The organism is Acinetobacter sp. WCHAc060033 (assembly GCF_004209125.1).
Classification (GTDB): domain Bacteria; phylum Pseudomonadota; class Gammaproteobacteria; order Pseudomonadales; family Moraxellaceae; genus Acinetobacter; species Acinetobacter wuhouensis.
On sequence record NZ_SGSW01000024.1, the window covers coordinates 1 to 57,671 of the forward strand.

The 57,671-nt window shown below is 36.9% G+C and carries 48 protein-coding genes, 1 tRNA gene and 1 pseudogene (1 of these 50 running past the window's edge); 21 read left to right on the forward strand and 29 right to left on the reverse strand.

The genetic code is table 11. From position 1 onward, the window contains the following. The first annotated feature begins 108 nt into the window (after positions 1 to 108). The 3 genes and pseudogenes from EXE10_RS11885 (at position 109) to EXE10_RS11895 (ending at position 2,800) form a co-directional block, all read left to right on the forward strand. Positions 109 to 678 (forward strand): TetR/AcrR family transcriptional regulator, encoded by a 570-nt coding sequence (locus tag EXE10_RS11885; RefSeq protein WP_130113520.1) that lies wholly within the window; start codon positions 109 to 111, stop codon positions 676 to 678. 66 nt (positions 679 to 744) lie between these two features. Then, positions 745 to 1,461 carry a glutamine amidotransferase gene (locus tag EXE10_RS11890; protein ID WP_130113521.1) on the forward strand — a complete coding sequence of 239 codons (717 nt, stop codon included), beginning with the start codon at positions 745 to 747 and terminating at the stop codon, positions 1,459 to 1,461. A 97-nt stretch (positions 1,462 to 1,558) separates the two neighbouring features. Further along, positions 1,559 to 2,800 (forward strand): annotated as a pseudogene (locus tag EXE10_RS11895) (IS3 family transposase). Positions 2,801 to 2,857: 57 nt separating this feature from the next. Here the strand turns inward: EXE10_RS11895 and EXE10_RS11900 are convergent. Continuing rightward, positions 2,858 to 3,436: a YceI family protein gene (locus tag EXE10_RS11900; RefSeq protein ID WP_068976153.1), complete on the reverse strand. Its 579-nt coding sequence runs from the start codon at positions 3,434 to 3,436 to the stop codon at positions 2,858 to 2,860. Positions 3,437 to 3,709: 273 nt separating this feature from the next. On the opposite strand from EXE10_RS11900, the gene EXE10_RS11905 reads away from it, so the two are divergent. Both EXE10_RS11905 and EXE10_RS11910 read left to right on the forward strand, forming a co-directional pair. Next, the gene (locus EXE10_RS11905) at positions 3,710 to 4,120 is read left to right on the forward strand and encodes an OsmC family protein (RefSeq protein ID WP_068976154.1); all 411 of its coding nucleotides are present in this window, start codon (positions 3,710 to 3,712) and stop codon (positions 4,118 to 4,120) included. A 525-nt stretch (positions 4,121 to 4,645) separates the two neighbouring features. Further along, positions 4,646 to 5,917 carry a mechanosensitive ion channel family protein gene (locus tag EXE10_RS11910; protein WP_130113522.1) on the forward strand — a complete coding sequence of 424 codons (1,272 nt, stop codon included), beginning with the start codon at positions 4,646 to 4,648 and terminating at the stop codon, positions 5,915 to 5,917. Positions 5,918 to 6,311: 394 nt separating this feature from the next. Here EXE10_RS11910 and EXE10_RS11915 read toward each other — a convergent pair whose 3' ends face one another. The 4 genes from EXE10_RS11915 to EXE10_RS11930 all read right to left on the reverse strand — a co-directional run bounded on the left by EXE10_RS11915 (position 6,312) and on the right by EXE10_RS11930 (position 10,720). Next, the gene (locus EXE10_RS11915; protein ID WP_068976156.1) at positions 6,312 to 6,527 is read right to left on the reverse strand and encodes a hypothetical protein; all 216 of its coding nucleotides are present in this window, start codon (positions 6,525 to 6,527) and stop codon (positions 6,312 to 6,314) included. A gap of 170 nt (positions 6,528 to 6,697) precedes the next feature. Next, positions 6,698 to 7,222: a hypothetical protein gene (locus tag EXE10_RS11920; protein WP_130113523.1), complete on the reverse strand. Its 525-nt coding sequence runs from the start codon at positions 7,220 to 7,222 to the stop codon at positions 6,698 to 6,700. A gap of 179 nt (positions 7,223 to 7,401) precedes the next feature. Then, positions 7,402 to 9,390, reverse strand: coding sequence for a transketolase (gene tkt / locus EXE10_RS11925; RefSeq protein ID WP_130113524.1), 1,989 nt, complete (start codon positions 9,388 to 9,390; stop codon positions 7,402 to 7,404). A 172-nt stretch (positions 9,391 to 9,562) separates the two neighbouring features. Continuing rightward, positions 9,563 to 10,720 (reverse strand): GGDEF domain-containing protein, encoded by a 1,158-nt coding sequence (locus tag EXE10_RS11930; protein WP_130113525.1) that lies wholly within the window; start codon positions 10,718 to 10,720, stop codon positions 9,563 to 9,565. 802 nt (positions 10,721 to 11,522) lie between these two features. Between EXE10_RS11930 and metK the strand changes: the two genes are divergently transcribed. After that, positions 11,523 to 12,689, forward strand: coding sequence for a methionine adenosyltransferase (gene metK, locus EXE10_RS11935; RefSeq protein WP_130113526.1), 1,167 nt, complete (start codon positions 11,523 to 11,525; stop codon positions 12,687 to 12,689). Positions 12,690 to 12,873: 184 nt separating this feature from the next. Here the strand turns inward: metK and EXE10_RS11940 are convergent, their stop codons facing one another. Together EXE10_RS11940 and msrB are read right to left on the reverse strand one after the other, a co-directional pair. Continuing rightward, positions 12,874 to 13,356, reverse strand: coding sequence for a glutathione peroxidase (locus EXE10_RS11940; protein WP_068976161.1), 483 nt, complete (start codon positions 13,354 to 13,356; stop codon positions 12,874 to 12,876). Continuing rightward, the gene (gene msrB / locus EXE10_RS11945) at positions 13,353 to 13,772 is read right to left on the reverse strand and encodes a peptide-methionine (R)-S-oxide reductase MsrB (RefSeq protein ID WP_068976162.1); all 420 of its coding nucleotides are present in this window, start codon (positions 13,770 to 13,772) and stop codon (positions 13,353 to 13,355) included. The genes EXE10_RS11940 and msrB overlap by 4 nt, the downstream gene beginning before the upstream one ends. 228 nt (positions 13,773 to 14,000) lie before the next feature. On the opposite strand from msrB, the gene EXE10_RS11950 reads away from it, so the two are divergent. Next, positions 14,001 to 15,431, forward strand: coding sequence for a pyridoxal phosphate-dependent aminotransferase (locus EXE10_RS11950; protein ID WP_068976163.1), 1,431 nt, complete (start codon positions 14,001 to 14,003; stop codon positions 15,429 to 15,431). A gap of 232 nt (positions 15,432 to 15,663) precedes the next feature. Next, positions 15,664 to 16,722 carry a type II asparaginase gene (locus EXE10_RS11955; RefSeq protein WP_130113527.1) on the forward strand — a complete coding sequence of 353 codons (1,059 nt, stop codon included), beginning with the start codon at positions 15,664 to 15,666 and terminating at the stop codon, positions 16,720 to 16,722. 96 nt (positions 16,723 to 16,818) lie between these two features. On the opposite strand, the gene EXE10_RS11960 is transcribed toward EXE10_RS11955, so the two are convergent. The 3 genes from EXE10_RS11960 to tsaD all read right to left on the reverse strand — a co-directional run bounded on the left by EXE10_RS11960 (position 16,819) and on the right by tsaD (position 19,677). Further along, positions 16,819 to 18,102, reverse strand: coding sequence for an esterase-like activity of phytase family protein (locus EXE10_RS11960; protein ID WP_130113528.1), 1,284 nt, complete (start codon positions 18,100 to 18,102; stop codon positions 16,819 to 16,821). Between the two features lie 33 nt (positions 18,103 to 18,135). Beyond that, a complete protein-coding gene (locus tag EXE10_RS11965) occupies positions 18,136 to 18,525 on the reverse strand; it encodes a hypothetical protein (protein ID WP_130113529.1) in 390 nt (129 codons plus the stop codon). 141 nt (positions 18,526 to 18,666) lie between these two features. Continuing rightward, positions 18,667 to 19,677, reverse strand: coding sequence for a tRNA (adenosine(37)-N6)-threonylcarbamoyltransferase complex transferase subunit TsaD (tsaD, locus tag EXE10_RS11970; protein WP_130113530.1), 1,011 nt, complete (start codon positions 19,675 to 19,677; stop codon positions 18,667 to 18,669). Between the two features lie 145 nt (positions 19,678 to 19,822). On the opposite strand from tsaD, the gene rpsU reads away from it, so the two are divergent. Beyond that, complete coding sequence (rpsU, locus tag EXE10_RS11975; RefSeq protein ID WP_001136722.1) at positions 19,823 to 20,038, forward strand: 30S ribosomal protein S21; 216 nt, start codon at positions 19,823 to 19,825, stop codon at positions 20,036 to 20,038. Between the two features lie 39 nt (positions 20,039 to 20,077). Beyond that, a complete protein-coding gene (locus EXE10_RS11980; protein WP_068976167.1) occupies positions 20,078 to 20,524 on the forward strand; it encodes a GatB/YqeY domain-containing protein in 447 nt (148 codons plus the stop codon). 296 nt (positions 20,525 to 20,820) lie between these two features. Here EXE10_RS11980 and EXE10_RS11985 read toward each other — a convergent pair whose 3' ends face one another. The 5 genes from EXE10_RS11985 to EXE10_RS12005 form a co-directional block, all read right to left on the reverse strand. Next, on the reverse strand, positions 20,821 to 21,183 hold the full coding sequence (locus tag EXE10_RS11985) for a hypothetical protein (protein WP_068976168.1): 363 nt from the start codon (positions 21,181 to 21,183) through the stop codon (positions 20,821 to 20,823). A 99-nt stretch (positions 21,184 to 21,282) separates the two neighbouring features. Next, the gene (locus EXE10_RS11990) at positions 21,283 to 22,725 is read right to left on the reverse strand and encodes a M48 family metalloprotease (RefSeq protein ID WP_068976169.1); all 1,443 of its coding nucleotides are present in this window, start codon (positions 22,723 to 22,725) and stop codon (positions 21,283 to 21,285) included. A gap of 138 nt (positions 22,726 to 22,863) precedes the next feature. After that, positions 22,864 to 23,829 carry a 2-hydroxyacid dehydrogenase gene (locus EXE10_RS11995; RefSeq protein WP_130113531.1) on the reverse strand — a complete coding sequence of 322 codons (966 nt, stop codon included), beginning with the start codon at positions 23,827 to 23,829 and terminating at the stop codon, positions 22,864 to 22,866. A 61-nt stretch (positions 23,830 to 23,890) separates the two neighbouring features. Next, positions 23,891 to 24,589 carry a hypothetical protein gene (locus tag EXE10_RS12000; protein WP_130113532.1) on the reverse strand — a complete coding sequence of 233 codons (699 nt, stop codon included), beginning with the start codon at positions 24,587 to 24,589 and terminating at the stop codon, positions 23,891 to 23,893. A gap of 156 nt (positions 24,590 to 24,745) precedes the next feature. Next, a complete protein-coding gene (locus EXE10_RS12005) occupies positions 24,746 to 24,958 on the reverse strand; it encodes a hypothetical protein (protein WP_068976172.1) in 213 nt (70 codons plus the stop codon). Between the two features lie 770 nt (positions 24,959 to 25,728). Here EXE10_RS12005 and EXE10_RS12010 point away from each other — a divergent pair. Then, entirely contained in the window at positions 25,729 to 27,357 is a 1,629-nt protein-coding gene (locus tag EXE10_RS12010; RefSeq protein ID WP_130113533.1) for a long-chain-fatty-acid--CoA ligase, read from the forward strand. Between the two features lie 121 nt (positions 27,358 to 27,478). Here EXE10_RS12010 and EXE10_RS12015 read toward each other — a convergent pair whose 3' ends face one another. The 3 genes from EXE10_RS12015 to EXE10_RS12025 all read right to left on the reverse strand — a co-directional run bounded on the left by EXE10_RS12015 (position 27,479) and on the right by EXE10_RS12025 (position 36,832). Beyond that, on the reverse strand, positions 27,479 to 29,335 hold the full coding sequence (locus EXE10_RS12015; protein WP_130113534.1) for a M48 family metallopeptidase: 1,857 nt from the start codon (positions 29,333 to 29,335) through the stop codon (positions 27,479 to 27,481). Between the two features lie 193 nt (positions 29,336 to 29,528). Then, positions 29,529 to 34,067, reverse strand: coding sequence for a translocation/assembly module TamB domain-containing protein (locus tag EXE10_RS12020; RefSeq protein WP_130113535.1), 4,539 nt, complete (start codon positions 34,065 to 34,067; stop codon positions 29,529 to 29,531). A gap of 35 nt (positions 34,068 to 34,102) precedes the next feature. Beyond that, a complete protein-coding gene (locus EXE10_RS12025; RefSeq protein WP_130113536.1) occupies positions 34,103 to 36,832 on the reverse strand; it encodes an autotransporter assembly complex protein TamA in 2,730 nt (909 codons plus the stop codon). A gap of 176 nt (positions 36,833 to 37,008) precedes the next feature. On the opposite strand from EXE10_RS12025, the gene EXE10_RS12030 reads away from it, so the two are divergent. Beyond that, entirely contained in the window at positions 37,009 to 38,328 is a 1,320-nt protein-coding gene (locus EXE10_RS12030; protein ID WP_130113537.1) for an MFS transporter, read from the forward strand. A 1-nt stretch (position 38,329) separates the two neighbouring features. Next, positions 38,330 to 38,965 carry a 2-polyprenyl-3-methyl-6-methoxy-1,4-benzoquinone monooxygenase gene (gene coq7, locus EXE10_RS12035; protein ID WP_068976178.1) on the forward strand — a complete coding sequence of 212 codons (636 nt, stop codon included), beginning with the start codon at positions 38,330 to 38,332 and terminating at the stop codon, positions 38,963 to 38,965. An 85-nt stretch (positions 38,966 to 39,050) separates the two neighbouring features. Here coq7 and EXE10_RS12040 read toward each other — a convergent pair whose 3' ends face one another. From EXE10_RS12040 to EXE10_RS12065, 6 genes are all read right to left on the reverse strand, one after another. Continuing rightward, the gene (locus EXE10_RS12040; protein WP_068976179.1) at positions 39,051 to 39,770 is read right to left on the reverse strand and encodes a hypothetical protein; all 720 of its coding nucleotides are present in this window, start codon (positions 39,768 to 39,770) and stop codon (positions 39,051 to 39,053) included. Positions 39,771 to 40,364: 594 nt separating this feature from the next. Beyond that, the gene (locus EXE10_RS12045; protein WP_130113538.1) at positions 40,365 to 41,201 is read right to left on the reverse strand and encodes an SDR family NAD(P)-dependent oxidoreductase; all 837 of its coding nucleotides are present in this window, start codon (positions 41,199 to 41,201) and stop codon (positions 40,365 to 40,367) included. A 245-nt stretch (positions 41,202 to 41,446) separates the two neighbouring features. Next, positions 41,447 to 41,881, reverse strand: coding sequence for a 2-amino-4-hydroxy-6-hydroxymethyldihydropteridine diphosphokinase (locus tag EXE10_RS12050; protein ID WP_068976181.1), 435 nt, complete (start codon positions 41,879 to 41,881; stop codon positions 41,447 to 41,449). Further along, on the reverse strand, positions 41,838 to 42,218 hold the full coding sequence (gene folB, locus EXE10_RS12055; RefSeq protein WP_130113539.1) for a dihydroneopterin aldolase: 381 nt from the start codon (positions 42,216 to 42,218) through the stop codon (positions 41,838 to 41,840). The genes EXE10_RS12050 and folB overlap by 44 nt, the downstream gene beginning before the upstream one ends. A 156-nt stretch (positions 42,219 to 42,374) precedes the next feature. Further along, positions 42,375 to 43,673, reverse strand: coding sequence for an ABC1 kinase family protein (locus EXE10_RS12060; protein WP_130113540.1), 1,299 nt, complete (start codon positions 43,671 to 43,673; stop codon positions 42,375 to 42,377). A gap of 39 nt (positions 43,674 to 43,712) precedes the next feature. Further along, positions 43,713 to 44,492 carry a HesA/MoeB/ThiF family protein gene (locus EXE10_RS12065; RefSeq protein ID WP_130113541.1) on the reverse strand — a complete coding sequence of 260 codons (780 nt, stop codon included), beginning with the start codon at positions 44,490 to 44,492 and terminating at the stop codon, positions 43,713 to 43,715. On the opposite strand from EXE10_RS12065, the gene EXE10_RS12070 reads away from it, so the two are divergent. Both EXE10_RS12070 and EXE10_RS12075 read left to right on the forward strand, forming a co-directional pair. Further along, a complete protein-coding gene (locus tag EXE10_RS12070) occupies positions 44,491 to 45,057 on the forward strand; it encodes a hypothetical protein (RefSeq protein ID WP_130113542.1) in 567 nt (188 codons plus the stop codon). The two genes, EXE10_RS12065 and EXE10_RS12070, sit on opposite strands and share 2 nt — an antisense overlap. A 151-nt stretch (positions 45,058 to 45,208) precedes the next feature. Beyond that, positions 45,209 to 45,682: an Lrp/AsnC family transcriptional regulator gene (locus EXE10_RS12075; protein ID WP_130113543.1), complete on the forward strand. Its 474-nt coding sequence runs from the start codon at positions 45,209 to 45,211 to the stop codon at positions 45,680 to 45,682. Between the two features lie 105 nt (positions 45,683 to 45,787). Here the strand turns inward: EXE10_RS12075 and EXE10_RS12080 are convergent, their stop codons facing one another. Then, the gene (locus EXE10_RS12080; protein WP_068976187.1) at positions 45,788 to 46,540 is read right to left on the reverse strand and encodes a YebC/PmpR family DNA-binding transcriptional regulator; all 753 of its coding nucleotides are present in this window, start codon (positions 46,538 to 46,540) and stop codon (positions 45,788 to 45,790) included. A 107-nt stretch (positions 46,541 to 46,647) separates the two neighbouring features. Beyond that, positions 46,648 to 47,211, reverse strand: a complete 564-nt coding sequence (locus EXE10_RS12085; RefSeq protein ID WP_068976188.1) for a 1-acyl-sn-glycerol-3-phosphate acyltransferase — start codon at positions 47,209 to 47,211, stop codon at positions 46,648 to 46,650. Positions 47,212 to 47,560: 349 nt separating this feature from the next. On the opposite strand from EXE10_RS12085, the gene EXE10_RS21485 reads away from it, so the two are divergent. From EXE10_RS21485 to EXE10_RS12100, 4 genes are all read left to right on the forward strand, one after another. Next, a complete protein-coding gene (locus EXE10_RS21485) occupies positions 47,561 to 47,704 on the forward strand; it encodes a hypothetical protein (protein WP_161553511.1) in 144 nt (47 codons plus the stop codon). Positions 47,705 to 47,834: 130 nt separating this feature from the next. Then, a tRNA-Ile gene (locus EXE10_RS12090) sits at positions 47,835 to 47,911 on the forward strand. 494 nt (positions 47,912 to 48,405) lie between these two features. Continuing rightward, the gene (locus tag EXE10_RS12095) at positions 48,406 to 50,466 is read left to right on the forward strand and encodes a TonB-dependent receptor domain-containing protein (RefSeq protein WP_130113544.1); all 2,061 of its coding nucleotides are present in this window, start codon (positions 48,406 to 48,408) and stop codon (positions 50,464 to 50,466) included. A gap of 372 nt (positions 50,467 to 50,838) precedes the next feature. Next, the gene (locus EXE10_RS12100) at positions 50,839 to 51,561 is read left to right on the forward strand and encodes a pirin family protein (RefSeq protein ID WP_130113545.1); all 723 of its coding nucleotides are present in this window, start codon (positions 50,839 to 50,841) and stop codon (positions 51,559 to 51,561) included. A 148-nt stretch (positions 51,562 to 51,709) separates the two neighbouring features. On the opposite strand, the gene EXE10_RS12105 is transcribed toward EXE10_RS12100, so the two are convergent. The 3 genes from EXE10_RS12105 to EXE10_RS12115 form a co-directional block, all read right to left on the reverse strand. Further along, a complete protein-coding gene (locus tag EXE10_RS12105; RefSeq protein WP_130113546.1) occupies positions 51,710 to 53,356 on the reverse strand; it encodes an AMP-binding protein in 1,647 nt (548 codons plus the stop codon). A gap of 628 nt (positions 53,357 to 53,984) precedes the next feature. Next, positions 53,985 to 55,124 (reverse strand): acyl-CoA dehydrogenase family protein, encoded by a 1,140-nt coding sequence (locus EXE10_RS12110; protein WP_130113547.1) that lies wholly within the window; start codon positions 55,122 to 55,124, stop codon positions 53,985 to 53,987. 265 nt (positions 55,125 to 55,389) lie between these two features. Continuing rightward, a complete protein-coding gene (locus EXE10_RS12115; protein ID WP_068976193.1) occupies positions 55,390 to 56,160 on the reverse strand; it encodes a 3-hydroxyacyl-CoA dehydrogenase in 771 nt (256 codons plus the stop codon). Positions 56,161 to 56,380: 220 nt separating this feature from the next. Between EXE10_RS12115 and EXE10_RS12120 the strand changes: the two genes are divergently transcribed. Further along, on the forward strand, positions 56,381 to 57,406 hold the full coding sequence (locus EXE10_RS12120) for an AraC family transcriptional regulator (RefSeq protein ID WP_130113548.1): 1,026 nt from the start codon (positions 56,381 to 56,383) through the stop codon (positions 57,404 to 57,406). A 177-nt stretch (positions 57,407 to 57,583) separates the two neighbouring features. Continuing rightward, positions 57,584 to 57,671, forward strand: the 5' end (the start) of a protein-coding gene (locus tag EXE10_RS12125; protein ID WP_130113549.1) for a hypothetical protein. Its footprint extends 260 nt past the window's final position; 88 of the gene's 348 nt are visible here — the first part of the coding sequence; its start codon is at positions 57,584 to 57,586; the stop codon falls past the right edge of the window.

The window sequence follows — 57,671 nt, forward strand, 5'->3', positions numbered from 1 at the left end:
TCCCTGAATTAAAATCATTGATGTAAGACTCCGTTTAAAACTTAAAAATCTTTCTATATTTTTTAGTACGTAGTGTCAGTTATTTAGTTGGATATATGAGGTAATACAATGCGTTATAAATCAGGCTATAAAGCTGAGAAACGTCAAGAGTTATTGGACATCAGTGGTCAAATTGCCAAAAAAAATGGCTTTAGTGCCACAGGTGTAGACAGTTTTATGAAAGCTGCAGGTGTGACCAGCGGTGCTTTTTATTCTCACTTTTCATCTAAATCTGATTTATTCAAAGCTTTGATTGAAAATGAATTACAACACAGTCTTCAAATGTGGCAAGACAATCCACATCAAGACGATGCTGAAGCATGGATGGACTTTGAACTCAATCGCTACCTGTCAATTTCTCATGTAGAACGTCCTGATCATGGCTGTGTATTGCCGACTTTAGCCAGTGAAGTTGCTCGTTCTGAGATTGACATAAAACAAGTGTATCAAGCTGAACTACTCCGTGGTCAGCACCTTTTTATGAAACATTTGGGCAGTGAAGAAAAAGCATGGGCAGTCATGTGCCAATTGGTCGGAGCAATACTGATGGCACGTAGCATGGCGGATGAATCGATCAAATTGCTGATTTTAGAATCAAGCAAACAGTGTATTAAAGCCATGTTGCAAAAGGCATCATAATTTTATATTTAAGCTCACTATAAACTGCTATAAATACCCTATATTCCTTATAAAACCGTATAAATCATGACTGCTCCAACATCCGCTTTGCCTAAAACGATCTATGCAATTCAACATTTAGCTTTTGAAGATTTGGGTATTATTGAAGATACCTTTTATGAACACGATTATCGGGTTCGCTACTTTGAGGCAGGTGTTGATGATTTAAAAAAAGCTTTTGAATTTGAGGGCTTGGTAATTATTTTAGGTGGTCCGATTGGGGTCTATGAAACTGAAGACTATCCATTTTTAAATGATGAAATTGCCTATTTAAAACAACGTTTAGCAAAAAACTTACCCACGATTGGGATTTGTTTAGGTGCACAACTGATTGCCCATGCTTTGGGGGCGAAAGTTTATGCAGGACACCAGGAAGAAATTGGTTGGTCTAAATTAAAGATTCAAAATATTCCAAATAACCCGTTATTGCCTTTGGAAAATACTGAAGTTTTGCATTGGCATGGTGATACTTTTGATTTGCCTGAACATGCTGAATTATTGGCGAGTTCTGAAATTTACCCGAATCAAGCTTTTAGAATCGGACAAAATATTTTAGCGCTGCAATTCCATGTCGAAGTGGCTGCTGACAGTATGGAAAAATGGCTCATTGGTCATACGTGTGAACTTCGTAAAGCTGAAATCAATATTCCACAGCTTAGACGTGATAATGAAAAATATGCACCAATTTTAGAAACCAAATCTCCGCAGGTTTTAGCGAACGTTATGAACCAGTTAAGTTTTTAATTTTTTATGTGACAAAAAAGCACTCAAATTGAGTGCTTTCTTTTAAAGATCTGTTTGTCCCGTCCTGAAATAAGTTTACACATTAGAGACTTATTTTATGGAACAAGATCAAAAGCAAAGAGTTAAACGAACTCAAAGAGATTATTCCTTTGCCTTTAAAATGATGGTTATTCATGAAGTTGAAAAAGGGCAAATTACCTATAAGCAAGTACAAGCAAAATATGGTATTCAAGGTAGATCAACTGTTTTAGTCTGGCTACGTAAGTTCGGACAACAAGATTGGACTTCTAAAAACATGCCAAAATCATCAAAACGCCAACTCACTCCGCAACAACGTATTCGTCAGTTAGAAAAGCAATTGGCTGAGGAAAAACTCAAGACAGAGTTTGTTGAAGATGTGATTTATCACTTAGATAAAGAATGTGGGACGGATTTTCAAAAAAAGTATATAGAGCACGTTTCGAAGATTGGAAAAGCAAAAGAAGACTAAGTGTTACTCGCTTATGTCAATGGCTTGGAATTTCAAGACAAGCCTACTATCAATCGGAAAATCGTGCTCAAGTTCTGGCTCAAAAAACGCAGCAAGTGATTGATCTTGTGATGCATTATCGTTATTTAATGCCGAGCATTGGTACTCGTAAGTTGTATTGGTTGTAAGTTGTATTGGTTAATTAAACCGAAACTCATAGAGCTCGGTCTAAAGTTTGGTCGAGATCAATTATTTAAGATATTGAAAGAAAATAACTTATTAATTCGACCTAAACGTCGTTATACCAAAACGACAGATAGTAAACATTGGATGAAGAAACATCCTAATTTATTGAAAGACTACAAACCCGTACAAGTGAATGAGGTTCTTGTTAGTGATATTACGTATGTCGAAAGTGCTGAAGGTGTGCATTATTTATCATTGGTCACAGATGCTTATACCCGACAGATTAAAGGCTATAAATTATCGAAAGATATGAAAGCAGAGAGCGTGGTACAAGCTTTTGAAATGGCAATGAAACACTCAACAGATCGATCCACTGTGATGATTCATCATTCAGATCGAGGTTCACAATATTGTTCTGAGTTATATCAATCAGCTTTGAATAAGCATGGAGTTACTCCATCGATGACAGACGGACATGACTGTTACCAGAATGCGCTTGCTGAAAGAGTGAATGGTATATTGAAGCAAGAGTTTTTAACAACACGCTGTAATACGATGGAGGAATTGAATCAATTAATTATAGAATCGGTAGAGATTTATAACTGTTATAGACCGCATTTGAGCTTGGAGATGTTAACTCCAAATCAAATGTATGAGAAAGCAAAAACCGAGCTAATTGCTTAACTCGGTTTTAAATGAAATACTGTCAATCTATTTCAGGACGAAACAGTTTTACAAAAATTATTTTGCTACAGAAGCTTCTGTTGTGATGTTTACAGTGATTTTATCACCCACGTTAGGCACATAAGCACCTACACCAAATGCAGAACGATCAAATGAAGTCGTTGCATTGAAACCTACTGTTTCTGCTTTAGTCATTGGGTGCGCACCTGTTTTGTTTAAAACAGCATCTAAAACAACAGGTTTAGTCACATCTTTCACAGTTAAATTACCTGTGATTTTGTATTTATTTTTACCTAAAGCTTGAACTTTAGTACTTTTAAAAGTGATGTTTGGATATTTTTCAGCATCAAAGAAATCAGCTGTTTTTAAGTGCTCATCCAAAGCTTTAACGTTTGTATTTAAGCTTGATAATGGAATCGTTACATTCACAGAAGAATCAGCAGGTTTAGCTGTATCTACAGAAATCGTTCCTTGGATATCGCTAAAGTTTGCAGACGGTGTAGAAAAACCAAAGTGATTCCAAGTAAATACAGTTGCTGTATGCGTAGGATCAATTTTGTAGTCTACTGGTTTAGCGACAGTAAAAGTTGCTACAGAAGCGATCGCCAAGCCTAATGTTAATGATTTAAAGTTCATGTTCTTAATCTCTCTTTGGAATGATTGCTATTCTATACGCTTCACATTTTAATTCACTGTTATTGCTAATACGTTATGTTGCATATATGCAACGATTCTGCACCCTGAATCACCTCAGGTTTTAAACCTATGTTTTCACATAAAATACTGACAATATAAATAAACAAGAAGCAGAATTAAACTTAAGTCAGAAAATAGATCAAGAAATTACACTAGAGTTTTCATCTAATTTTCGTTATCTATAGTATTAAATATTCTATTTGGTAAATTTGAATGGTTCATTCCGCACAAGCGCTCAGCATCCAAACACCGTATCGTGTCACACTTAGCAATCCACAAGGTCATACGTGGTATGCCGATGAACCTTTGGATAAAGGTGGTAAAGATACCGCACCAAATCCGATGCAAATTTTACTCTCGGCTTTAGGCGCATGTACTACGGTGACTTTAGAAATGTATGCCAACCACAAAGGCATTCAACTCGACCATGTGCAAGTTGATTTGGCTTTGAATCCTGAGGGTGATCCCGAAGCTGGTCATAACAATATCGTGAGAAAAATCACCTTAAAAGGTCAATTCACGGAAGATCAACACAAACGCCTATTAAAAGTCGCTGAAAGTTGCCCTGTTCACAAATTATTAACCTCAAATATTCAAATCCAGTCTGAATTAATTGTTGAATAATTGAAAACTTAAGCCAATTATCAACTTATTCAGCACTGAATAATTGAGTTTACATTCGGTTTAAACTGACAATATCAAGACGTTTAATTCAATTGTCAGTTTAAATCAGAACCATCACATTTGAACAAAAGCACCCTCATTTTAGGCGATATTTACATAAAATAGTTTGTTAAAAAATAACCCGCTACAACACCAATAAATGAATACAACACCATGATAAAGAAGACAAAACTAGTTTTATTTTTCTTTCTTAAAAACTTCATCATATTGAAGGTCTCACATTTCAAAAATAAAAAGATATTTTAGTATAACTGCCTAGCAATGCGTAGATGCACTTCTTCACAAAGAAACTATAACAGATGTGGAAATTCGCAGCATATCTGTTATACACATTTTAGCTGTAAGCAATCTTAAGAAAGTTCATTATTTCTGTGCAAACAATGTAGCGCAAACGTTATCAATCAAGATATTGTCATTAATTATCAATAAAATAACCACATTTGACAATATAAGAGGTTTTTACTTTTGGAAAAGTTTGCTTTTATCCAAAACATTCAAGATTGGTCTGATCAATATCCTTGGTTAGAAATGCTCACTTCACTGGGGATCCTGATTGGTTTCGCTTTATTGGCAAACTTTGTTGCTAAACAAGTTGTTGTGCGTGGCATCCGAAAGCTGATTGAAAAATTAAAATTCGCCAATAGCGACATTTTATCTCAGCATAGTGTCATTCGCCGCATTGCCAATATTGTTCCCGCCATTGTAATCATTAATGGTATTGTCACTGTTCCACATTTATCAGAAAAAATGATTTCTGTGGTACAAATGCTTGGTCAAGCCTTTATTTTTGTAACCATTGCGTTGGCAATCAGTGAATTTCTGAGCATTTTCAATTTAGTCTATCAAAAAAATCCTAAGTCTCGTAATAAGCCAATCAAGGGATATTTACAGTTAGTTAAACTGATCATTTATATCGTTTGTGGCTTATTGATTTTAGGCACATTCCTGAAAAAAGATGTATTCAGTTTACTTGCAGGCTTTGGTGCAATGGCTGCGGTACTGATGTTGGTATTTCAAAATACCATTTTATCTTTGGTTGCTTCTGTTCAAATCTCATCTTATGACATGGTACGCATTGGTGATTGGATCGAAATGCCTTCTTTAAATGCTGATGGCGATGTGATCGATATGTCACTTCATACCATTACCGTGCAAAATTTTGATAAGACTTTTACCACCATTCCCACCAATAAATTGGTCACGGATACGTTTAAAAATTGGCGTGGGATGAAACAAGTTGGTGCGAGACGTATCAAGCGTTCTATTTTTATTGATCAAAATAGTGTGCATTTTTTAAGTGCACAGGAGCAAAATAAATTTAAATCATTTTTATTGCTGGATTCTTATCTGAATGAAAAACAAAACGAGCTGAAAGCGTTTAATCAGCAATTCTTAAATGATGCAATGCTTAACCAACGTCGTTTGACCAATATTGGAACCTTTCGTGCTTATGTGACTGCCTATTTGAAGCAACATTCAGGAATTTCACAAACGCAAACTGTCATGGTACGTCAAATGCAGCCCACCAGTGAGGGTTTACCTTTGGAAATTTATGCGTTTGCTAACACCACGATTTGGGGTGATTATGAGATGATTCAATCTGATATTTTTGATCATCTGATGGCGATCTTACCTGAGTTTGGTTTAAAAATTTATCAAGCACCGTCTGGCTCTGATTTGCAAGCGATGTTTCAGCAAAATCATGTTGTGAATCACGATCAGCATTTTTCGTCTTAATAAATAACCTGTGTTCGAAGTGGATTTTCACCAACTTTCGATACGCGGAATCGTCCTTCGCAATTGTTTGAGGCAGGACTAAACCTACAGGTTAATGTTTTTGCGATAATTTTGATATGTTTCGGTATGTGTCGAGTTCTGCGAAGGACAATGGTTTTGGTTACTTTTGCCGAAACAAAAGTAACTCCAACCGAAGGTTAATCCCCGATATATGAACAAAAACAATGAGACTCCGTCACAATGAACTTTATATAAATTATTAAAATAACTTATCAAACTCACATTAAATATTCAATTCATTGCACTTAGTTTGGGTGCAATGAGGGTTTCGTTATTCTGATTTTAAATTTTTTATTACACATAAAACTAAAGCCCCTTTCGGGGCTTTTCAATCTTATAGCTTCTCAACCAAGATACGGTCAATTTGCTTTAAACCAGTTTGCTTTTCATGGTTCTTACGACGAATTTTAATCAACTTGTCTTCTTGAAAATCCTGAAGTAACAACTCTACAGCAACCATTGATTCAAGTGGTAAATCTTGTCCGATCCACTTTTGCTCACCTGCATCCATTAAAGTGATTTCGTCACTAATTTGCTCATAAAGGCTCATATTTTCCTCACTTATGGAATTTAATCCATCATATCTCATGAAAACGAAATGACGCAGGACACTATATACCTTTTAATAAAAACTGCCAGCTCTTTCCTCTCTATTTCAGCATCATCATATAAGCTTTTAAATTAAAACAATTTTATAAATTTAAAATCACCTATTTTAATTCATGAGCAAGTCACTGGAGTCAACAATAAATCAGCATTCCGATTTACAAAATGATATGGGGCACCATAAGCATCTGCGTTGAATTGGATTTTTTTTGCACTTAATATGGCTTGTTTAAATTTTTCAAATTCTACAGCACTTTGCAAAAATGGATTTCCGTAGCTTTGACCATCCAAAGCAATATCAAGATCATTCTGCTCTGCATTTAAACGATCTAGTCCACGATGATCCTCTATCACAAATTTACTTTTTTCATCAGGTTCTATGCAACTCAGGCTCAAATTTAAAATCGCCCTTTTATCATTCATATTGATCAACATTTTATCGCTGGCTTTCTGATATTTTTCAGGATATTCAAGCTCTACATAAGTCCAATGCCCTATAACGACCTTTGATAAAAGTGCTTGCTCAAATTTTCCTTTATCATCCCACTGAACTTTGATTGTTTTTTCAAAAGCTTGCACTTGGGTCAATGCATTCAATCCAATCAAAGTGCCGATCATAAATGACTTTATACGAACCATAAGACTGTCCTTTTTTATTTTTTGTTCTCATAAAATATAAACTGTGCCGAAGCAAAGCATGGTAATCATTTGTATTTCTTTTCAAGCCAAAGTCAAATAACGATACTTTTAAACTTTTTTTCAAAAAAAAACGCTCCAATTTTGGAGCGTTTTTTAAACAGAAAATTTAATGATTTAAATCAAGCTGTTAATTCTTTTACTGCTGCAACAACGGCTTCAGTGGTAATACCGAAGTGTTGATACAAATCTTTCGCAGGTGCAGATTCGCCATAAGTCGTCATACCGATCACACGACCGTCAAGACCTACAAATTTCCACCAATAATCTACATGTGCAGCTTCAACCGCAACACGCGCACGAATGTTTGACGGAAGAACTGCTTCACGATAAGCAGCATCTTGTTTTACAAACTCTTCAGCACATGGCATAGACACAACACGTACACCTTCAAGTTGCGCATACGCTTCCATTGCCAAGCCCACTTCTGAACCTGTTGCAATGATGATCGCTTTCAATTCCCCTTTTTCTTCAGCCAATACATAACCACCTTTCGCAACATCAGCAATTTGTGCTTCTGTACGTGTTTGGAATGCTAAGTTTTGACGAGAGAAAATTAACGCTGTAGGACCTTCTTTACGTTCTAAAGCAGATTTCCAAGAAATAGATGCTTCTACAGTGTCACATGGACGCCAAGTATTTAAATTTGGAGTACCACGTAAAGATGCAATTTGCTCTACAGGTTGGTGTGTAGGACCATCTTCACCTAGGCCAATTGAGTCATGCGTATACACATGAATCACACGTTGTTTCATCAATGCAGACATACGCACTGCATTACGCGCATATTCCATAAACATCAGGAATGTAGCAACATAAGGAATGAAACCACCGTGTAAAGCGACACCATTGGCAATCGCAGTCATACCGAATTCACGTACACCATAATGTACATAATTACCCGCAGCATCAGACTCAACGCCTTTTGCGCCTTTCCAAAGTGTCAGGTTTGAACCCGCTAAATCAGCAGAACCACCTAAAATTTCAGGCAATAATGGTGCAAATGCTTGGATTGCATTTTGGCTTGCTTTACGTGTTGCGATGGTTTCGCCTTTTGCATTCACTTCCGCAATATAAGCATCTGCTTTAGCAGCGAAATCAGCAGGTAAATCACCTTCTAAACGACGCTTAAGTTCAGCCGCTTCAGTTGGATATTTTGCAGCATAAGCAGCAAAAGTTTCATTCCAAGCTGCTTCAGAAGCAGTACCTTTTGCTTTAGCATCCCAAGACGTATAGACATCTTCAGGAATTACAAACGCTTCTTCTGTCCAGCCTAAAGCTTCACGGGTTAATGCAATTTCATCATTACCCAGTGGCGCACCGTGACAATCTTCTTTACCTTGTTTATTTGGTGAACCTAAACCGATCACCGTTTTACACATGATCAATGTTGGTTTAGTCGTTTCAGCTTTTGCTTCAACAGTTGCAGCACGAATTGCATCAGCATCGTGACCATCAACTTTAAGCACTTGCCAACCATACGCTAAGAAACGCTGTTCTGTATCGTCAGAGAACCAACCTTCTACTTCACCGTCAATTGAGATGCCATTGTCATCATAATAAGCAACGAGCTTGCCTAGACCCAAAGTCCCTGCCAATGAACATGCTTCATGAGAAACACCTTCCATTAAGCAACCATCACCCAAGAAACAGTAAGTGAAATGATCTACAACTTTGATGTCTTCTTTGTTGAATTGAGCAGCTAAAGTTTTTTCAGCAAGTGCAAAACCAACTGCATTGGCAATACCCTGACCCAATGGACCTGTGGTAGTTTCGATCCCAGGTGCATAGCCCAATTCTGGGTGACCTGGAGTTTTAGAATGTAATTGACGGAAAGATTTTAAATCTTCGATTGAAAGATCATAACCTGTCAAATGTAATAATGCATATTGAAGCATTGAGCCATGACCATTTGAAAGTACAAAACGGTCACGGTTCGCCCATTGTGGATTTGTTGGGTTGTGGTTTAAAAACTCACGCCATACCACATCAGCGATATCTGCCATCCCCATTGGTGCGCCTGGATGTCCAGAATTTGCTTTTTGCACAGCATCCATTGCGAGTACACGAATTGCATTGGCAATACGACGTTCATTCAGCGGGGTTGTCATAAATCTCAGTCCAATAATGGGTTAATAAATGTAGAAGATGAATACAAATTCAATAACGATCTATTGTCTTAAAAAAATATGTAAGCGTAAAGACTAATAATCTATATTTAACGTGCTTACACACAAGAGAACAAAAAATAGGCAAAATTTAGCAAAAAATCTAATTTCTTAGTCAACCTAAAATATCTTTTGAGAAACGAATTTGATTTCGACCCTCCGCCTTTGCTTGATACAAAGCGATATCGGCACTATTTAAAGCATCTTTTACATTGATACCTTGATAAAGAAATGCGATTCCCATACTCGCAGTTACATTAAAGGTCGAATTATGTGTTAAAGGATGCTCAATTTCAGCTAAAGCAGCGATACAACGTTCTGCAATCGTTCTAGCTTTCTTTTCATCTGTATCGTTCAATATAATCAGAAATTCTTCACCACCATAACGCCCTAAAATATCAGTGCTACGAATATTCGCTTTCAGTACTTCTGCTGCAGAAATAAGAACTTGATCACCAATCAAATGCCCATAACGATCATTCACTTGCTTAAAATGATCCAAATCTAGCATCAAAATCGCATGCTTTTTCCCACGATCTAAGTGTTGTAAAATTTCAGTGAGCTTTCTTCGATTATAAACATCCGTTAGTGCATCAAATTGTACCAAATGTGCAATATAACTCTCTCGTTCACGCCATTGTTTTAAGATCAACAGCAATAGTAAAATACAAATGATTATTATTGGAAAAGTAAAATACGTAATCGAACCCATCCAAAAGCCATTTAAATATTCTGGCGTTCCAATGGTTTCAAAATTAAATAATGGCGCATTTACTAAATTCCCTTTTATGGTTTGATCACTGATCACACCAATGGTAATTGCTAAACTTGTAATAACAGAGAGCATCACCCGTACGTTAAATAGAATAAATCCTACAAACAAATAACAGACAGCATTAGTCATAGTATTAGGACTAAATACACCCGCCATATAAGCGTCAAAAATCAGTGTAAGTCCAAAAACATTGACAGAAAGATAAGGTAAAATAACCTCACCTTTCCTTGATTTGGAGATTAGCAATAATCCAACAATAAAAAGTACTGCAACAAATATCTCAAAAAATTCGATATATAGCTGTAATCTAACTTCTGATAAATGAACAAAAATCTGCACTTCAGGTGTCAGAAAAATATATGCTTTCCAAATAATCCAAAGAACTTTAATTTGAATAAAAAGTATAAAAACCAAAATACATTTCTGAATAGGATTCCAATTCAGAATCTTAAAATCATTTCCCATACGACTAGACAAAAAATGAACCAAAGATTGCATACAAAAAAAATCGCCTAAATCAGGATGCTTGTTATTTATTCAGTATAATACATCTGCAATCTTTCACGAATTAAATATCTAAAATTTATAGTTTTTTAAATAGCATAAAAATAACAAAGTTTCACACAAAGTAATAAAAATGAGTCAAAATACTCATTTTAAAAACAAAACAGCACCTATTTTAAAAATTTAATTCATTTCTAAAACTCAGCACTAAAAATATATCACTTAATTCTAGGATAATTTTTTAGGACTTTTTATCCATGATAAATATAAACTCATTTCAAAATCGAAATCGCATCTCTATTTAAAGAATTAAAGAGCCCTTAATAACTGATGTTACGCAGTAACATCAAATGCATATTTAAAATCTAGGAAAAATGGATACGCGATAACGTCATCCGCATCTGTCTGAGGCAGGACTACTTTTGAATATAAATGTTTCTGCGATGTATTCAATATTTTGACGGTAGCTGGCGAGTTCTGCGGTGAGGAGCAAAGCTCCGCAAGATGGTTTCCTTGCGCAGTTTCACTGCTCATTTTCCCGAAAGAAAAGTAAGTCCAGCGGAAGGCTAATCTCTAAATCAAATTTTTTGATGTAAGACTCTGCCAAGTAAGCTTTAAAACAATGCTGTTCTTTTGACGTGCGTAATATCAGTTAATAAGAAAAATTGATATGTTTATTCGTTTTAAAACCATCTAATTGAAATAATTTCATGCATTTTGGCTAAGATGTGCTAGTGCTTAGACTGAAGTCGATGTAACATAACGCGTCTTTATAAATTACTGCGATAGGACTTTCATGCGCGAGTATGCTGTTTTTACTTCGGAATCTGTGAGCGAAGGTCATCCTGACAAAATGGCTGACCAAATCAGTGACGCTATCTTGGATGCAATCTTAAAAGAAGACCCATATGCAAGGGTTGCATGCGAAACATTAGTAAAAACTGGTGCTGTCGTACTTGCGGGTGAAATCACAACAACTGCAAACGTAGATTTTGAAGCAATCGTACGTCATACAGTGAATGGTATTGGCTATCATCACACAGACTTAGGCTTTGATGGTTCTACGTGTGCTGTGATCAACATGATTGGTAAACAATCACCAGAGATTGCACAAGGTGTAGACCGCCAAAAACCTGAAGATCAAGGTGCGGGTGACCAAGGTTTAATGTTTGGTTATGCAAGCCGTGAAACTGATGTTTTAATGCCTGCTCCTATTTCATATGCACATCGTTTGATGGAAAAGCAAGCTGAATTGCGTCGTAATGGCACACTTCCATGGTTACGTCCAGATGCGAAAAGCCAAGTCACTTTCGCTTATGAAAATGGCAAACCCGTTCGTTTAGATGCTGTTGTACTTTCAACTCAGCACGATCCTGAGATTTCACAAGCGAATTTAAAAGAAGCTGTGATTGAAGAAATCGTGAAGAAAATCATTCCAGCTGAAATGTTCCATGCAGAAACCAAATTCCACATTAACCCAACAGGTTTATTTGTGATCGGTGGTCCTGTAGGTGACTGTGGTTTAACAGGTCGTAAGATCATCGTAGATACATACGGTGGTATGGCGCGTCACGGCGGTGGTGCTTTCTCTGGTAAAGATCCATCAAAAGTTGACCGTTCTGCGGCTTATGCAGGTCGTTATGTTGCAAAAAATATTGTTGCAGCTGGTCTTGCAGATAAATGTGAAATCCAAGTGTCTTATGCCATTGGTGTTGCTGAACCAACGTCTATTTCAATCAATACTTTCAATACAGGTAAAGTATCTGATGAGTTAATCGTTCAATTGGTTCGTGAACATTTTGACTTACGTCCATACGGTATTACTCGTATGTTGAACTTAATCCAACCAATGTATAAGCAAACAGCTGCTTATGGTCACTTTGGTCGTGAAGGTTCTAATACAGCCTTTACTTGGGAAAAAACAGACAAAGTTGAAGCATTAAAAGCTTCTGCTGGTCTATAATTTATACAAAATCCATCATTCTTATCCTAATTTGAAGTGATGACAAAAAAGCCCAATCTATTTATTGGGCTTTTTTAATTGTAAATTCATTACAATCTATAAAATAGTTCAAATCTATAAGTGCATCGGGATGATCACAAGTTCAATTTAAAAAGGTAAATCATTTCAAATAGCTTCGCTTTCATTAACCAGCCAAAGCACTTTCAATGTCTTTTTCTAAATCTTCAGGTTTAGTCGTTGGCGCATAACGGTTGAGTACTTCACCTTTTTTATTGATTAAAAATTTAGTGAAATTCCATTTTATACCATTGCCCAAAATTCCCTTACTGTTATTGGTTAAATAACGGAAGATCACATGTGCACTTGGGCCTTTTACATCAACCTTGGCGAACATCGGGAAACTCACCCCATAGTTACGTTGGCAATATTCACCGATTTGCTCGTTTGAACCAGGGTCTTGTCCACCAAACTGATTACATGGAAAACCCAAGACTTCAAAACCCTGATCTTTATATTTTTCATAAAGTTTTTCTAAGCCTGCAAATTGTGGAGTAAATCCACATTTACTCGCAGTATTTACGATCAATAAAACTTTCCCTTCATAATCTGAAAAAGATTTATTCTCGCCCTCTAACAGTTCAGCGTCAAACTGATAAACATTTGTCATGGATAAGTTTCCTCGTCGCCTTTTTCTTGTGTTTTTAATTCTAATGAAGCTGAATTCACGCAATAGCGTAAACCCGTTGGTTGAGGTCCATCTTCAAAGACATGCCCCAAATGCGCGTCACAGTGATGACATACGATCTCAACACGTTCCATACCATGTGAGTGATCATCATGTTCTTCTATAGCAGAATTGTTGATGGCTTTAAAGAAGCTTGGCCAACCACAACCACTGTCAAATTTTGACTCTGAAGTGAATAGTGGCTCTCCACAACATCGACATACATAAGTCCCATTCTGCTTGGTATTCCAATATTTTCCAGTAAATGCAGGCTCAGTCCCTTTTTGACGAGTAATTTTAAATTCCTCTGGTGATAACTCTCTTTGCCATTCTCTGTCTGTTTTATTGAGTTTTCCCATGATTATTTCCTTTACTATCATGCTACTTAAAATAGGTTAATCGTATATTTACGTTATTCATCTTAAAATTTCTAGTCCTAAGTTCACAATTTACAAAAGACTTACATCAGAACCAATAGCAAAAAGAAAGCAATATAAAAATTAAAGTGAGCAAATTAATTTAATTTATCCTTTTTTGTGAGCAATTTTAGTGTTAATCTAAGCGCTGTTCTTGCTCAGGATTAGAAAATGTCGCAAAAAAAGAGCGTTATTTTTAAAAATCTGCTCCCTGTGATTCGACAATATCAACAGGATGGATTTACCCATGAAAAAATTGTTGCCTTACTTAGAGACGAACATAATCTTGATCTCGTAACAACTGAAACATTTAAAAGTTATTTATATCGTTATGCAAAAGTGAACTCCACTCTTTCCGAGAACCTCAAAATGCCGAACAGTATCCAAACCCCACGCGAAATAAAAAAATCGTCTAAGCTCGAGCATGTATGCTACGACATCCGTGGACCTGTGTTACGAGCGGCCAATGAGATGGAAGAAGCGGGTCATAAAATTATCAAGCTCAATATTGGCAACCCTGCCCCATTTGGCTTTGAAGCGCCACAAGAAATTATCAATGATGTGGCTTTAAATCTACCAAATGCAATTGGTTATACCGACTCAAAAGGGATTTTTCCTGCACGTAAAGCAATCTGTCAGTATTATCAACAGAAAGGCATTCTCAATATGCATGTCAATGATGTGTATGTCGGGAATGGTGTATCTGAACTGATCGTAATGGCGATGCAAGGTCTATTGGATGATGGCGATGAAATGCTGATTCCAATGCCTGACTATCCACTGTGGACTGCTGCAGTGAATCTTTCAGGCGGTACTGCGATTCACTATAAATGTGATGACCAAAATTACTGGTACCCTGATATTGCAGATATGGAAAGCAAAATCACCCCGAATACGCGCGGGATCGTGATTATTAACCCAAATAACCCAACAGGTTCCGTTTATCCACGTCATGTTTTAGAGCAAATTGTTGCACTGGCTAAGAAATACGATTTGATTTTATTTGCAGATGAAATTTATGACAAAATCGTTTATGACGGTATTGAACATGTATCTGTTGCTGCGCTTGCAGGTAATCAATTATGTATTTCATTTAATGGCTTATCTAAAGCGTATCGTATTGCGGGCTATCGTTCAGGTTGGATGGCGATCACAGGTGATAAATCTCGTGCTGCCGACTATATTGAAGGTTTAGACATGCTGGCTTCTATGCGCTTGTGTGCGAATCATCAAGCACAGTATGCGATCCAAACAGCACTTGGTGGTTATCAGTCGATCAATGATTTGATTCGTCCAGGTGGTCGTTTATACGAACAACGTAATATTGCATGGGAAATGTTGAATGACATTCCAGGTGTAAGTTGTGTAAAACCTGAGGGTGCAATGTACTGTTTCCCTCGCCTAGATCCTGAAATCTATCCAATTGAAGATGATGAGAAATTCATGTTAGATTTCTTAAAAGCAGAAAAAGTGCTTTTAGTTCAGGGAACTGGATTTAACTGGCCAACCCCTGATCATTTCCGTGTGGTGTTCTTACCTGCTGAAAATGAATTGCGTGAAGCATTAACCCGTTTAAGTCGCTTCTTGGCTAAAATGCGTTAATTCTCAACAATAAAATAATAGGCACTCCACTGAGTGCCTTTTTTACGTTTTCTATATTGTATTTTCGATTTACTCTAACAACACTTTTCAATTATAAATTTGAATGATTATTCAAAAAATAACATTTTTAAATAGATATGGGCAAAAGACCATTTTTTATATTAAGTTAAAAATCGGCATAGAAAATGCTTAAAACTTAAATAATAGATCAATGGATAGAAAAGGAACTTTTATGAAAAAAACGGTTACCGCCCTTGTGCTTTCGATTGGTATGCTTCTGCCATTTTCCAGTTATGCCAAAAATAATGTCGTCGTTGTTGCGACTGGTGGCACCATTGCAGGTGCAGGCGCCAGCTCAACCAATAGCGCAACTTATACCGCAGCAAAAGTCCCTGTCGACGATTTGTTAAATGCTGTGCCTCAAATCCAAAACCTTGCCAATGTTACAGGTGTACAAGCCTTACAAGTGGCTTCTGAAAGCATTACTGATAAAGAATTGCTTACCATAGCGCGTAAAGTCAATGAACTGGTTAAAAAACCTGATGTTAATGGTGTGGTGATTACTCATGGAACAGACACTTTAGAAGAAACGGCATTCTTTCTAAGTTTAACTGTTCATACCAACAAACCGATTGTCGTCGTGGGTTCGATGCGTCCACCTTCAGCACTTTCTGCCGATGGACCTTTAAATCTATATAGTGCTGTTGCACTTGCAGCAGCCGATAGTGCAAAAGGCAAAGGCGTTTTTGTGCTGATGAATGATAGTATTTTTGCAGCCCGAGATGTGACCAAAACTATTAACATTCATACCAATGCTTTTGCAAGCCAATGGGGTGCTTTAGGAACGCTCGTTGAAGGAAAGCCATATTGGTTTAGAAATGTCGCAAAACGTTTTAATAACAGCTCAGAATTTAATATTGAAAATATTCAAGGTGATGCCCTACCTTTAGTCCAAATCGTCTATGGCTCAGGTAATATGCTACCTGATGCCTATTTGGCGTATGCCAAAGCAGGAGCAAAAGCGATTATCAATGCAGGCACTGGCAATGGTTCTGTACCGAACTATATCGTTCCGACCTTAAATCAATTACAGCAACAAGGCGTGCAAATCATTCGCTCTGCACGTGTTCCACAAGGGTTTGTCTTACGCAATGCAGAACAACCCGATGATAAATATGGTTGGGTGGTTGCTCATGATTTAAATCCGCAAAAAGCCAAGCTTTTAGCAGCTTTAGCCCTGACCAAAACCAAAGATGCTAAAGAGATTCAACGTATGTTTTGGGAATATTAATTTTATAATTTAAATATAAAGTCTTGGAATTTAGATAAAAAAACCGTCAATGAATTTGACGGTTTTTGCTTTTATCAATTCTTTTATTTGCATCAATTATGAATCAACAGACAAATCCAATTGATCAATAATATAAAGCGTATTGCTATCTATTATATTTTTCTCTTGATCTAAATATTTCTGTTCTAAAACACCATCAGTTTCAGAAAAACCATAGTCATCATCATTTAATACAGCTAAATGTTGTGCATCAATCACCCATAAACCTTCAACTTTATCATGTGGATACTGCAAACGCTCTACCAAATCCACCACTAATTTTTTTGCAACTGGATGAATACCGTGTTGAGCTAAACCCTCCCAACCCGAACTTAAAACATACTGTTCTATAGTTTGTCCATCAATCAATAAACCCAGATTTTCATCTTGCTGAAAATTTTCATTATTTTGAATACTTTCTAAATCGGTTGCATTACGAATATCGATTTTATAAACACGCTTAAACGCTTGCGGATTATCTTTATAAAAATCATCATCACGTTCGGCAACTAAAAACTCGTTTGAACTTAGTGCTGTGATTGCCGTATTTGAATAAGCAATTCCCTCTTGTTTGTATAAATATTGCGAAACTTGTTTATTTTCAAGATTAATCATCACAATACGGACAAGGTCAGATTTCGAAAATGATGAATCAGGATTACTCATCGTGGATTGCATAATCCCCACTAGAGTTTTCTGATCTGGTGTGATCGTTAAGCCTTCCATACCTCTATTTTGACGACGATTGGCAAATTCTAAGGGTAATAAATAGTCTGATTTTCGTCGTGTATCTTGCACATAAGCATTGATGCGATCTATTTCTACCCCATTTGCATCAAAATGCACAATATGTGGACCATATTCATCACTCACCCAGAACGTGCCATCTTTTAATGCCACCAATCCTTCTGAGTCCAAACCATATTCATCTGTGCCATATTCTAAGACTTGCCCATGCTGATCGTATGCGATTTCTTTGGTCGCGCCAAAATGCTGATTGGGTAATCCTGTAATATTTCGCCCTGTTGGGTCTTTAAGCAGGATTTCTTTTATTTTTTCAATCGTGCCATTTTCATGTAACTGAAATAGTCCAATTTTAGGTGTATAGCTTGGATCTAAAAATATTTTCCCTTTATCACCATTTACATCATAAGTCGTATTTGGACCACGATCTGTGAGTGCATAAAATTGATTTCTTTCAGTTGGATGTGCGGATATTTCTGAACCAAAACCACCACAACGAAGTTCTATAAAATTTCCTGCTTTTGCACCATCTGGAATATTGTGTATATCTAAAATATCGTAAGGTAATTGCACGCCTTTGCTAAATTTTTGGTACATATTTTATCCTTTTATTTTCGATGCATTATCAACTTATGATTTAGGAAAACATATATCAATTACATTCTCATGATTTTTTAAATTCACTTCGATCAAATTCGTTTCATCAAAAGTAGAATCAAAAATCTTCTTTTCACTTTTTAAAACTCTGAATTGTCCGATTGGTCTTGCGTCAGTTACTTCATTTTTTAATGCATCAATTTGTATTCTTTCTTCATTATCTGTTTTTGCAAATACATTGAATTTCAAGGCGCTCGTTGGAATACCTCGTAAATTAAAACTTGATTTTACAATTTCTCTGAGTTGCTTTTGACATTCAGTAGAATCCTTAAAAGTACTTTTAGCTTCAACATTTGCTGCTGGTTTTATATCGCAAGCCGACAAAGAAAGAGCAACCAATCCAATTAAGATAATTTTTTTCATCATTTCTTTTTTGTTAGTTTAAGAATATTCATCATAGCAAAAGACTCAGCCTAAATAAAACTCAGCCCAAAGTCGCACCACCACAGCCTTATAAATTATTGAAAATAAAAAAGAGGCTTCCGCCTCTTTCATTACTAATATTTACTCAGGCTTAGTCAATTCCGTCATCGGCCAGCGTGGTGTTGTGGTTACAGACAAGCCATCCTGTTGTCCTGCTTTTAAACGTTGATAACCTGCGAAAGCAATCATTGCACCATTATCGGTACATAAAGCGGGTTCTGCATAATAAACAGTCGCTTTAATTTTGGCTAAATCAGCCTCTAAACGCTCACGCAAACGCTTATTGGCACTCACACCACCTGCAATCACCAAAGTTTTCAAACCTGTTTGCTTCAATGCTTTTACAGATTTTTTAACTAAAGTATCTACTAAGGCTTCTTGGAATGATGCAGCAATATCGGCATCACGATTTTCACCATCAAGTTTTTTAAGTTGGACTGAAACGGCTGTTTTTAAGCCACTAAATGAAAATTGTAAGCCTTGATGCAACATTGGACGTGGAAATTCAAACGCTTCTTTATCACCTTGCTCTGCCAAACGTGAAATATTTGGACCACCTGGGTAAGGTAATTTCAACATTTTTGCAACTTTATCAAAAGCTTCACCAGCCGCATCATCAATCGACTCACCGAGGATTTCGTATTCACCGATGCTGTGTGCAGCCATCAACTGTGTATGTCCGCCAGAAACCAATAAAGCGACAAACGGAAATTTAGGCGGTGTTGCAGATAAAAGTGGTGCAAGCATATGACCTTCCATATGATGTACACCAATTGCAGGTTTATTTAATGCAAAAGCCAAAGTTCGACCAAACAAAGCACCTGTCATCAATGCGCCCATAAGACCTGGTCCACGCGTATACGCAACTGCATCAATCTCAGTTTTTTTCACACCACTTTGTTCAAGCAGTTGATTAATTAAAGGAATAAGTTTGCGCACATGGTCACGAGATGCCAACTCAGGTACGACACCGCCATATTCTGCATGCAATTTAATTTGACTATATAGCACTTGTCCTCTTAAGCCGACTTCACTGTCATAGAGCGCCAATCCTGTTTCATCACATGAAGTTTCTAAGCCCAGAACGATCATTAAATTGCCTTTTACCCGTTTCAAAATATTGCCAGAGCTATTATAGACTTGTGATATGAGATGTAAATGAGTAAAATACTGACCTTCACTTGTGATCAAGGGTAATTCGACCCTGATCTTATCCATAACTTAATGAGGATTCTTCATGCCACAAGTTAAATTGAAAGAAGGCGAACCAGTAGACGTAGCTATCCGTCGTTTCAAACGTTCATGCGAAAAAGCGGGTGTTTTAGCTGACGTTCGTAAACGCGAATTCTACGAAAAACCTACTCAAGAACGTAAACGTAAAAAAGCTGCTGCTGTTAAACGCTACCAAAAGAAATTGGCGCGTGAATCAGTACGTACTACTCGCCTTTACTAAGATTAATTTGTGATTGATTGACTAACTTGGACAAGATAAATGACTACTTTAAAAAACCAAATAACTGATGTTTTGAAAGCCGCTATGCGTGCGAAAGAAATGGATAAGTTAACGGTAATACGTAGTCTACAGGCAGCAATCAAGCAAATTGAAGTCGATGAGCGCATTGAGCTTGATGATACTCAGGTTCTTGCGGTCATTGAAAAGCAAATCAAACAACGCAAAGAGTCGGTTAAAGCCTTTTTAGGTGCTAATCGCGAAGATTTAGCTAGTAAAGAACAAGCCGAAATTGAGGTTTTATCTCAGTTTCTACCTGAAGCTATGTCAGAGGACGAGCTTGATTCTCTCATTGCGCAGACTATTGAAGCGCAAGGTGCTACTAGCATGAAAGATATGGGTAAGGTGATGAATTCTCTACGTCCGATCATAGCCGGACGTGCCGATCCTGCACAAGTTTCTGCAAAAATTAAAGCAAAACTTGGCTAATCCCCACATCGCAAATCTTGATTTAAATATTTATATTTAAATAAATTCTGTTTGATTTGGTCTATTTAACGATTTGAATAAAATTATTTTGCAATGAAATAATTAAGGTTCAGGTAGATACGTTAAATAGTCCAGATTCATCAAATCCTCTATTCAATATTTTTTTCTCAATCATTTATTATAAATTTTTATTTCTATTTGACTGATATTCCAAATTCAACAACATCAATATTATTGCTAATAAACCTCTGCAATTTTAAATATTTTCAAATTATCAATATTTTACTTCTATTAACTTAAAGCAAATCACACTGAATATTATATTTTTTTAGCAATTGCATTTCAGGTGATAGCATCACTTTATCAATTACATTTTGCTTGGTCATGGATTGCACTGAAAGCGGTAAATATTGACGATTTTGATCAGACACCTGATACATATCATCGACATATTTCTTAACAATGCCACAAAACTGTTGCTGTTGCTGCGGTGAAAATTGCGTGATTTTCGGATCTAAACTTCGTAGAAAAAACTTCATATCCGCACTGTATTGATTCGATATTTTTTCAACGGCACGCACATATTGATCTGGTACACCTGTTGCAATAGCAAGCTGAGCAGACATAGCAAGAATCAAAGTAAATATTATTTTCTTCATACGAATCAAACAGTTTTATTGAATTTTAAAAAACTTAGATTAACCTGTTTATAACAGAATAGAAAGTAAATTTTCTTTAATGGTTTAGATGATCGTATTTTAAATTTTCAACTTACGTTCGTCTTGCATGACTTTTAAGCGTACGTCAATTCGAGCGCTCATGGCATTGTTTTCTTTCGCCAAACGTTGCGCATGAAGCAAAGACTTAATGGCATTCTCTTCATCCCCAGACCAATATTGTACCTCTGCACGATTACGCAAAACATTGACAGTACGCATTGGATTATTTTTATCTAAATTTGCAGCTTGTTGGAGTAACTGCCACCCCATAATGTCTTTACTATTTTTATTCACAAAACGATTCACCAACTGTTCAGCTTCTTTAGACTTCTGTTGTCGTATATAAACTTCTGCTAATTTATAACTTAAAGCTCTATTTTCTGGTGTAATTCGCTGTTTACTGATAATCGTTTGATATGCATCATCAATTTTATTTTTACCCAAATCAATATCGGTTTGAATGAGTGTAATTAATGCATGATCCGTGTTGATTTTTTTAGCCAAATCAATTTGAGTTTGTGCATTTTCATAATCACCTTGCATGAGATAAAACTCACTCAAAGCAATCAAACCTGCTATATTTTTATTTCTCGCAATCGCTTGTAGCTGGCGCTCTGTTGCCTGATTAGACACCACAGCTGTGTACCATTTAATAATATCAAAATCATATTGCAGATTACGATAAGGAATCCGCGGAAATTGGTTTGCTCTGAGTCTCGCTTCACTCATACGCTCAGTTGTCAGTGGATGAGTAAACCAGAAGTCTGGTAAATAGCTTAAGCGACTGGTTGCTCGATTCATGGTTTCAAAAAAATCAGCCATGCTTTCAGGATTAAAACCTGCCCCATACATAAACTGCATGCCGATACGATCTGCTTCACGCTCTTGATCACGGCTATAACTCAGTTGTTTATCCATGATGGCAGCTTGCGTTCCCATCATCACAGCACCACCAATATCACCATCGGCTTGTGATGCAATCGCCGCACCTACCAGAATACCTGCAAGTGCAAGTAAACCCTGCCCTTTAAATGCTTCCTGAGAGCGACTGTAATGACGTTGTGTTACATGCGCAATCTCATGCCCCATTACACTTGCAACTTCGTCCATACTCCCTGAAGCTGTGACCATCCCAGTATTTAAGGCAAATAATCCTCCAGGGACTGCGAAAGCATTGATCTGTGGATCTTTAATCACCACCAATCCAACAGGCTGTCCAAGTTGAGTTTGGCTTAAAATACGCGAGAAAACCTGCATAAACTGATCTTCAAGCCATGGATCTTGAATCACAGGCATTTGTTGCTGAACTTGACGATAGACTTTTTCACCAATCACTTTTTCTTTTTGTTGATCAATAAAACCTACGCCACCACCAATTTCAGGCACATCAAATTGAGCTCCTACCTTATTTTGATAAAAATCATTTGCAGAGCTCAAACTTGTACTCAAACATAGACAAAGACTTAATAAGGTTTTGTTCAAAGGAATTGCTCTTTTACTCTAACTATTTGAATATAACATCGAATTTAGGATAGATTTGCAATGAAGTGTAGTTTTGTTTTAACCAATAATATCAAGGAGGTTTTTACAATATTGTAAATTACCTCCTCTCCCACATTTTTAAAATTGTGGATTAACCAAATAACGCGGTGTGCGATCTTCCAAAGCATCGATTAAATTTTGATATGCCAATTCAGCCATTTTCTTACGTGTTTCTGCTGTTGCCGAACCAATATGAGGTAAAGTCACGACATTATCCAATTTGAATAATGGCGAATCTTGCAAAGGTTCTTTTTGATATACATCTAAACCTGCTGCAAAAATCTGTTGATTACTTAAAGCATCGATCAAAGCCTGCTCATCTACCACCGAACCACGTGCAATATTGACAAAAACTGCATGTTTTTGCATCAGTGATAATTCATGCTTACCTATCAACGCCTTAGATTCTGTATTTAAATCCACAGCAACAACTACGAAATCTGATTGCTGTAATAAATCCTCCAAGCTTCGATATTGCGCATTGAATTGTTGGACCACTTCTATTTTTTCACGACGATTATGGTAAAGAATATTCATATTAAAACCATGAAAACCACGTCGTGCAATTGCAGCACCTATATGACCAAGACCAATAATACCTAAAGTTTTGCCGAATATATCTTGACCGAATTGTGCTGTACCCACTGTACGCTTCCACTCGCCTTGCTTTGTCCATTGATCAAGCGAAGGAACTTTACGTGCTGCACTGACAAGTAGCGTAAATGCTAAATCTGCTGTGGTTTCTGTGAGTACATGCGGTGTATTCGCCAACCATATTCTTTTCTGATTTAAATACTGAACATCATAATTGTCATAACCCACGCTCACAGATGAAATAATTTTTAGCTTTTGAGCAGTTGCCAAGTTCGATTCATTTAATAGTCGTCCTGCTCCAATCATGGCATCGGCATCGACCACTTCCTTGAGAATTTGTTCATTCACATCACCCTGTTTCGGGTTAATTACCACAACTTGATATTGCTGTTCTAAGCGTGCCTGAACGTCTGAATCAATCTGACTAAAAACAATGACTTTTTTACTCATATCCCTGAACATCTCGTTAATGACTATGTCTAAAATAATAAGTTTTTTATCCAAATGGTATTTATTTCTGCATAAACTGCCATAAGCGACGCTTTAAAATAGGTTGTTCAATCATTTCTTGCAAACTTGCCAATTGAACTACATCACTCTGATTTAAATGCGTTAATTGCCCTAAACTAATGATTTTACGCTCTTGACGTAGTCCATCGATAAAACCTTGAATATACATCGACACACCTCGACCATCTTGAAATTGAAGCATTGGAAAAGGCCACTTAAGTTCAAAATACTGACCAAAAGCTGCACGTTGGATATTTCCCCATAAAGTTTTTTGATCATCATTCAGCTGAGTAGCATCCACAAAGATTACGCAATGTTCTATTTGATAAGCTTGAATTTCAAATGACGCGATTTGTAGGGCGGGTTCAACGCTGATCGTTGTTTGTTTTTGAATTTGCTCTGAAGATGTGATCTCTTCTGTTTGTTGCGTTTCAGCATTCACTTTAAGCAGTGAAACTTCTGATTGAACTGCGCTTTCACGGCGTGCTAAGACATTTTCTGTGTTTTTAGTTAATGCTGTTGTGGAATGATTAAAATCTTTAAATTCAACTGTTGTTGCAATTTCAGCTTCATTTTGAGCAACATCACGATATAAAGTATTTTGATAATGACGTGTTTGAACATCGACCTGAGGAATCCAAAGGTCTATTCCCATTGCAGCTAAAATACTACGCTGATGCTCTGCTAAATTCACATTCATTACGATTCAGAAATTGGTTATTGAAAGTTAATTAAAGTCACTAGTGTAACGGTCTTTTCTCAAGTTTAGAGATGAAGTTTAAAGAAAATTTTGAAATAAAATGATTGATCAAAATTGATGCATGCAGATCAATTGCTTAGCCATTTTATCCTAACGCTATAATGATGTGACAAGAATGCCGTACTTTGCGGTTAAATACATCCCTGAACGAATAATATCTATACCATTGGCATGATGTACTTTCAGTTCTTGGGTCAAAACATCAAAATGTAAGGCATCAAAACAATCTTGATGCTGAGATAACCAACTTAAAGTATCTGCAAGCTGCTCATCTACAATATAACTCTCAGTAGAAAAATCTTTAGCCATACAGCTCAAATATGTAAAAAAAGAAATATTGTAGCTTAAATCATATAAGAGTGAGTGGAATTAATATGGAATTGTTTAATTTGATCAAATGTAAATTGAATGAAAAGGTCTAAATAAATGAATAAAACCCAATCTCATGAATAGTATTGTTATTTAAATCTCAAATTCGTTTGAATTTTTTTGAGTACATATGATTTTTGAAATTATTTCAAATATCACCATAGTTCAGTCATGTGCCATGAATGATTTCATATGGTGATATTTTTACACTTCGTTTAGAAAATTAATGATGAGCACCACACTTACGGCACTCTTTTATCACACTATTTTTTCCAATTTCATATTCAAAACTATGGATACACAATAATTTTCTAATCATCTGAAACATTGCAAAACTCCTTCTGACTATTTCGTCGTAAACGATAGTTTCATCCTAAAACATCAATACCTTAGCAAGGTATAAGATATATTTATCACATTTTATTCTAAAAATGTAAACTTTATTTTTCATTCTTTAGTAGTATATTCCAAACGTTTTTCCACATTAATTTCGATAGATTTTTTCATATTACGATAATTCTTAAACTATTGTTTTTATTGGTTAATAATTCACATAATCTAAAAAAATATTTGTCTTTTTTCTTGATTTAATCCGACTTTTATATAGGATGAAATAATAGCTTTTTCTATTTGAATCATCTTTTCCCAATAGAAAGCTTTAGAAAAATTAATACTCAATATTTATCAATATGATTATAAAGGAATTTTATATGCAAGGACGTATGATGCAACAACCACTGTTAATCAGTAGCCTGATTGAACATGCGACTCGTTATCACAGTGATACAGCGATTATTTCAAAAAATACTGATGGTACGATCACCACAACCAATTGGGCTCAAGTTGCTGAAAACTCAAAACGCTTTGCCAACGCCTTATCTGATTTTGGACTCACACTTGGTGATCGTGTTGCCACAATTGCATGGAATAATCATCGACATCTTGAATCGTGGTATGCCATCTCTGGAAGTGGTCTAGTGTGTCACACCATTAACCCACGTTTATTTCCAGAACAACTTATTTTTATTATCAATGATGCTGCCGATAAAGTGGTGCTGTTTGATAAAACATTCCTACCTTTGATCAAAGCTGTTAAGCCACACACACCTACAGTCGAACACTTTGTCTATCTCGGTGCTTTTGATCAAGATGTTGCTGATGCAATTCCTGATGTTAAATTTTATGATGTATTGATTGCGAACCATTCTGCACAATTTGAGTGGCCTGAATTAGAAGAAAATACCGCGAGTTCGCTGTGCTATACCTCTGGAACAACGGGTAATCCTAAAGGTGCATTGTATAGCCATCGTTCCACCATTTTGCACACCTATGCCATCGCACTACCTGATTCACTCAATCTGTCAGCAAAAGACGTCATGTTGCCTGTCGTACCGATGTTCCATGTCAATGCTTGGGGTACGCCTTATGCAGCAGCGATGGTCGGTTGTACCGTAGTACTCCCTGGCCCAGGCTTGGATGGCGCAAGTTTAGTACACATGATTGATGAATATAAAGTTAGCATCGCGCTCGGTGTTCCGACGATTTGGCAAGGTTTATTGGCTGCAGCTCAACAGTCAGGTAGTAAGCTTGATAGCTTGAAACGTAATGTCGTTGGTGGTTCTGCATGCCCTGCTGCCATGATGAAAGCATTTAGAGATATTTATCAGTGTGAAACCATTCATGCATGGGGGATGACTGAAATGAGTCCTCTAGGTACAGGTAACCAACTTAAAGCCAAACACTTACAGTTGAGTGATGATGAAAAACTCAATATCCGTCTTTCTCAGGGTCGCCCACCATTTGGGGTAGATTTACGTATTACTGATGAAGAAAATGGTACCAATGAAGTCGCACGTGATGGACACACTACGGGTAACCTTCAAGTCAAAGGGCATTGGATTATTGACTCGTATTATGGTAAATCAAGCAATGCATTGAGTGTTGATGGTTGGTTTGATACAGGTGATATTGCTACGATCAATGAAGATGGCTATCTGCTTCTCAGTGACCGTGCTAAAGACTTGATTAAGTCAGGTGGTGAATGGATTTCTTCCGTAGAACTCGAAAATATTGCCATGAATCACCCTGAAATTGCGATGGCTGCGGCCATTGCGGCTCAACATCCAAAATGGGATGAACGCCCAATTGTGATTGCGATTAAACATAAAGACAGCCAGATTACCGAACAAGATTTATTAGATTACTACAGCGATAAAATTGCAAAATGGCAAATTCCTGACAAAGTCATTTTTGTTGATTCAATCCCATTGACTGGTACAGGAAAAATGTTGAAACGTGATTTACGTGAACAATTTGGGAATGTCTTACTGACTGAATAATCAAATCAATATTTGAATCAAAACTTAAATAAAATGCCCAATTCATATTGGGCATTTTATTTATAACAATTTAAAATTTAAAACTTTTTACATTTAAGTTTTAAGCCAGTTTTTAAATAAGCTAAATGAGTTGTGAATTTTGCACTTTAAGTATTTTATTTTTCATTTGCTTCGTTTGTGCTAAATCAAAACTCAATAAAAAAGTCTCTCCTGCAAATATCATATTTTCGTGTAAAACACGCATGGTCTGCACAATCGCGTCTTCATCCACTTTACCGAATCCTTGCTTCAGGCTAAAACCAAGTACATAACATGGAACATGTGCTAAATATTGAGTTTGTTTTCTCACCAAATAGACTTTTTTGATGTTTGAATAGGCTTTCAATTGCGACAACAACGCTTCCAATTCAATATCCGTTAAAGCATGTGGAATAAATTGATCTCGCGCTGTCACTTGCTCTCTTTCCTGCATCGCATTCTGTTCAAGCTCCACCCTATCTAATAAAAGCTGCTGATACTTATCCGCTAGGGTCGAATTCTGTTGAGATAAATAAAATTGTTGCAACGTTTCATACACTTTAACTTGATAAAACTCATTCAATTCAGCTGCGCGTTCTAAGATTTCACACCCCAAATCATTTTTTCGCTCAATCAAGAATTGTCCATAAATAAAATTGACACGTGCATTATCTGAATCCTGCTGATACAAGACTTCACAAAGCTGAAATGCGCGTTCAGGATCATGTGCAATACGCTCTGTTAAATCAATATGATCAATTTTTTCATCTTCAGTCAGAGCAACATTTTGTTCAATTTTCTGATTGAGCTCATCCAAATATTCCTTTTGCTTTTGAATATTCAGATAATGATTCTGCCAGCTTTCGAGTACATCACTTTGCCATTTTTGATCAAAAATTTGAGTAATTTCAATCAAACGAGAACCGAGTAGTCGATCAGATTTAGCTTCATTGCTCACCCATGCAACTTTGGCACACTGTCCGATTGCATCTAAACGATCTTGTAAAGATGGATGTGTATCCTCAAAGCTGGTTTTTAGGCTCAAAGATTGATTTAGCCAAAGTTGTGTTTTGTCATTTTGCGCAAAGTCTGTTAATCGTTGTACATAACCCAAATAAGGTGACACATTTGGTTTTGGCATCTCTTCTGCATGCTTAAAAATGGTCGGCCAAAATTCTTCATTTAAATAGCAACCGACTATATTTACTGTACTTAAAGTTTCTGCAACCGTTTCAGCAGAAGTTAATTCTACCGAAATTCTATCCGCCTCGTACTCGTTTGCCCGTGCAATTGGAAATGAATAAGCGGCAAAATAAGGCACAAATCGCTTAAAAAACGGACGAAATATAATATCAATTCGGCTGGCATTTTGTTCAACCAACATATAGAGCTGTGACCAACGAATACGTTGCCGATAAATCCAATTGGCTGCTCTGGCATGATTTTTCGATAAATGCCCAAATTCATGTGCTAAAACTGAGGTTAATTGCTCAGTTGAAAGCGATTGCATCAAAGGCAAACCAATAATCAAATAATTTTCATCATGCCCCAAGATACCCAATCTTGGGCGTTGTACCACTGCTGCATTGAACTCCTCTGTAATAAGCACATGATGAAAATGTGGCGAATTTAATTGTTCACGCAGTCGATGAATAATCTGAAACAATTCCGGAGCATCTTGTTGAAAAATTTCAATACCTTGTGGTTTATCTACACTCACCCAAAGTGAACGAACAATGACATATAGAAATATTGCCACTGGAATGATAATTTTAATTGCAAAAGCCTTCAGCACAAGAATGGATAAGCAAGCCAAGACCAATAAAATCAGTAGAACAATCACACCAAAAGCAATATACAAATTACCCAACCAAGCTAAAAGCGTCACCTTTGCTTGATATTTTTTAGGATTTTCCTTTAAAGCCTGTTCTAATTTCTCAATACGTTTTTGATCATACATTTATTATTTTTCCAAACTTAAATCGAAGTAAAGCAACGCAGTTACAGCATGGAATAATTTATTTATTAAATCAACTTAAACCTCTTTTTATCGACAATATGCAAACTGACCCGCAAATAAAAACTCGGACAAATTGCCCGAGTTTTCTAGTTAATCATTTTTTCTAAGCGTTTAAACTCTTAGTTTAGATAGTTTAAAATCTCCAGTGATAGAACAAATCGATGGCCTTCTCAAGTGACTGACTCGCTTCCAAATATAAACGTTTATTCATTTGATAACGCAAGGTTAATTTATTCACTGGGGTAAATACACCTACACCATAACGAATATAAAGATCTGGTGTGATATAACCCGTCAAACTGACTTGGGTATCATCACCAGTACCCTGTGCATCAAACGACAAACCACTTAGACCAAAAGTACGCCCAATTTGATTGGTAAATGCCCGAGTTCCACCCAAACCTAAACTAATCCCTGCCGCTGCAATTGTGTTATTTACATCAGATTTAAAGCCTTCCGCATTACTCAAACCACTCGAACCTTCATTAATACGACCAGTAATCAACGCATTCATCGCTTCTTGATCAGACAGTCCTGCATCATTATAAACCTGAATATTCGGACTCGTCGCTGTACCTGTAACACGGATACCCACCGTACTGCCTGAAATACTCTTATTGGTATCAACATCAAGCGTTGGATTTGCCAATGGACCATTGAAACGCGCAATTGCACGATTTAAATCAAGACGCTGACCATAAGCTTCGATCACGACTTTTTGGCTCACACCAATTGCACCATTGGCACGCATGGCGCTTTCTAAACCGCGTTGTGATAAATACAAACGCCCAATCAGAGGAATACGACTATTAAAGCCTTGGAAAATAACTTTATTACCTAAGTTCACAGAAACATCAGCACGAATATCCCAAGGTTTCGCGGCTTTTAAAATAGCCAGTTGGTTTTGTCCTTCTTTGACGATCCGAACATCTGGAGATACGTTCACCACTGTTGCACTTGATTCAGGCATTGAAATCAATGCACTTGGCACATCAACTTTACCATTAACTTTGATACGACGACTTAAAGGCAAGGCATCCAGTTGTATATCTGTATCGACCACTGCTGTGATCAATGGCGCTTGACGAATTAATAATTTATCGCCTTTCACACGTAATTGGACATGTGGATCATTTTTCCAATCAATAGAGCCATTAATCTGACCGACACCACGACCACTGTTGAATGCACCATTAATCGTTGCAGTATCTTGACGTATTGACGAATAGAGTTGAATGTTATTTAAATTGACAGGCAGTGAAATCATACTAATTTCACCATTGCGCAACCTTAAATCACCATCAAACAACGGCTGAGTTAAAGTTCCACTGATTTTCCCTGCCAAAGACAAGGTACCGTTTAATTTGCGTACATCTGCTATAAATGGTTTTAAAATTTTCAACTGAACTTCATTAAATGCCACTTCACCGCGCATTGGTTTTGAATCGACGTATGGATTGACAACCACACTCGCATAACCTGTACCAATATTCGGTGCTTTTAAATCTACACGGAGCAATAAACCATCTTTGATGCTTTTCGCAATAACACTGGCTTCATCATATTCCATAGAGGTTGATGGATCATTTGGATCTTCAGCCGCTAAGCCTATTTGACCTTTTTGCGTTACTAATTTTGCATCTAACTTCGGCTGAGTACCTTGTGCCCATGAAGCTCTTGCATAACCATTTAGCTTACCTGTTAATGCCAAACCTTCTGGCATAAAGGCTGCAAAATCTTGCAGATCTAAATTTTTAGTGATGAATGAAACATTACCATTTTGCTTACTTGCACGAATTGGCTGATCAAAGCACAGTTGGCTTTGTTGGCTCATCCAACAATGTTGACCAACAAACAATTCCGTTTTTGCTGAATTGAAAATTACAGGTGCATTTTGTTGCTGTAGCAAATGTACACGGACTGAGTCAAACTCACCTTTTTGGATTTGCCCTAGCCAATCATTTTTTTGGGTGAATCCACCCGCAAGTTGTACATAGAATTTAGAATAATAGTTCCAAGCTTGAACTTGCAACAAATGTGCCTTGTATGTTCCAGATAGGGTCATGGCAGCATGTTGAATTTCTCGATCACCACTGCGCAATGTATCCATTTGCGCCACCATTTTAGATGGTACGGTATCAGAGGTTGGCATTTCCCCTTTTAAACTAAGCTTTTTAATACTCAGTGTGTCGCCAAAGGCAAAATTATCAACGGCTAAATTAGCTGTAGCACTTAAGCGAGGTTGAGCTTGTAAATTCAAATAACCATAAGCTTTACCACGCAAGCTTGGATACAGTTCATACAACGCAGGTGCATTGACTTTTAAACGTAGGTTCTGTGCATTTCCTGTTGCTTGAACTTGGTTTTGTGCATAAGACAAAAATAGGTCATTTGCCTCAAACTGTTGTGGCATAAATCCTTTTTGATTATTGTTTAAAACAACAGCTAGGTTACCTTTTCCGCGTAAAGGCTTACCATTAATCATCCCTGCAATATTTAATTGCTGAATATTAATTCTTTTTAGTTGATCAGACCAATTGCCTTGTGTTTTAACATTACCAGAAACCTCACCACGTACAGCAGAGACAAAGTATTGTGGCTTAAAGCGAACCAATGAGGCATTGATGTCCCAACCGATTCCATTGCTGATATGCACCAAACCATTGGCAAGTATTTTTCCAGCGATACCATCATGCTGAAATTCGCTAATTTTGATGAACTCAGGAGTTCCTGCAACTTTAAGTTTGAGTAAGCCACTGCCTTGCTTCATTTGTGTTGCATTTAATGCACCGTCGTAATTCACCGCAAAGCCTTTAAAACCACCACCCGCTTTTTGATCATGGAAAAGTACAGCAGCAGTGCTCTTGCCTGTTAACTGAATTGTTTCAGCATTGGCTTGACCTGCCATGCGCCCCGTTAAATTAATCGACTCTAAGTTGATAATTTGCTGATTCGGTTGTGCATATCCACTGGCTTTGAGCTGACCATTGAGTAAATTAACTGGTGCTGTATCAATAATACTTTGCGGATTAAAATTCTTCGCATTTAATAAAGCATTCCATTTTAACTGGCGTTTCTCATCTGGTAATTCTACAACCGCACTCCCCGATAAAGCGCCTTGATCAGCTAAATAATTGAACTGTGGTATATGTAAGTCATTGCCTTTTAGATCAAGTTGAGCATCGTATTTTCCAGCTGGCAGACTGCCTTTTTCATGCTTTTTCACTACTGTTGCGACATGAATGTTTTGCTGACCTTCAACAAGCGCTAATTTGACTTGCCCCTGCTCACTACTCAACCAACCAACATAGGGTACTGCACGATCAATATTTTTCCATGCAACATCCATTAACATCGGTTCAGGTTTTTTACCTTTTTGCTCTGCCTGATCTAATCGTACATTCCAATTTTCATACTTATCAAAATCCACTTTTGCAGATAAATGTAAGCCTTGTTTTAATTCACCAACTGAACCAATCTCAGCATCTAAAGATGGGGGTAAAAAATCCTGTACCACTTGCGGAATCAGCTTATCTTTTGGATTTAGACGATCTAAACGACCTTTAATATCCCAATGCACATGATCTTGCCAACTGACTAATCCAGTCGCATTGATAGCGCCACCCATCAACTGAGCATTTAAATTATTAATATTGAGCTGATGTAATAAATCGGTATGTGCGGATGCAGTGTATTGTCCCTGTGGAATATTCTGTCCACTCAAATCTGTATTTAAGTCTAGATTTAAACCTTTAATATCACCTTGGAATGTCGCTTTACCTGATTTCGCCAACAATTTTTGCTCAAGTAAAAATGGCAAATGGTAATCTTTAAAAATTAAAGCGCCATTCATTGGTACATTTGGACGCATCGGATGGACAACCGCCCAACCCGTTAACATATCTGGTGTTTTGGTTGCAATGCCTGCTTTGAGCGTACCTAAAGAACCGCGCGCATGTACATAAATATCTTCAATATTGATACTTTTTAAAGCGGGTAATTTTACGATTGCTGTTGCATTTAACGGATAATCACCTTGTTTAAAGTCCATATTCCCTGTGGCATTACGTACTGACAGATAGCCCATATCCATTTTGGAGTTTTTAAATTTGAGCGCAGTTTCAGACCACAATGTATCTTCAAGATGAATATCATTAAAACTTATTTTTGATGAGGCAGTTTTTATTTCAAGATGATCGACATCAGCTTTGTCTAAACGTAAAACAAAAGGCAGTTTAATTTCGTTGAATTTGAATGGTTCATCACTGGGTGGTGATTTGCTGATGATTTGTAAATTGTTGACATCGGCATGGCTCAAATGAATTTCTTTATCTAGAATTGCGCGCCAACCCAGTGATACATCCGCACGATCAATTTTCACATCGACAGGTTTGAGCGTTACCAAAATATTTTTGAGAATAATACCTTTGAGTAAGTTACCACCTTCATATTCATAATGAATAATTTTCTGACTAGAAGCGACACGGTCTAATAAAAACTTACTGCCTTTATCCGTACTAAACATAATGACCAATGCCGTAATCAAGAGAATGATCACCAAAAGCAAAGACATCAGAACATTACGTAACCAATGACGTTTTTTTGCCTGCTCTTGCTCTAGTTGATCATTTTGCTGTTCATTTTGAACATCTTGATGCTCTTCATCAGCCATAATATTTCCAGTAATTCTCTTATATTTTTAGTCGATTAAAGTTGCGAACCAATAAAGAAGTGCAGTCGAATTGGATGCCCAGGATCGGATATACCTGACGCGACATCTAAACGAATTGGACCAATTGGAGATTTCCAACGAATCCCTAACCCTAAACTGTATTCTGAATCATTACTAAATGACTTGTCGTAAGCATTACCAAAATCACTGAAGATTGCACCACGCCAACCTTCTTTAAATTGGTAATTGTATTCCAAAGTACCTACAGCTAAACCTTGACCGCCCACTTTATAACCATATTCAATTGGAGAAAGGCTCTTATAATCAAAACCACGCAAGCTTTGATCTCCACCCGCGAAGTAACGTAAATTATAAGGAACTTTCTCAAAGTCTTTGGCAAAAATATACCCCACATTCAAGCCACCTACGACTTGGTGATTATCATTTGCCCCAAAAGAATATAAACCTTTCCAATCTGCACTGGTAATCGCCATATCTGTATCAGACAGTAACGATCCGCTACCTAATTGAATTTTATAACTTTGCTTATAACCACGGGTTGGGTTAATACGATTATCACTGGTGGTTTTAGTCGCTTCATAACCAAGCAATAAAGATTGTTGTTCTTGATTTGAACCTGGAATCAAAAAAGCATCTGGAATATTGGAAATATCGACTGGACCATCTTGAGTGACACGGTCTAAACGATAACGTACGCCCAAAATATGTTGCCACTCTCGACGCGAACCTTTGATAATACGGTCTACCCCTGCAACAGCAGACTCAATAACCAAATCCATGTCATTACCAATACCATCCCTTGTTTCACGCTCATAACCTGCGACTAAACTAATATAGTCATTCAGTGGATGCTTATATGGAATGTTGTAGCGTGCATCTATAGATTGGCGGATCTGAGACAATTCCATATTGGCGTCAAAAGAATGCCCTAAATGATTGACGATGGCGCGGCGGTATTGTCCACGTAAACGAACACCTGTATCCGTTCCATAACCAATACCTGTTTCTAAACTATTTAAACGATCTGCATTCAAAGTCACAATTACTGGAATTTTTTTAGTTTCACGCGCTTGCTCACGCATCGCATCTTCATCCAATTCTTTTTCTTTTTGCTGGGCTTGTAACTGTTTCAAATTAGGATTTACACCCGAATTCTGAGTCCCCGCAAACTGATTCTCATTAACTACATTCTGGGTCACTTCTTTATTGGAAACATGCGCCTTTTCCACACTGGTCTGTTCAGTAAATACAGATTCAGCAACTTTTTCCTGATCCACCAATGCTTGTAGATCTGCTGGAAGCTCTAGTGGTTTTACAATTGCATCAGGCTTAACAGCATCTACTAAGGTGTAGTTAAAATAACGCGAGTTAGTTAAGTTATTGGCTAAACCATTGACACGCCATGCCGTATAGTCTGCCCCATCTTTCCAAGGTGCTAGTGTTTTGAGAATTTTTAAATCAATAGGCAATGGCTTAGATGGATCACTCATTCTAAATTCGACATCAGCCAATTTATAACGCTCACCTGTTTCATATTTTAAATCAATTTTGGCCGTATTTTGAGGTTGCTCAACTTTGACATCATGTAAGCGCCAATAGCTATCAAAAAAACCATTGTTTGAAGCAGCGTCGCTAATCCGCATTTTCATGGTTTCATAAGCACCATGATGCAGAATATCCCCCTTATCTAAATCTGGTAATACGCTAATCACTTGGAATTGTGCAAGCTTCGAGCCTGCCCCAGAAAACTCTATATTTTGATCAACAATTTTAACTGGATTATTCGGTGTTACATCCACATGTAAAGCATTATCACCCGCTTTGGAAAATTTAAATTGCGCATTGTAATAGCCTACTGCTTGTGCCGCTTGAACTGCTAGCGTACGCAGTTGAGGAACCGAACCATTAAAATCAGAATAAGCTTCCTGAGTAAATGTTCCAAGTTTTGCTTTTAAATTATTGGTGAGAATCGTAGGCGCGCCTGAAACCGATACACTAATTTTTGCAATTGCCACACCATTGTCTTGAGGGCCTCGTACACGATTTACAATCCGTTTAAAAAAGCCTGGTTTTTCTTCTTGCTCAGCTTCTACATTCTCTGAATCATTGCGATCAACTAAGGTTGTACCTGATGCATTTTCACGGACATCAATTTTATTGTCTGCGCGAATAGTCTGAATCAATTGATCAACATTAATAGGCGCCTGAGTGATTTCAGACATTTCTATTTGTGTCGCTTCACTTACACCGACTTCTGGTGCTTTCGTTACACCATGTTCAAAATTTTGTGCTTCTGTTTTGGCAGCTTCAGCTGTTTGATAAATTTCATTTGCTAAAGACTGATCAATAGATACTGCTGGTAACTCTTCAAGATCTTCAAACTGAATTGGTTTAAAGTCATTTTGAACACCTAAACCTTGTTGTTGCTGTTGCAACATTTGAGTGCTGTCAAATTGATCAATATGTTGTGCGTCTTTGATTTTTTGATCTAACTGGTCTATTTTTTCGTTCGATACGCCTTGTTGTAATGCAGCAGATTCTAATTGTTCTGCACTATGCGTAATTTCACTTTTCACCTCAGTCGGATTCGAACTGTTTGAAATCTGTTCAGCATTACTTACAGGTACAGCAAAAATACTTAAAAAAACACTTGCGCATAACATTTTATTGATATGATACCAATCGAAATGTGGCTGTATAGAATAAGCAAGCACTGATTTTTTAAACTGATTTTTTGCTGGCATACCAAGCTCGAATAACCTGAATTTATGGAAAGTTAATTCTGTTTAAAAAGAATCTTTCAAAACACTCAAAACAATTGGTTTTAAACATGATTTAAGGTTAAAACATCATACATGATTTTGCACGAGAGTTACTATTTTCAAACATTTCTTCTAAATAACTAAATGAAGTCAACTCAATGGAAAAAAATAAGCATATCTTAGGTACACGACGGTTTTTACCCATGTTCCTGACCCAGTTTTTTGGGGCTTTAAATGACAATGTATTTAAACAATCACTGCTTTTAGTGATTACCTATGGATGGATTCAACAACAAACTGCCGCAGTCAGTACCTTAAATAATGTCGCTGCTTTGCTCTTTATTTTACCCTATTTCATCTTCTCTGCGACCGCTGGGCAAATTGCGGACAAATATGAACGTTCATTTTTAGTCCGAAACATCAAAATATTAGAAATCATTATTATGCTGATTGCGACAGCAGGATTTTTATTGGGCAATTTATGGATTTTATTGGTTGCTCTATTTTTAATGGGAACGCACAGCACCTTTTTTGGTCCAATTAAATATGCCATTTTGCCTGAAATATTGAAACCGAATGAACTGATGTCAGGGAATGCGCTATTCCAATCTGGGACATCTATTGCAATCTTAGTGGGAATGATCTTAGGTGGTGCGGTCATTTCACTTTCGCAAGGCAATATGGTTTGGATTTGTTTAACCATCTTGGCGATTGCAGTTTTAGGCTATTTATCTAGCCGATTTATTTTAGAACAACCCACTTCAAATGCTGATTTAAAAATAGATTGGAACTTTTTCCGCACCAGTTTTCAGACTATTAAATATGCCAAAAGCCTTCCATTAGTATTTCTCGTATTGCTTGGAAATTCATGGTACTGGTTCTACGGCGCAACGTATCTGACTCAAATCCCACAACTAACACAACAAAACCTACATGCCAATGAAAATGTCGTCAGCCTTTTACTGACTTTCTTTTCTGTCGGTATTGGTGTCGGTTCATTACTGTGCCGTAAAATTGGTGGCGCAAGTGTAAATATTAAAATGGTGCCCATCGGTGCTATAGGTTTAACTGCATTTGCACTTTACTTAGCTGGGAGTTTAGCGTTTGTTCCTGTAGTTAATGGAGATTTGCTTACCGTCAGTAGTATGTTTAGCTCAGGTTTAGTCTATTATCATGTCATGCTTGCTGTAACACTTCTTGGTATCAGTGGTGGTTTTTATATCGTTCCTCTCTATGCCATGATGCAAGCCTATGCACCGAAATCGCATCGTGCGCGCGTTGTTGCAGCGAACAATATTTTTAATGCAATATTTATGGTTTCATCTGCAATTTTCTCGATTATTATCTTAAGTATTTTGAAAATAGATATTAAAATTCTATTTTGTATTACTGCTGTATTCAGTGCTATTTTTAGTATTTGGTTACTGACTCGTTTAAAACCATTAGTGGCTACAACTCAAGTGTCTTTGGAGGACTAATATGCGTCAATATACGGGCATCGACAAATTGATCAATTCATTCGATCAAGCTTTAAGAAGTTTAGTGCCTGGCGCAACTTCTGCTCAACGTGCCAATCCTTCAAATGAAACTGAAACCAAACTTGCAGTGAGTGAAGCTCGCCATGTTGCTGGTTTAATGCGTGTCAACCATAGTGGTGAAGTCTGTGCACAAGCGCTTTATCATGGTCAAGCTTTAACAGCGAAACTTCCAAATGTCCGTCGTGAAATGGAATTTGCTGCGATCGAAGAGCAAGATCATTTGGCATGGTGCGAAGATCGCTTAAAAGAGTTAGATAGTCATACCAGTCTACTTAATCCAGTTTGGTATGGACTTTCTTTTGGTATGGGCGCACTTGCAGGTATTGCAGGTGATAAATATAGTTTAGGTTTTGTTGCTGAAACTGAACGCCAAGTCAGTATGCATTTACAACATCACATTAGCCAGTTGCCTGCACAGGATGAACGCTCACGTAAAATCTTAGTGCAAATGAATGAAGATGAATTACATCATCGTGATACCGCTTTAGATGCAGGTGGTGTAGATTTACCGATCCCAGTGAAAATCACCATGACTGCGATTTCTAAATTGATGACCAAAACCAGTTATTTTATTTAAATCTTAAAATTTTAAATCGTATAAGTTGAATCTGAAGACCTGTTTTTATAACAGGTTTTTTATATTTCTAATCTTCAATAAAAGATCACTTAGCCTTTAAATCCTTTACATTTCTCAGACCATCACCATTCAATGCTAAAATAAGTAATCCACCTTCCCCTGCATCAAAACATCCAACAGCTTGCCATTGACTCGGTTTAAACCACGTATAATTTTGTTGATACCGATAATTTTCAGGTAGTACTTCTGAATAGGCAAGTTGTAAAATCCAACCTTTCGGGCAATTCCATTGTGCCTCTTTCGCTTCAAATTGATAATCTTGAGCAACTTCAATCAACAATTCACGATGCAGTTCAAAGGCTTGTGCAGAATATTGACCTAATTTCACAGGCTGTGGAAAATATGCTCTCGATAATCCAATACGTGCATCATTCGGGAGTAATTCAATATCATGCTCAGAATCTCCATCGCGATTTACCCACGTCCCCTTCGGCAATATAATTTCACCATAAGACAACGCTGTTTCAAGCTGAACATTTTGCTTTTTCACGATATTGAGTCGGGCACGATCTGTTGAAATATCACTCACCCAAATCATGCACCATGAAATAACAACCAGTATTGGAAATACACTTAACAGCACTAACAAACTTGTCACGATTGAGTTAGCAAATCGGCTTGTTGTACCTTTACCTCGACGATAGTATTTCCAACCACCCCATATTGCAAAAATGACCAATACATTGATAAAGGTAAGGAATAAAACAATCACGCCACCTGCACCAGCGCCATATCCTAAGCCCATGATTGTTTCCTATAAATTTATGCAACTCATTTACCCAACATATACTTTTGGAATGTCGTTTCAAAAGCATGTAATTTATATTCTATCTACCTTTTAAAAGTTATGACATAGTCAAAATACGATGCATTATTCATACTTATTTCCAATTTTATGGGTTAATAATTTAAGCCAGTATTCATTTTAAAGCACCGACCTATTTTCATTATCAACTAATGTTACGCAGTAACATCAAAACATTTTTTATTTCTCAATAGAATTGGATACGCGGTAACGTCATCCGCAACGTGTTTGAGGCAGGACTACATCTATAAGTTAATGTTTCTGCGATATATCAATCAAAAGTTGGTAGTTGACGAGTTTTGCGGTGAGAAGCGAAGCTTCGCAAGATGGTTTCCTTGCGCAGTTTCACTGCTCATTTTTCCGAAACAAAAGTAGGTCAAGCTGAAAGCTAATCCTGAAATTGAAATTTTCGATGTACGACTCCGCCGAGTGTGCTCTAAAACTATTTGAAAGGTGCATTGTTTTTTTAAGTGCGTAACATCAATTATCAATAAAAAAAGCCCGTGGAAACGGGCAAGTTAAAACCAATCTTATTTATTTTTTCGTTAATTTCTTCGTTAAAAAATCAACAGCTTTGGCATAATGCGATGGCGTTACACGCTGAATCAAGTCTAGAATTTTTGCATCATTACCAATCAATACCCGTGCTTTATCTTGTTTAACAGCATCTAAAATCACTTTAGCGGCAACTTCTGGCGGAGTTTTTAAAACTTTATTAAATGAACGGCTGGCTTTTTCAGGATTCATACCTAAAGCGCGAATACTATCACTCATCCGTGCCGAATTGGCAATATTGGTACGAATACCGCCTGGATGCACTGACGTTACACTTACACCTGCATTTTCAATGTCTAATTCTTGACGTAAAGATTCGGTAAAACCACGCACTGCAAATTTAGTCGCGTTATAGGCACTCTGTGAAGGTTGAGCTGTTAAACCAAATAAGCTCGAAGTATTGATAATATGCCCTTCACCACTTTGTTTTAAATACGGTAAAAAGGCTTTCGTACCATAAACCACACCCCAAAAATTGATATTGAAAATCCATTCCAATTCATCATAACTCATCCCCTCAACGGTACTTGCAAGTGCTACACCTGCATTGTTGAAGATCAAATTAATTTGACCAAATTCATTGAAACAACATTCTGCCCATGCATAAACTGCCTCACGATTTGCCACATCTAATTTTGTAATGCTTACTTTTACGGGGTAATCTTTGAGTAAATTTAAAGTTTCAATCAAACCTTGTTCATTCATATCACTCAATGCTAAATGCGCACCTTGTTGTGCCAATTGAATCGCAAGTTGGCGTCCAATGCCTGAACCTGCACCCGTAATTGCTGCCACTTTCTGATTAAAATTTTTCATGAATGAATGTCCTAAAACCAAGTCACAACTTGATTCATTATAAATATTTGAATTGAATAATTTTAGAGTACAAAATTAAGTGACATGAATAAAATGATATTTTCTAATGCCTAACTATGTATAAAATTCATAATGATATTTAGAGAGAAAATAATAGCAAATGCATATCATTTTTATAACGAAGTATGATGCAATGCTGCCGTAAAGACAGATTTGATCAATATAAAGTTGAAATCAAATCAATTTTATACACACTCAACAATGGGAAAATGATGTACTGGATGTTGAAAAGCTTGATTTAGCCAAATATCCAACATCGGAATTTTCACATCCAATGCCAAAGGCAGTTTTTTTGGATTAAATTGCATTTGAGATAAATCCGTTCCCCATGCAATCAGATCAACATCCAAAGAAATTTGATGTGATGGTCGTACACGTCCTGAACCTGCTTCCATTTTTTTTAATAAAGCAATCATCTCATTGACAGATAAATGACTTTTGACGAGACATGCAGCATTCCAATAATCCGCACCGACACCATCACGACATGGAATTAGATAAATTTTAGAAAACGTTACTTCGCCCAAATGACAGATTTGAGCAAAAGCATTTTTAAAATTTTGTTGAGGATGGTTGTTACTCGCCAGTGCTAAGGCGAATATCGTTGCGGTGTCGTTCAAGACGAATTCCTACAGAATTTGCTTGCGGGATAATAGCAGGCTTACGGATCGTAATCATAATTGATTCAACCACTGGATAGGTAGTAAAAAGTGCATTTAATACTAACTTAGCTGCATGTTCGATCAATTTCGGGGCAGCTTCTTGAATCACTTTGGTTGAAATTTCACAAATTTCCGCATAATTCAAAGTATCGTCTAATTCATCTGAATTGGATGCTTGCTCTAAACTGGTTTGAATCGTGATATCGAGCATTAAAGGCTGAATGATTTGACGTTCCCAATTGAAATACCCCACCACTGTATCGACTTTTAACCCTTCAATGATAATTGCGTCCATGAATGTTTCCTTAGAATCCCCCCTTGCGGAGTATGCTCCTCACCTTTTATAAGGGGGACTTCCCAACTCTCTAATTTACAATATAAAAGAAAGCTCCTCCCTTTTATAAAGGGAGGTTGGGAGGGATTATTTAATCTATGAAGTTTACTTAGAAAATCAATGCTTCAACAACGAAGCAGGATCTAAATCTTGCACCATTTGCAAACGCTGATCTGCATAAATATCCGTATACGGCGCAAGCACACGCATGAAACGATCAAAATATAGCATTTGCTTAAATAACAATGCGAAATCACGTGGGAAACGGATGCCGTGACGCTCACCTACGCCAACCATATCCATCATGATGTCATTCAAATCTGAAGGATTAGAAGTCATGATTTGTGCAGGATCAGCCAATAATACACCACTAAATAAACGCTCTAAATCATCTGCAAGCACTTTGGTATCAATCTGCTGACTGGTCATGCCCATTTTCAGCATATTTTCAGCCATGAGTGGATAATCTGTCTTTTGTAGCGCATCCATAAATGCCATACACGCTTGCCACACTTCAGGTTTTAATTGACCCACAATACCAAAGTCAATAAAGCCGATACGACCATCTTCAAGCAACATCAGATTGCCTGCATGTAAGTCTGCATGGAACGATTTACAGAGCATCAGACTACCAAACCACGTATTCATCGCTGTGATCAATACTTGAGATGGATCTTTAGCCACTTTTTTAACCACGTCAAAGTCGGTTAATGGTACACCGTATAAACGTTGCATGGTGAGTACACGGCGAGTTGAATATTGGTGATAAACCTTTGGCGCAGTCGCAGCGGTATTTTGTGAAACATTTAAATAATTTACAAAATCATCGAGGTTTTGTGCTTCTTCAATAAAATCAACTTCACGCACCATACGGGTTTTAATTTCATCGACAATATCTGCCAATGAAGCAAATTTAACCTTTGGCACAGCTTTTTCTAAGATTTTTGTCGCCCAATGCAAAACATTCAAATCTGTATAGAGAATGGTTTCCACACCTGGCTTTTGTACTTTAATCACCACATCTTCGCCACTGACCAATTTCGCAGCATGCACTTGTGCAATTGACGCAGATGCAAGTGGTTTTTCTTCAATTGAAACAAAGATTTGACTCAAATCACGACCTGCAAACTCAGATGCCAAAACTTCTTGTACATAGCTAAATCGCAATGATGGAGTTTGATCTAAACAGCCTTGAAATTCTTCAACATATTCACGTGGAAAAAGTGATGGCGTACTGGCAATAAATTGTCCCAACTTAATATAAGTAGAACCCAGCGACTCAAACGTTTCACGCATTAACTTTGCATTACTCGGTTTTTCAGTCGCATATTTAATGCCTGCTTTGGCTGCGATTACCGCAGTTTCCCCCACTCGGGCAACTGAACGCAGACCATCTAGAAAGATATTATTTTTCATAATGTCAAAATAAAATTAAATTTGTCTGAGTGTAGCAAATTATTGAGCATTTGCAGTATGGCTTGCCTGACAGTTTGGACAATCTCTATCTTTTTCAAAGGCTAAAATTCGTTGTTTCATTGTTAAACCATCCCAAAGCATCAGTTTTTGCTTGAGCGGTGTTGCACCTAAACCTAAAAAGAGTAAAGCATGATGCGCTTGTAAACTCGCCATGACATTCGGTGTAGTTGCTAAAACGCCTGAATCTGCACAGCGTAAACTTTCATTTGCCTGTTGTTCTTTTGGGAATAGACATTCATAACATGCTGAATCCCCTTCGACCATAAACAATTGCCCCTGAAAGCCAATCGCAGAAGCACTAATTAACGGGACTTGTGACGATGTGCAAACTTGATTAACGAGATAGCGTGTCTTGAAATTATCACAACCATCGAGAACTAGATCTTGTTGAGAAATTAAATCTTGTGCATTCGATTGATCTAACTTATTTGTATAACTTTCAACTTGAATAAATGGATTGATGCTTTGTAATCGTTTGGCAAGAATTTCTGATTTATAGAATCCAACATCTTGTTCTGTATAGGCTATTTGGCGTTGTAAATTACTGATCTCAATAGTATCTGCATCAATTAAAGTGATTTTACCGACACCTGCACGCGCGAGTAATTCTGCTGTAGTACAACCAATCCCACCACAACCCACGATCAGCACATTGGCAAGTTTTAATTTTTCCTGTGCGTCTATGTCCCATCCATCTAACAAAATTTGACGTGAATAAAGGTGCATTTCTGCTTCGGTGAGTTCGAATTCCATATTCATGATGTACTCAATCGATTTTGATGTTACGCTTTACAATATAACACTTTTACAAAGCTATTATTCCAACCTTAATCAATATTTTAAGACAATGAACCTAAAAAAAATCTTTGGAACATTAACCACAATTTGTTTTGCATCAGCAATGCTCATTTATCACCTAACATTTCCACACCCAACTCCAAATCTTGAAGATATCAGGATTTATGAAACTGTTCCCAATCAATATTTTTCGCAATATCAACCTGCAATAGACATCGGTTTTAAAAAACCTGAAGTAAAAACTATGCAAATTCAAATTGATAAATCAAAAATGCGTTTAGAAGATATGACAGCTATAAAATCGCAACTTATACAGAATCATTGGCGAGTAATAAAAGAAACAAAGTATTACTTTGAATTATGTAATGGAAAAAATAACCAATTATCAATTCTTTTCCCAACTAATTCTCCCCAAACAACTAGTTCGGGATACGAGTTTAAATTTGATAATCTTAATCAATGGACTATGGACAACCACTATAATATTTCGGGAATTGATGTATGTGAAGAATCCTCTAAAAAATAATGAAACTTATGAACACCCTATTTATTTAAAATAAAAATTCCCATTAATGAATAATTCTAAGGTTTTATTTCTCATTTATTATTAATATATTGAAAATAATAATAAAAAAAGATACATTGAAGGAGAAAATATTTCCATTTGGAAGACAATCATGGAACTTGACCGCTACGACAAACAAATTCTTGAAATTTTAACCCATGAAGATATCAACCTAAACGAGCTGTCAGAACGAATCAATCTATCTGTCAGCTCTGTACATCGTCGGATCAAACACCTGATTGAAACCGATATTATGACCAATTTAAAACGTGATATTAATTTTCAAAAATTAGGTTTTAAACTGCATGTAATTTTACAAATCTCACTCAGTAAACACGATACTGACACCTTTGCTAAATTTCTAGAAGAGCTTGAAAATATTCCTGAAGTCATTAATGCGTTTTTAGTGACAGGACAAACAGCAGATTTCTTGGTCGAAGTGATTGCCAAAGACATGGAAAATTACAGTGAAATTTTACTGAAAAGAATCGGGAAAATTGAACATGTCGTTGCACTCCACTCTAGTTTTGTGATTAAAGAATATAAACAAGTATTTAACTGCACTGGCTTGTTGAATAGAGTTTAGTTGAACAATGTGCACGATTTTAAGTTTTAATATTAATGAAAAATAAAAAACGCACTCTGAGGTGCGTTTTTTTAATTCGAGGTTTTTTAGTTTGAGTAAGTTAACTTACATCGCATCTAATTCAGCCATTACTTCGTCAGTGAATTCAACGTTGGTATAAACGTTTTGAACATCATCTAAATCTTCAAACATATCAATCATTTTTACGATTTTTTTCGCTTGATCAATATCAGAAATTAATGCTTTTGTTGATGGGTTCATCGTCACTTCTGCATTGTCAGATTTTAAACCTGCTGCTGTTAAAGCATCTTGTACATCACCAAATGCTTCAGGAGTTGTGATGACTAAGATCTCTTCTTCATCCACTTCGATGTCTTCTGCGCCTGCTTCCAAAGCGATTTCCATGATTTTATCTTCTAAAGATACATCTTCAAAAGAAATTTCACCACGTTTTGTAAACATATAAGCCACTGAACCCGCAGTACCTAAATTACCATCCGTTTTAGAGAAACAGTGACGAACATCTGGAACAGTACGGTTTAAGTTATCTGTCATTGTTTCCACAATCACAGCTACACCACCAACGCCATAACCTTCATAAGTGACTTCTTTCAAGTCAGCATTTTCTTCACCACCAACACCACGCTGAACGGCACGGTTGATGGTATCGCGTGTCATATTTGCGACCAATGCTTTTTCAACAACAGCACGTAAACGTGGGTTAGATGCAACATCACCACCACCTAAACGAGCTGCTGTTACGATTTCACGAATAAATTTTGTGAATACTTTAGCGCGGCTCGCATCTTGTTTTGCTTTACGATGCTTTGTGTTAGCCCACTTGGAATGACCCGCCATGCGAAATATGCTCCTGTAGATTGGCCTTATGCCATATCAAATTTTTTGCAATTCTACCATAAGCGCTTTTTTTTGAAAAAGGGCTTATTTTTTAGATTTAGAACAAATTAAGTATTTTTTTGTTCAGGAATCACAATATCCAAGCCTGTATGCTCTTTATATAAGCGCTTGATTTCCGCCAAATCTTGATCTAAGTCTGTTGGATAGATCTTTCCAAAAATCCCACCCTGCTTTGTTTTAGAGTTTGCATACATCAAAACAATCGGAACACCAGCTGCTTTGGCAATATGCCAGAAGCCGGTACGAATCGGTTTACGTGCTTGACCTCGTTCTGCACGAGTTGCTTCAGGCGCAATCACCAAATTGAACTCATCATTATTTTGAAAATGCTCGACCATTTGCGAAACAATATCTTTGTTTGATTTACGATCAACTGGAATGCCCCCTATTTTTTCTAAAATAGGTTTCATTGGACCTTTAAATAGTTCTTTTTTAATTAAAGTATGAATTTTTATATCATAAATTTGGAAAATAGCGAGTGAAAGGACGGCATCCATCATTGAAGTATGTTCAAAACCAATAATAACTTGTTTTTTTTCTAATACACTTGGATCAACTTCGTATGACCAACCTGATAGCTTAAAAGTAAGCTCTCCTAACAACTTTTTCATAGAAACCTGCTGTCATAAAATCGTAATACGCAAATTGTCGGAGTAAAAACTAAAAAAAACAATCTCTATTCTGATTATTTTTTTACATTTGTATATTTATTTTGTTATTTATATTCTCCTATGAGTAAAAAGTAAATTTACTTAAAATGTGAAATAGTTTTTTCAATCTAAAATTTATGATAATTACCGCATATAAAAATCCAACATTCATAATAAAAAACAATGGTATAAGTGATTTTTTGTATTAAAATTAATCAAATAAATATATTCAGATTTCGATGAATCATATAGACTTTAGTCTTAATGAGCCACAAGCTCAAAATTCGAAAATGCGCAAAAGGATTGCAGCATGCTTATTACATTATTTGTTGTTATTGTTTCAGTATTTTTGATCATATGTGCTTGGAGCGCATTTGATATTTATTTAGATAAACGTAAACAAGCCAATCAATCACTCAATGTAATTGCCCAAAGTACTGATGATCATCAATAATTTAATATCTCCCCCTAAACAATGTTTAAAATTTATCCATTAAATTTAAGTACTTGTTAAAGTTCTTGTAATTCAATTTTATTTTCGCTAGTATTCTTCAACGAAAATACTTGCAATAGCAGTATTTATAGGGCCTGTAGCTCAGTTGGTTAGAGCAGCGGACTCATAATCCGTTGGTCCCCAGTTCAAGTCTGGGCGGGCCCACCATATTAAACCTCGTAGATCAATGATTTATGAGGTTTTTTATTATCTGTTGTAGAGAAACTGGCTTTAGCCTATGGAAACCACTAAATAGCGAATAATGTAAAAAATGACACGCCTATAATAAACCAAACCTCATACACATACTATTTACATGGTTTTTAATAAAATCAATCAATAACCATGAAACAACTCACCCAAAACTAGATACTGTCATAAGCCGTAGGAAGCCGCTCGAACTATCAATGCAGATTTAAAATCAAAGTAATACGACGCTATAAATACAAAAAATACTTAAAAATTTATTATATATTAATAATTTAATTCTATTCCCTTCCCCTAATAACTCCCCCAAAAACTAAGTAACGACCATTATTACTATACAATTACACATATCTTAATGATATTAATTATCATTATTGTTTGCATTAGCGATTACAAGCAAATACAATACGCAACACTTCCTTCACAATCCCCCCAAAATTAAGTGGTGTATTAACATGAATAAACAATTGATACTAAAAACACTTTCACTTTCTATTTTAACCGCGATGTCGTTTTCAACTTATTCTGCTGAAACACAAGATAAAACAGCTCAACTACAAACTATTGTTGTTACTGCAAGTAGTGAAGCTGTTGATATTAAAGAAGCACCTGCAAGTATCAGTGTCATTACGAGTGAAGATATTGAAAAACAACCTGTAGGTAGCATTGCAGAATTGTTAAGTAAAGTTCCGGGCGTAACTGGTGGTATAAGCCCATCGGGTGAAGGATCAAAAATTAAATTACGTGGTTTACCAGAAAATTACACTTTGATCTTAGTCGATGGCAAACGTATCGGGTCTTCACGTGATACAAATTATCGTCCTGATTTAGGTCGTCAAGATTTAAACTGGATTACACCAGACATGATCGAAAGAATTGAAGTTGTACGTGGCCCTATGTCATCGCTCTATGGTTCAGATGCAATGGGTGGTGTTATCAATATCATCACGAAGAAAATTCCAAATAAATGGGGCGGAAATGCAACGCTTAACTACACTCAACCAACTACATCTTCAGATTTAGGAACATCTCTACAAACAAGTATAATGGCTGCAGGCCCTTTAACGGATACTTTAGGTTTACGACTTACTGCTGGTTTAACAGAACGCGAAGCTGATAAAAAATACCTTGCAGGAAGTGGAACAACAGGTTCCCAAGATCAAAACTATAATGCAATGCTGCATTATAAGCCGTCTGATCAGCACTCATTAAGTTTTGAAGCTGGGCATAGCATTCAAAAAAATGAAAAAGGTTCTAGAATTAATCCAACCACAGGTGCTGAAGTTGCCACTAGCTGGGGTGCAGCAGAGTTGGAGCATAACTCAGTGAGTATTTCGCATGATGGTGAATGGAATATTGGTAAGTCGAAATTAAGTGCTTATTACAATGATTATGATTCAAGTATCGCAGACTCCATAACAAAATCTAATGAACTCATCGTTGAAGGCAATTTAACCATGCCTTTTGAAGCCGTATTTGATCAGGTATTAACTTTGGGTGGTCAATGGAAGAAACAAGAGCTCACAAATACTGACACCATCGGAACTCTACCAGGAGGAAGTTGGGATGGTCAAAGTTATACAAATCCTAAAGTAGACAATAAAAGCTGGGCTTTATTTCTTGAAAATAACATCAGCCTTTTAGACAATTTAAAATTGACCGTGGGTGATCGTTTAGATCATGATGATAAATATGGTACGCATCATAGCCCACGCGGTTATTTAGTTTTTAGCGCCACAGATGACTTAGTGATTAAAGGTGGGGTTGCAAAAGGTTTTCGTGCTCCGACTGTCAAAGAATCAACGCCTGGAGCTGCAACACAGTCTGGGGGTAATGGATGTAACGGCTTAAAAGGTCAAGTTTGGAAAGATATGGCTACAGGCAAAGATCTAACCTATATTAGTGGTGGATGTTATATGACAGGTAACCCTAATCTAAAACCTGAAGAAAGTACAAATTACGAAATAGGTGTCAATTATACTGGTTTTGGGACAGATCTAGGTTTGACATTCTTCCATACAGATTTTAAAAACAAAATTGCATATTCCCCTTTAGGTGTTAGAAACGGTGTTTGGTTCACACGTAATGAAAATATTCAAAGCGCTGTAACACGTGGCTTAGAAATGGTTGCAAATTTCCCAATTTTAGACAATTTAAAATGGAACAACAACGCAACCTACTTCTTAAAAGCTAAAAATGAGGATACAGGTACTACATTACTTACTACGTCAAAATTAACCATCAATTCATCATTAAATTGGCAACCTATTGATCCCTTAAATATTGATTTATCAGCGCAATACCTTGGTAAACAGTATTTAACTGAAAAGACTACAACCTCAACCATGCAAAAACCACATACCATTGTAAATTTAGCAAGCAATTATAAAGTGAATGATAATCTTACGATTCGCGGTGGTTTTATTAATTTACTGGATAAAAAACTTTCAAATGGATCTGATGCTTATTTAGTAGAACGTCAAAAAGTATTTGTAGGTGCAACCTATAAGTTCTAATTTTTTAAATTAGAAAATATTCAATAATCAATACGAAAGATTCCTACTTTGATAAATATTTAGGAATCTTTCTTCATTTTATTGAATTCAGTTTGCTGTAATTTAAACCTAACAACCAGTTTAAGCATAAGGCAACTAAAAAGAATCGCATATAAATTCACCTATGTCTGGAATAGTCTAAAAGCTGGTCATAGCACTAAAACTGCTAAGTTCCTATTGAAGCGAAACATACACCTCTATATAAACAACGTTCTGTTACGCACTTTCAGCGTTCTAAAAATCATACTTAGCTTTTCATTTTCAGCGCTTATTCAATAGAGCTTCTCCGCTATGATTTATTCATGGTTAAAAATTAAATTACGGAGAATTACAATGTTTGATATGCGTTTATCTCAAGAACGTGGTGCAGCACATCACGGTTGGTTACAGTCAAAACACAGTTTTTCATTTGCAGACTATTGGGATCCAAAACAAGTCGGTTTCTCAGATCTGTTGGTGATCAATGATGATACTGTAGCGCCATCCAAAGGTTTTGGTACCCACCCTCACCGTAACATGGAAATCATTTCCTATGTGCTTGAAGGTGCGCTTGAACACAAAGACTCGATGGGTACAGGTTCTGTGATTATTCCTGGTGACATTCAATTAATGAGCGCAGGCAGTGGTGTAGCGCACAGTGAATTTAACCATTCAGCACAGGAAAATGTTCACTTTTTACAAATTTGGATTGTGCCGAATAAAGTTAATACTACACCTGGCTATCAACAAATTAATATTGCCCCTGAAGACAAACGTGGCAAATTGCATTTGATGATTTCTGAACAAGGCGGTGACAAAACCATTGCGGTCAAACAAGATATTCGTATCTATGCAGGCTTGTTCAATGGTGATGAAAGCGCTGAATTCACGATTCCTGAAGGTCGTTATGTTTACTTACATGTCGCCAAAGGTAGCCTGTTGGTCAATGGTCAACTGTTCAACACCGGTGATGCTGCACGTATTCGTGAGGGTGGTACACTGAGTTTCAGTGGTGGTGATCAAGCTGAGATTCTTTTGTTTGATATGCGCCCAGAAGAACGTCCAAGCATGGCGTAATATTGAAAATTCTCAATAAAGTACTCAAAATGCCTTAGTTCGCTAAGGCATTTTTTTGCTCCAAATGTTTAAAGCTTTCTAGACTTTATTTAAAAAAAGCACCCTTTCGGGTGCAAAGCATGGAACTGTAAAATATTTTTCTTAAGAATTAACTCACCTGTTGAATCCCTTGCATCTTGGCAATTTCCTGTTGTTTTAATAAATTACGTTGAATTTTCCCGCTTGAGGTTTTTGGCAAACTCTCCACAAATTCAATCTCACGTGGATAAGAGTGTTTTGATAAACGAGAGCGGACATAATCCTGTAATTTGAGATTAAGCTCATCCGAACCAGTATATTGCGGTTTCAATACCACGAATGCTTTCACAATTTCAGTCCGTTCAGGATCAGGCTTACCAATGACTGCCGATTCAAGGACTTCTGTACATTCCAATAAAGTACTTTCGACATCAAACGGTCCAACACGATAACCTGACGTTGTAATGACGTCGTCAGCACGACCAATAAAATCAACCCCACCAAGCTCATTAAAACGAACTGTATCCCCTGTTAAATAATAATTTCCAACAAATGATTTACGATTATTACCACCATAGCCCTTAAACCATGTGAGTGGTGATCGTGAAAAATCGATTGCAAGCGTACCAATTCCGCCCTGTTCTACTTCTTCATTATTTTGATTCAACACGGCGAAACGGTGCCCAGGATTAGCAAATCCTGCCGAACCAATTTTAATCGGATGTTCTAAAGCATGATGATTACCGATCACCATGCCTAATTCAGTTTGTCCATATTGATCGTAAATATTGACCTCTAAATCATTTTTAAACCAATGAATCACCTCAGGTGTCAAAGGTTCACCTGCACTGCTGACTGCACGCAGATGTGATTTAATCGTTTCATCAAATTTTTCTTTAAAGCCAAAGAACATACGAAATGCTGTAGGCGAACCTGTCAAATTACTGACTTTATATTGACGAACAATCTCTAAAGCATTGTCCACACTAAACGCACGTTCATCCATGATAATACTATGCCCTAAACCCAATGGACCTGTGATGCCATAGTACAAACCATAAGCCCAACCTGGATCTGCGAGATTCCAAAAAGAATCTTCTTCACGTAAATCAACTGCATGGCGCATATATTCTTTGAATGCCAAGACTGCTTTTAATGGCACAGGTACAGACTTCGCCAAGCCTGTCGTTCCTGAAGTAAACATCATTAAAAAATCATCTTCAAAAGTCAGCATCACAGGCGATTGTTCAGCTGACTGCTGATTTACTTCTGTCCAAAAGTCAGGATCTTGTCTATGCGCAGTATCCTGTTGATGAACAGTGAGAATATTCGCAAGTTGAATAGCATTTAATTTTGGGCGTTGTTCTTCATTGGTCACGATCAATTGAGTTTGTGCAGTTTCAACACGATGCTCTATAGCTTTCGATTCAAATGCGGTAAATAAAGGCTGATAAATCGCACCGATCCGCCAAGTTGCAAAAATCGTAATCAGTAATTCAGGCGTACGAGGCAAAAGCCCTGCGATACAATCACCTTTTTTCAAGCCGATCTGTTGAAAATAATTGGCGAGCTTTGCCGATGCTTCTGCCAATTGTTCAAATGTCCACTGAGATGATTCACCATTTTTACCCTGCCAAATCAAAGCCACTTTATTTAAACCGATATAACGTTCACAGCATTCTTCATAGGCATTGATGGATTGAGGATTGCCGAACAATTGCGTTTCGATCAATTGTTCATAATCAAATTCTTGGTAGGCTTGTTCTAGTGTTTTCATGTCCATATCCTTGTTTCAATTATACAAATCATCTCGATTTGTCTGTCCATTTAGCTTTTTGCTATTTAGGTTTTTAGCTTTTATTAAACATGTTGAATCATTCAACACGCTGACTGATGTCTATAGATAATCATGATTAGAATTTGCACACAATTTCCAAATACCTCAATTGTGTTGCAGTTTTTGAACAACCTCATTTACACATTAATTTTGCACAATAAAAAAGGACGAACATCTATTCATCCTTTCATTTTAGTTATTGAATTTTAAAATATTAACTGATGTTATTCATTGGGAAAAAATCACTCATTTTTTAAATTGTCTTAATTCTTCTCGGCAGAGTCTTACATCAAAAGTTTTGATTTAGGGATTAGCCTTCGGCTCGAGGTACTTTTGTTTCGGCAAAAGTACCCAAAACCATTGTCATCCGCAAAACTCGTCAACTTCCGTCAAACAGTTGAATGCATCGCAGAAACATACCTGATTAGAAGTAGTCCTGCCTCAAACACGTTGCGGATGACGTTATCGCGTATCCAATTTTATCGAGAAACAAAAGCTGTTTTTATGTTAATGCGTAACATCAGAATATAAGTTTCAAATGCTAATTCAAAATGAGTGCTAAATACCTCTATTGAGCCTGTATCACTTCCCGTGCAATCACCAAGCGCTGAATATCAGAAGCCCCTTCATAAATTTGACTGACACGTACATCACGATAAATCCGCTCTACAGGAAAATCAGACACATAGCCATAACCACCATGAATTTGTATCGCATCCGAGCAAACTTTTTCAGCAATTTCCGAAGCGAATAACTTCGCCATCGAGGCTTCTTTTAAACACGGCAGTCCTGCATCTTTTAAACAGGCCGCATGGTAAATCAACTGTCTTGCCGCTTCGATCTGAGTCGCCATATCTGCTAAACGGAATGCCACTGCTTGATGTTGAACCAATTCCACACCAAAAGCTTTACGCTCATTGGCATATTCCACAGCTGCATCCAACGCTGCCCTCGCCATACCAACACATTGTGAAGCAATACCAATACGCCCTGATTCCAAATTGGACAATGCAATCTTGTAGCCTGCACCTTCTTGACCCAATAAATTTTCTGCGGGAATCCGACAATTCTCAAAAACAATCGTTGCCGTATCTGAACAATGTTGTCCCATTTTGTCTTCGATTCGAGAAACGATATAACCTGGTGTATTTGTTGGAACAATAAAACAGGAAATTCCTTTTTTCCCTGCGGATTTATCGGTAATGGCAAATACAATCGCCACTTGGGCATTTTGTCCTGTGGTAATAAATTGCTTAGTACCGTTAATGCCCCACGAATCCCCATCACGTTCCGCTTTACACAACAACGCACCTGCATCAGAGCCGGCTTGTGGTTCAGTTAAGCAGAAACAACCAAGCCACTCACCTGTAGCGAGTTTTGTTAAATAATCTTGTTTTTGTTGTTCTGTGCCATATTTTTGAATAATTCCACAAGGCAATGAATTTTGTACACTGACAATAGTGGAGATCGCACCATCACCTGCGGCAATTTCTTCAATCGCAGCCACCAATGAAATATAATCTAGCCCTGCACCACCCCATTGTTCAGACACGGTCATGCCTAGAGCGCCTAATTCACCTAATTCTTTCAGTTCTTGGGCAGGAAATTGCGAAGTTTTATCGCGTTCAGCCGCAGTCGGTTTCAGTTTATTTTGCGAATAGTTTCGCATCATATCCTGAACCATTTTTTGTTCTTCATTTAAAATCATTTAAATATCCATCCCTGTAATATTCTGTTTTTACACACTTGCATTTTTAAGTCTGTTCTAAAAATAATTCGAAATCTTAAATTTATTCACTCACAATAAAAATTTATATTGGAAGTCCCTTCTCCCATTGGGAGAAGGCTAGGATGAGGGGAATTGCTGCAAGAAAATAAAAAGTTTAATTATTTAAACGTACAGAACGATATGCCTCATCTTTTTAAAAAAATAAAACTCGCATTGTGAATTGGGTATCGTTAAGAATTTACAATCACTTCGGTTGCATACGAATTGCGCCATCTAAACGGATCACTTCACCATTTAAATAGCCATTTTCACAAATATGCCCAACCAAATGTGCAAACTCTTCAGGCTTTGCCAAACGTGGTGGATATGGCACCATCGCACCTAAAGCATCTTGAACATTTTGCGGTAAGGCTTTCAACATAGGGGTTTCCATGATCCCTGGCGCAATCGTCATCACCCGAATATGTTCACGTGCCAATTCACGTGCCAATGGTAAAGTCATTGCAACCACCGCACCTTTTGAAGCTGAATATGCGGTTTGACCAATTTGACCATCAAAAGCCGCGACAGAGGCTGTATTGATAATCACACCACGTTCTTCTTCACCTGCTTTTAGCTCATAACGTGAAATCACATCAGCAGCAAAGCGCAACATATTGAACGTACCTGAAACATTAATATTTAGAACTTTTTGGAAATCTGCCAAAGCATGAATACCATTTTTACCCAAAACTTTTGCCGATGGTCCAATGCCTGCGCAGTTAATCAAACCATTCAATTGACCATAATCTTGTTCAACATTTTTGAAGAATTGCTCAACAGCAACTTCATCCGTCACATCCAATTGAACGAATTTAGATTTTTCACCTAAACGCTTTTGCATTTCTTCGCCAAGTGCTTGGTTCATATCGACCATAATCACTTTTGCACCTTGCCCAACAAGGTGTGTAGCCGTTGCAGCGCCAAGACCTGAAGCACCGCCTGTAACAACAAAAACTTTTCCTTCAATTTTCATTTTATTTTCCTGATTGTTTAAAAATTTTTTGAATAGCAGTTTCAAATTGTGAGTTTTGAATCACAAGCTTTGAATGGCAAATCATACTTTTTCGACTTAAGATGCAGAGTAAACATTGTCAAGCTTGAGTACAATTTCCAAAAGTTGCATCCTGTATGATGGATTTGGACAATTTAAAATTGCCTGTGCAAAAATCAATCACAAGATAATGGAATAGACCGTGATTAATCAACAATTCAGTGAAAATAAAGGCACCATTTCAATTGCACTCGTACAAGAAGCGCTGATTGATGCTACGCAAAAGGGCTTTGATCCTCATCACATTCTAAATCAAGCAGAAATTCCACTTGAATTGTTTCATGCACCCAAAGCACGGATTTCAGTTTCGACCTATGCAAAATTATGGACTGAAATTGCCAATGTGATGGATGACGAATTTTTCGGTATGGACAGCCATCCTATGCGCCGTGGTTGTTATAAATTATTGTCTAAAATGGTCATGCATACAGACACGCTTAGAAATGCAATTGAACAAATACTGCAATATTTCAATTTTATTTTGGATGATTTTTCCAGCAAACTGATTATTGATGAAAATTATGCATACATTGTCATTACTAATAAATTACAAAATAAAAGAATGTTTTCCTATGCCACCTATATCATGCTGATTCATAGTCTGATCTGTTGGTTGGCTGATCAACGGATTATCCTGAATCAATTACAATTAAAATGCACCCCTCCAATCGATGACCAAGATTACCGCGTGCGTTTCTGCGAAAAAATCAGCTATAACGCAGATGAAAATTATCTGCAATTTGATGCCAATTATTTAAATATTCAAATTAAACGTGATCAAAAATCATGGTATGAATTCATCAAAAATAGCCCTGAAAACTTACTGATTCGTTTTAAAAATCCTTTAGCGCTCAGCTCAATCATTCGAAAACAACTGCTTTCAATTACCCCATGTGAATGGTTGGAACTGAGTGAACTTGCACAACAACTCAATATTTCCGAAGCGACATTTCAACGCCGTTTAAAAAATGAAGGTATGAGTTATCAGCAACTTAAAAATGATATTCGACGTGACATGGCGATTGATTTGCTCACACAATCGACGGACAGCTTACAAGACATCAGTGATCAGTTGAATTTTCAGGATGTCAGTGCCTTCCATCGTGCATTTAAAAAATGGGTAGGCGTTAGTCCAGGCGCTTACCGTGATCTACAAAGTATTGGCTGATTTTTTAAATATTTGTGTTTAGAAAACCATCTCCATGATTTTAGAAAATATTTACAGTTCGTCTGAATAAGATTGCTTTTTAAACCAATTCGGTATAATTTTCACTCAATTTAGAGCAGTCTTTCTGCTCACTCCTGCGTCAAACTCCTCCCCTTTAATCACCTTCAGGTCACTACCATGATTAAGATGATTGATGTACTAGACCACAATCTAGTTCAAAATTTTATCCATTCACTTTCTGCTCAAAATGAACATTTCGATGAAT

Excerpts from the sequence above, each read along its gene's own strand:
- EXE10_RS12085 (WP_068976188.1), bottom strand. The coding sequence starts at position 47,211 with ATGAAAAAGTTGTTAGGAGAGCTTACTTTTAAGCTATCAGGTTGGTCA.
- EXE10_RS12060 (WP_130113540.1), bottom strand. The coding sequence starts at position 43,673 with ATGAAAAATAATATCTTTCTAGATGGTCTGCGTTCAGTTGCCCGAGTG.
- EXE10_RS11965 (WP_130113529.1), bottom strand. The coding sequence starts at position 18,525 with ATGAAAAAAATTATCTTAATTGGATTGGTTGCTCTTTCTTTGTCGGCT.
- EXE10_RS11985 (WP_068976168.1), bottom strand. The coding sequence starts at position 21,183 with ATGAAGAAAATAATATTTACTTTGATTCTTGCTATGTCTGCTCAGCTT.
- EXE10_RS12075 (WP_130113543.1), top strand. The coding sequence starts at position 45,209 with ATGGAACTTGACCGCTACGACAAACAAATTCTTGAAATTTTAACCCAT.
- EXE10_RS12100 (WP_130113545.1), top strand. The coding sequence starts at position 50,839 with ATGTTTGATATGCGTTTATCTCAAGAACGTGGTGCAGCACATCACGGT.
- EXE10_RS11960 (WP_130113528.1), bottom strand. The coding sequence starts at position 18,102 with ATGTACCAAAAATTTAGCAAAGGCGTGCAATTACCTTACGATATTTTA.
- EXE10_RS12045 (WP_130113538.1), bottom strand. The coding sequence starts at position 41,201 with ATGAAAAATTTTAATCAGAAAGTGGCAGCAATTACGGGTGCAGGTTCA.
- EXE10_RS12000 (WP_130113532.1), bottom strand. The coding sequence starts at position 24,589 with ATGAATGTGAATTTAGCAGAGCATCAGCGTAGTATTTTAGCTGCAATG.
- EXE10_RS11995 (WP_130113531.1), bottom strand. The coding sequence starts at position 23,829 with ATGAGTAAAAAAGTCATTGTTTTTAGTCAGATTGATTCAGACGTTCAG.
- EXE10_RS12030 (WP_130113537.1), top strand. The coding sequence starts at position 37,009 with ATGGAAAAAAATAAGCATATCTTAGGTACACGACGGTTTTTACCCATG.
- EXE10_RS12070 (WP_130113542.1), top strand. The coding sequence starts at position 44,491 with ATGATGTACTCAATCGATTTTGATGTTACGCTTTACAATATAACACTT.
- EXE10_RS12005 (WP_068976172.1), bottom strand. The coding sequence starts at position 24,958 with ATGGCTAAAGATTTTTCTACTGAGAGTTATATTGTAGATGAGCAGCTT.
- EXE10_RS11915 (WP_068976156.1), bottom strand. The coding sequence starts at position 6,527 with ATGAGCCTTTATGAGCAAATTAGTGACGAAATCACTTTAATGGATGCA.
- EXE10_RS11920 (WP_130113523.1), bottom strand. The coding sequence starts at position 7,222 with ATGGTTCGTATAAAGTCATTTATGATCGGCACTTTGATTGGATTGAAT.
- folB (WP_130113539.1), bottom strand. The coding sequence starts at position 42,218 with ATGGACGCAATTATCATTGAAGGGTTAAAAGTCGATACAGTGGTGGGG.
- EXE10_RS11950 (WP_068976163.1), top strand. The coding sequence starts at position 14,001 with ATGTCGCAAAAAAAGAGCGTTATTTTTAAAAATCTGCTCCCTGTGATT.
- EXE10_RS12110 (WP_130113547.1), bottom strand. The coding sequence starts at position 55,124 with ATGATTTTAAATGAAGAACAAAAAATGGTTCAGGATATGATGCGAAAC.
- EXE10_RS12105 (WP_130113546.1), bottom strand. The coding sequence starts at position 53,356 with ATGAAAACACTAGAACAAGCCTACCAAGAATTTGATTATGAACAATTG.
- tkt (WP_130113524.1), bottom strand. The coding sequence starts at position 9,390 with ATGACAACCCCGCTGAATGAACGTCGTATTGCCAATGCAATTCGTGTA.
- EXE10_RS12080 (WP_068976187.1), bottom strand. The coding sequence starts at position 46,540 with ATGGCGGGTCATTCCAAGTGGGCTAACACAAAGCATCGTAAAGCAAAA.
- EXE10_RS11980 (WP_068976167.1), top strand. The coding sequence starts at position 20,078 with ATGACTACTTTAAAAAACCAAATAACTGATGTTTTGAAAGCCGCTATG.
- EXE10_RS11940 (WP_068976161.1), bottom strand. The coding sequence starts at position 13,356 with ATGACAAATGTTTATCAGTTTGACGCTGAACTGTTAGAGGGCGAGAAT.
- EXE10_RS12010 (WP_130113533.1), top strand. The coding sequence starts at position 25,729 with ATGCAAGGACGTATGATGCAACAACCACTGTTAATCAGTAGCCTGATT.
- EXE10_RS12020 (WP_130113535.1), bottom strand. The coding sequence starts at position 34,067 with ATGGCTGATGAAGAGCATCAAGATGTTCAAAATGAACAGCAAAATGAT.
- msrB (WP_068976162.1), bottom strand. The coding sequence starts at position 13,772 with ATGGGAAAACTCAATAAAACAGACAGAGAATGGCAAAGAGAGTTATCA.
- tsaD (WP_130113530.1), bottom strand. The coding sequence starts at position 19,677 with ATGATCGTTCTGGGCTTAGAAACTTCATGTGATGAAACAGGATTGGCG.
- coq7 (WP_068976178.1), top strand. The coding sequence starts at position 38,330 with ATGCGTCAATATACGGGCATCGACAAATTGATCAATTCATTCGATCAA.
- EXE10_RS11900 (WP_068976153.1), bottom strand. The coding sequence starts at position 3,436 with ATGAACTTTAAATCATTAACATTAGGCTTGGCGATCGCTTCTGTAGCA.
- EXE10_RS12115 (WP_068976193.1), bottom strand. The coding sequence starts at position 56,160 with ATGAAAATTGAAGGAAAAGTTTTTGTTGTTACAGGCGGTGCTTCAGGT.
- EXE10_RS11930 (WP_130113525.1), bottom strand. The coding sequence starts at position 10,720 with ATGCAATCTTTGGTTCATTTTTTGTCTAGTCGTATGGGAAATGATTTT.
- EXE10_RS12095 (WP_130113544.1), top strand. The coding sequence starts at position 48,406 with ATGAATAAACAATTGATACTAAAAACACTTTCACTTTCTATTTTAACC.
- EXE10_RS11885 (WP_130113520.1), top strand. The coding sequence starts at position 109 with ATGCGTTATAAATCAGGCTATAAAGCTGAGAAACGTCAAGAGTTATTG.
- EXE10_RS21485 (WP_161553511.1), top strand. The coding sequence starts at position 47,561 with ATGCTTATTACATTATTTGTTGTTATTGTTTCAGTATTTTTGATCATA.
- metK (WP_130113526.1), top strand. The coding sequence starts at position 11,523 with ATGCGCGAGTATGCTGTTTTTACTTCGGAATCTGTGAGCGAAGGTCAT.
- rpsU (WP_001136722.1), top strand. The coding sequence starts at position 19,823 with ATGCCACAAGTTAAATTGAAAGAAGGCGAACCAGTAGACGTAGCTATC.
- EXE10_RS12025 (WP_130113536.1), bottom strand. The coding sequence starts at position 36,832 with ATGCCAGCAAAAAATCAGTTTAAAAAATCAGTGCTTGCTTATTCTATA.
- EXE10_RS11890 (WP_130113521.1), top strand. The coding sequence starts at position 745 with ATGACTGCTCCAACATCCGCTTTGCCTAAAACGATCTATGCAATTCAA.
- EXE10_RS12015 (WP_130113534.1), bottom strand. The coding sequence starts at position 29,335 with ATGTATGATCAAAAACGTATTGAGAAATTAGAACAGGCTTTAAAGGAA.
- EXE10_RS11905 (WP_068976154.1), top strand. The coding sequence starts at position 3,710 with ATGGTTCATTCCGCACAAGCGCTCAGCATCCAAACACCGTATCGTGTC.
- EXE10_RS11955 (WP_130113527.1), top strand. The coding sequence starts at position 15,664 with ATGAAAAAAACGGTTACCGCCCTTGTGCTTTCGATTGGTATGCTTCTG.
- EXE10_RS12065 (WP_130113541.1), bottom strand. The coding sequence starts at position 44,492 with ATGAATATGGAATTCGAACTCACCGAAGCAGAAATGCACCTTTATTCA.
- EXE10_RS12040 (WP_068976179.1), bottom strand. The coding sequence starts at position 39,770 with ATGGGCTTAGGATATGGCGCTGGTGCAGGTGGCGTGATTGTTTTATTC.